The sequence below is a fragment of the Pseudarthrobacter sp. NPDC058119 genome (assembly GCF_042884655.1).
Classification (GTDB): domain Bacteria; phylum Actinomycetota; class Actinomycetes; order Actinomycetales; family Micrococcaceae; genus Arthrobacter.
In genome coordinates this window covers 278,101-335,293 of sequence record NZ_JBHVTN010000005.1, presented here as the reverse complement: position 1 = coordinate 335,293, position 57,193 = coordinate 278,101, and the positions used below count along the sequence as shown (strand labels likewise).

The 57,193-nt window shown below is 67.6% G+C and carries 48 protein-coding genes and 4 tRNA genes (2 of these 52 running past the window's edge); 28 read left to right on the top strand and 24 right to left on the bottom strand.

The window, feature by feature from the left end:
- The 4 genes from cysS to ACFVTD_RS13315 all read right to left on the bottom strand — a co-directional run.
- On the bottom strand, nt 1-810 hold the 5' portion of the coding sequence (gene cysS, locus ACFVTD_RS13330; RefSeq protein ID WP_387563557.1) for a cysteine--tRNA ligase. 657 nt of this gene lie to the left of the window's left edge; 810 of the gene's 1,467 nt are visible here — the first part of the coding sequence; its start codon is at nt 808-810; its stop codon lies beyond the left edge, outside the window.
- A 9-nt stretch (nt 811-819) separates the two neighbouring features.
- Nucleotides 820-1,332, bottom strand: a complete 513-nt coding sequence (gene ispF / locus ACFVTD_RS13325; RefSeq protein ID WP_387563554.1) for a 2-C-methyl-D-erythritol 2,4-cyclodiphosphate synthase — start codon at nt 1,330-1,332, stop codon at nt 820-822.
- On the bottom strand, nt 1,329-2,111 hold the full coding sequence (gene ispD / locus ACFVTD_RS13320; protein WP_387563551.1) for a 2-C-methyl-D-erythritol 4-phosphate cytidylyltransferase: 783 nt from the start codon (nt 2,109-2,111) through the stop codon (nt 1,329-1,331). The genes ispF and ispD overlap by 4 nt, the downstream gene beginning before the upstream one ends.
- A 107-nt stretch (nt 2,112-2,218) precedes the next feature.
- Nucleotides 2,219-2,701, bottom strand: coding sequence for a CarD family transcriptional regulator (locus ACFVTD_RS13315; RefSeq protein WP_011690592.1), 483 nt, complete (start codon nt 2,699-2,701; stop codon nt 2,219-2,221).
- A 271-nt stretch (nt 2,702-2,972) separates the two neighbouring features.
- Between ACFVTD_RS13315 and ACFVTD_RS13310 the strand changes: the two genes are divergently transcribed.
- Nucleotides 2,973-3,560, top strand: coding sequence for a hypothetical protein (locus ACFVTD_RS13310; protein WP_387563608.1), 588 nt, complete (start codon nt 2,973-2,975; stop codon nt 3,558-3,560).
- Between the two features lie 76 nt (nt 3,561-3,636).
- Here the strand turns inward: ACFVTD_RS13310 and ACFVTD_RS13305 are convergent, their stop codons facing one another.
- Nucleotides 3,637-4,317 carry a response regulator transcription factor gene (locus tag ACFVTD_RS13305; RefSeq protein WP_141180782.1) on the bottom strand — a complete coding sequence of 227 codons (681 nt, stop codon included), beginning with the start codon at nt 4,315-4,317 and terminating at the stop codon, nt 3,637-3,639.
- Nucleotides 4,314-5,561 (bottom strand): sensor histidine kinase, encoded by a 1,248-nt coding sequence (locus tag ACFVTD_RS13300; RefSeq protein WP_387563605.1) that lies wholly within the window; start codon nt 5,559-5,561, stop codon nt 4,314-4,316. The genes ACFVTD_RS13305 and ACFVTD_RS13300 overlap by 4 nt, the downstream gene beginning before the upstream one ends.
- A gap of 204 nt (nt 5,562-5,765) precedes the next feature.
- Here ACFVTD_RS13300 and phoU point away from each other — a divergent pair, with 204 nt between their 5' ends.
- Complete coding sequence (gene phoU, locus ACFVTD_RS13295; RefSeq protein ID WP_387563548.1) at nt 5,766-6,428, top strand: phosphate signaling complex protein PhoU; 663 nt, start codon at nt 5,766-5,768, stop codon at nt 6,426-6,428.
- A 73-nt stretch (nt 6,429-6,501) separates the two neighbouring features.
- On the opposite strand, the gene ACFVTD_RS13290 is transcribed toward phoU, so the two are convergent.
- Complete coding sequence (locus ACFVTD_RS13290; RefSeq protein WP_387563545.1) at nt 6,502-7,248, bottom strand: phosphoglyceromutase; 747 nt, start codon at nt 7,246-7,248, stop codon at nt 6,502-6,504.
- A 107-nt stretch (nt 7,249-7,355) separates the two neighbouring features.
- On the opposite strand from ACFVTD_RS13290, the gene ACFVTD_RS13285 reads away from it, so the two are divergent.
- The gene (locus ACFVTD_RS13285) at nt 7,356-8,210 is read left to right on the top strand and encodes a class I SAM-dependent methyltransferase (protein ID WP_387563542.1); all 855 of its coding nucleotides are present in this window, start codon (nt 7,356-7,358) and stop codon (nt 8,208-8,210) included.
- Here ACFVTD_RS13285 and ACFVTD_RS13280 read toward each other — a convergent pair.
- Nucleotides 8,195-8,548 (bottom strand): DUF2516 family protein, encoded by a 354-nt coding sequence (locus ACFVTD_RS13280; RefSeq protein WP_387563539.1) that lies wholly within the window; start codon nt 8,546-8,548, stop codon nt 8,195-8,197. The genes ACFVTD_RS13285 and ACFVTD_RS13280 overlap by 16 nt on opposite strands.
- A 9-nt stretch (nt 8,549-8,557) precedes the next feature.
- The gene (locus tag ACFVTD_RS13275) at nt 8,558-9,748 is read right to left on the bottom strand and encodes a trans-sulfuration enzyme family protein (protein WP_387563536.1); all 1,191 of its coding nucleotides are present in this window, start codon (nt 9,746-9,748) and stop codon (nt 8,558-8,560) included.
- Nucleotides 9,749-9,881: 133 nt separating this feature from the next.
- On the opposite strand from ACFVTD_RS13275, the gene tmk reads away from it, so the two are divergent.
- The 4 genes from tmk to ACFVTD_RS13255 all read left to right on the top strand — a co-directional run bounded on the left by tmk (nt 9,882) and on the right by ACFVTD_RS13255 (nt 13,507).
- Nucleotides 9,882-10,592 carry a dTMP kinase gene (tmk, locus tag ACFVTD_RS13270; RefSeq protein ID WP_387563533.1) on the top strand — a complete coding sequence of 237 codons (711 nt, stop codon included), beginning with the start codon at nt 9,882-9,884 and terminating at the stop codon, nt 10,590-10,592.
- The gene (locus ACFVTD_RS13265; RefSeq protein ID WP_387563530.1) at nt 10,589-11,752 is read left to right on the top strand and encodes a DNA polymerase III subunit delta'; all 1,164 of its coding nucleotides are present in this window, start codon (nt 10,589-10,591) and stop codon (nt 11,750-11,752) included. Before tmk ends, ACFVTD_RS13265 begins: the two co-directional genes overlap by 4 nt.
- Entirely contained in the window at nt 11,749-13,329 is a 1,581-nt protein-coding gene (locus tag ACFVTD_RS13260; protein ID WP_387563527.1) for an alpha/beta hydrolase, read from the top strand. The genes ACFVTD_RS13265 and ACFVTD_RS13260 overlap by 4 nt, the downstream gene beginning before the upstream one ends.
- A 105-nt stretch (nt 13,330-13,434) precedes the next feature.
- Nucleotides 13,435-13,507 (top strand) — tRNA-Thr (locus ACFVTD_RS13255).
- Between the two features lie 76 nt (nt 13,508-13,583).
- On the opposite strand, the gene ACFVTD_RS13250 is transcribed toward ACFVTD_RS13255, so the two are convergent.
- Nucleotides 13,584-13,799 carry a hypothetical protein gene (locus ACFVTD_RS13250; RefSeq protein ID WP_387563524.1) on the bottom strand — a complete coding sequence of 72 codons (216 nt, stop codon included), beginning with the start codon at nt 13,797-13,799 and terminating at the stop codon, nt 13,584-13,586.
- A 352-nt stretch (nt 13,800-14,151) separates the two neighbouring features.
- On the opposite strand from ACFVTD_RS13250, the gene ACFVTD_RS13245 reads away from it, so the two are divergent.
- Nucleotides 14,152-15,084, top strand: coding sequence for a polysaccharide deacetylase family protein (locus ACFVTD_RS13245; RefSeq protein ID WP_387563521.1), 933 nt, complete (start codon nt 14,152-14,154; stop codon nt 15,082-15,084).
- A gap of 140 nt (nt 15,085-15,224) precedes the next feature.
- On the top strand, nt 15,225-15,866 hold the full coding sequence (locus tag ACFVTD_RS13240; protein WP_387563519.1) for a hypothetical protein: 642 nt from the start codon (nt 15,225-15,227) through the stop codon (nt 15,864-15,866).
- A 54-nt stretch (nt 15,867-15,920) separates the two neighbouring features.
- Here the strand turns inward: ACFVTD_RS13240 and ACFVTD_RS13235 are convergent, their stop codons facing one another.
- Nucleotides 15,921-17,162, bottom strand: a complete 1,242-nt coding sequence (locus ACFVTD_RS13235) for an NAD(P)/FAD-dependent oxidoreductase (RefSeq protein WP_387563516.1) — start codon at nt 17,160-17,162, stop codon at nt 15,921-15,923.
- Nucleotides 17,163-17,289: 127 nt separating this feature from the next.
- On the opposite strand from ACFVTD_RS13235, the gene ACFVTD_RS13230 reads away from it, so the two are divergent.
- The 3 genes from ACFVTD_RS13230 (at nt 17,290) to ACFVTD_RS13220 (ending at nt 19,756) form a co-directional block, all read left to right on the top strand.
- Nucleotides 17,290-18,303: a hypothetical protein gene (locus ACFVTD_RS13230; protein WP_387563513.1), complete on the top strand. Its 1,014-nt coding sequence runs from the start codon at nt 17,290-17,292 to the stop codon at nt 18,301-18,303.
- Between the two features lie 73 nt (nt 18,304-18,376).
- Nucleotides 18,377-19,468, top strand: a complete 1,092-nt coding sequence (locus ACFVTD_RS13225; protein ID WP_387563510.1) for a hypothetical protein — start codon at nt 18,377-18,379, stop codon at nt 19,466-19,468.
- Nucleotides 19,469-19,570: 102 nt separating this feature from the next.
- Nucleotides 19,571-19,756: a hypothetical protein gene (locus ACFVTD_RS13220; protein WP_387563507.1), complete on the top strand. Its 186-nt coding sequence runs from the start codon at nt 19,571-19,573 to the stop codon at nt 19,754-19,756.
- Nucleotides 19,757-19,952: 196 nt separating this feature from the next.
- Here the strand turns inward: ACFVTD_RS13220 and ACFVTD_RS13215 are convergent, their stop codons facing one another.
- The 9 genes from ACFVTD_RS13215 to ACFVTD_RS13175 form a co-directional block, all read right to left on the bottom strand.
- Complete coding sequence (locus ACFVTD_RS13215) at nt 19,953-20,798, bottom strand: aldo/keto reductase (RefSeq protein WP_387563504.1); 846 nt, start codon at nt 20,796-20,798, stop codon at nt 19,953-19,955.
- A gap of 134 nt (nt 20,799-20,932) precedes the next feature.
- Nucleotides 20,933-21,376: a hypothetical protein gene (locus ACFVTD_RS13210; protein ID WP_387563502.1), complete on the bottom strand. Its 444-nt coding sequence runs from the start codon at nt 21,374-21,376 to the stop codon at nt 20,933-20,935.
- A gap of 7 nt (nt 21,377-21,383) precedes the next feature.
- A complete protein-coding gene (locus ACFVTD_RS13205; protein ID WP_387563499.1) occupies nt 21,384-22,016 on the bottom strand; it encodes a bacterial proteasome activator family protein in 633 nt (210 codons plus the stop codon).
- A 78-nt stretch (nt 22,017-22,094) separates the two neighbouring features.
- A complete protein-coding gene (locus ACFVTD_RS13200) occupies nt 22,095-22,298 on the bottom strand; it encodes a YbdD/YjiX family protein (protein ID WP_387563497.1) in 204 nt (67 codons plus the stop codon).
- Nucleotides 22,298-24,595, bottom strand: a complete 2,298-nt coding sequence (locus tag ACFVTD_RS13195) for a carbon starvation CstA family protein (protein ID WP_387563494.1) — start codon at nt 24,593-24,595, stop codon at nt 22,298-22,300. The genes ACFVTD_RS13200 and ACFVTD_RS13195 overlap by 1 nt, the downstream gene beginning before the upstream one ends.
- 144 nt (nt 24,596-24,739) lie before the next feature.
- Entirely contained in the window at nt 24,740-27,592 is a 2,853-nt protein-coding gene (locus ACFVTD_RS13190) for an FtsX-like permease family protein (protein ID WP_387563491.1), read from the bottom strand.
- Nucleotides 27,592-28,329, bottom strand: a complete 738-nt coding sequence (locus tag ACFVTD_RS13185) for an ABC transporter ATP-binding protein (RefSeq protein ID WP_387563488.1) — start codon at nt 28,327-28,329, stop codon at nt 27,592-27,594. Before ACFVTD_RS13185 ends, ACFVTD_RS13190 begins: the two co-directional genes overlap by 1 nt.
- A complete protein-coding gene (locus ACFVTD_RS13180) occupies nt 28,326-28,931 on the bottom strand; it encodes a PadR family transcriptional regulator (RefSeq protein WP_387563485.1) in 606 nt (201 codons plus the stop codon). Before ACFVTD_RS13180 ends, ACFVTD_RS13185 begins: the two co-directional genes overlap by 4 nt.
- Before the next feature lie 122 nt (nt 28,932-29,053).
- The gene (locus ACFVTD_RS13175; RefSeq protein ID WP_387563482.1) at nt 29,054-30,037 is read right to left on the bottom strand and encodes an NAD(P)H-quinone oxidoreductase; all 984 of its coding nucleotides are present in this window, start codon (nt 30,035-30,037) and stop codon (nt 29,054-29,056) included.
- A gap of 107 nt (nt 30,038-30,144) precedes the next feature.
- Here ACFVTD_RS13175 and ACFVTD_RS13170 point away from each other — a divergent pair.
- Both ACFVTD_RS13170 and ACFVTD_RS13165 read left to right on the top strand, forming a co-directional pair.
- A tRNA-Ser gene (locus ACFVTD_RS13170) sits at nt 30,145-30,232 on the top strand.
- 413 nt (nt 30,233-30,645) lie between these two features.
- Complete coding sequence (locus tag ACFVTD_RS13165; protein WP_387563479.1) at nt 30,646-35,160, top strand: ExeM/NucH family extracellular endonuclease; 4,515 nt, start codon at nt 30,646-30,648, stop codon at nt 35,158-35,160.
- A 90-nt stretch (nt 35,161-35,250) separates the two neighbouring features.
- Here ACFVTD_RS13165 and ACFVTD_RS13160 read toward each other — a convergent pair whose 3' ends face one another.
- Nucleotides 35,251-37,185, bottom strand: coding sequence for an FAD/NAD(P)-binding protein (locus ACFVTD_RS13160; protein ID WP_387563476.1), 1,935 nt, complete (start codon nt 37,183-37,185; stop codon nt 35,251-35,253).
- 84 nt (nt 37,186-37,269) lie between these two features.
- Between ACFVTD_RS13160 and ACFVTD_RS13155 the strand changes: the two genes are divergently transcribed.
- The 4 genes from ACFVTD_RS13155 (at nt 37,270) to ACFVTD_RS13140 (ending at nt 41,850) form a co-directional block, all read left to right on the top strand.
- Nucleotides 37,270-39,528, top strand: coding sequence for a prolyl oligopeptidase family protein (locus ACFVTD_RS13155; protein ID WP_387563473.1), 2,259 nt, complete (start codon nt 37,270-37,272; stop codon nt 39,526-39,528).
- A complete protein-coding gene (locus tag ACFVTD_RS13150; protein ID WP_387563470.1) occupies nt 39,507-40,058 on the top strand; it encodes a GNAT family N-acetyltransferase in 552 nt (183 codons plus the stop codon). The genes ACFVTD_RS13155 and ACFVTD_RS13150 overlap by 22 nt, the downstream gene beginning before the upstream one ends.
- A 105-nt stretch (nt 40,059-40,163) precedes the next feature.
- Nucleotides 40,164-40,252, top strand: a tRNA-Ser gene (locus ACFVTD_RS13145).
- A gap of 116 nt (nt 40,253-40,368) precedes the next feature.
- On the top strand, nt 40,369-41,850 hold the full coding sequence (locus ACFVTD_RS13140; RefSeq protein ID WP_387563466.1) for an MFS transporter: 1,482 nt from the start codon (nt 40,369-40,371) through the stop codon (nt 41,848-41,850).
- On the opposite strand, the gene ACFVTD_RS13135 is transcribed toward ACFVTD_RS13140, so the two are convergent.
- Entirely contained in the window at nt 41,774-43,978 is a 2,205-nt protein-coding gene (locus tag ACFVTD_RS13135; protein ID WP_387563463.1) for a RecQ family ATP-dependent DNA helicase, read from the bottom strand. The genes ACFVTD_RS13140 and ACFVTD_RS13135 overlap by 77 nt on opposite strands.
- 151 nt (nt 43,979-44,129) lie before the next feature.
- On the opposite strand from ACFVTD_RS13135, the gene ACFVTD_RS13130 reads away from it, so the two are divergent.
- The 4 genes from ACFVTD_RS13130 to ACFVTD_RS13115 all read left to right on the top strand — a co-directional run bounded on the left by ACFVTD_RS13130 (nt 44,130) and on the right by ACFVTD_RS13115 (nt 47,818).
- Nucleotides 44,130-45,548, top strand: coding sequence for a phosphomannomutase/phosphoglucomutase (locus ACFVTD_RS13130; protein WP_387563460.1), 1,419 nt, complete (start codon nt 44,130-44,132; stop codon nt 45,546-45,548).
- Between the two features lie 6 nt (nt 45,549-45,554).
- The gene (locus ACFVTD_RS13125; protein WP_387563457.1) at nt 45,555-46,052 is read left to right on the top strand and encodes a hypothetical protein; all 498 of its coding nucleotides are present in this window, start codon (nt 45,555-45,557) and stop codon (nt 46,050-46,052) included.
- A gap of 15 nt (nt 46,053-46,067) precedes the next feature.
- The gene (locus ACFVTD_RS13120; RefSeq protein WP_387563454.1) at nt 46,068-46,517 is read left to right on the top strand and encodes an RrF2 family transcriptional regulator; all 450 of its coding nucleotides are present in this window, start codon (nt 46,068-46,070) and stop codon (nt 46,515-46,517) included.
- Between the two features lie 140 nt (nt 46,518-46,657).
- Nucleotides 46,658-47,818, top strand: a complete 1,161-nt coding sequence (locus ACFVTD_RS13115) for a globin domain-containing protein (RefSeq protein ID WP_387563451.1) — start codon at nt 46,658-46,660, stop codon at nt 47,816-47,818.
- Nucleotides 47,819-47,954: 136 nt separating this feature from the next.
- Here ACFVTD_RS13115 and ACFVTD_RS13110 read toward each other — a convergent pair whose 3' ends face one another.
- On the bottom strand, nt 47,955-49,787 hold the full coding sequence (locus ACFVTD_RS13110) for a phosphoenolpyruvate carboxykinase (GTP) (protein ID WP_387563448.1): 1,833 nt from the start codon (nt 49,785-49,787) through the stop codon (nt 47,955-47,957).
- Nucleotides 49,788-50,063: 276 nt separating this feature from the next.
- Here ACFVTD_RS13110 and ACFVTD_RS13105 point away from each other — a divergent pair.
- The 5 genes from ACFVTD_RS13105 (at nt 50,064) to ACFVTD_RS13085 (ending at nt 55,134) form a co-directional block, all read left to right on the top strand.
- A tRNA-Arg gene (locus ACFVTD_RS13105) sits at nt 50,064-50,140 on the top strand.
- A gap of 75 nt (nt 50,141-50,215) precedes the next feature.
- Nucleotides 50,216-51,670, top strand: a complete 1,455-nt coding sequence (locus ACFVTD_RS13100; RefSeq protein ID WP_387563445.1) for a dihydrolipoyl dehydrogenase family protein — start codon at nt 50,216-50,218, stop codon at nt 51,668-51,670.
- A gap of 67 nt (nt 51,671-51,737) precedes the next feature.
- A complete protein-coding gene (locus ACFVTD_RS13095) occupies nt 51,738-52,457 on the top strand; it encodes an ABC transporter ATP-binding protein (RefSeq protein WP_387563442.1) in 720 nt (239 codons plus the stop codon).
- Nucleotides 52,454-54,490, top strand: coding sequence for a YhgE/Pip family protein (locus tag ACFVTD_RS13090; protein WP_387563439.1), 2,037 nt, complete (start codon nt 52,454-52,456; stop codon nt 54,488-54,490). Before ACFVTD_RS13095 ends, ACFVTD_RS13090 begins: the two co-directional genes overlap by 4 nt.
- Nucleotides 54,487-55,134, top strand: coding sequence for a TetR/AcrR family transcriptional regulator (locus tag ACFVTD_RS13085; protein WP_387563436.1), 648 nt, complete (start codon nt 54,487-54,489; stop codon nt 55,132-55,134). The genes ACFVTD_RS13090 and ACFVTD_RS13085 overlap by 4 nt, the downstream gene beginning before the upstream one ends.
- 559 nt (nt 55,135-55,693) lie before the next feature.
- Here the strand turns inward: ACFVTD_RS13085 and ACFVTD_RS13080 are convergent.
- Nucleotides 55,694-56,698: an EamA family transporter gene (locus ACFVTD_RS13080; RefSeq protein WP_387563433.1), complete on the bottom strand. Its 1,005-nt coding sequence runs from the start codon at nt 56,696-56,698 to the stop codon at nt 55,694-55,696.
- Nucleotides 56,699-56,770: 72 nt separating this feature from the next.
- Between ACFVTD_RS13080 and ACFVTD_RS13075 the strand changes: the two genes are divergently transcribed.
- Nucleotides 56,771-57,193, top strand: partial view of a LysR family transcriptional regulator gene (locus tag ACFVTD_RS13075; protein ID WP_387563430.1) — the start only. Its footprint extends 507 nt past the window's final position; only the first 423 of its 930 coding nucleotides appear in the window; the start codon lies at nt 56,771-56,773; the stop codon falls past the right edge of the window.

Genomic DNA, 57,193 nt, shown 5'->3' with positions numbered 1-57,193 from the left:
GAAGTTGGCGAATGGGTGCCCGGCTGCCTGCGACTGCGCCATCTCGTTTTCGTGGTGCGGGAAACGGAGGTCCAGGCCCCCGCCGTGGATGTCGAAGGCGGCACCGAGGTACTTGGTCACCATGGCGGAGCATTCGAGGTGCCAGCCCGGGCGCCCGGCACCCCAGGGCGAGGACCAGCTGGCGGTGGCCGGTTCCCCTTCCTTGGAACCCTTCCACAGCGCAAAGTCGCGGGGGTCCTTCTTGCCGCGGGGATCGGCGTCGGGCGCCGCCTGCATGTCATCGATGTTCTGCCGGGTCAGCGCACCGTATTTGTCCCAGGAGCGGACGTCGAAGTACACATCGCCTGAGTCGTCCAGCGCCGGGTAGGCGTGGCCGCGGTCGATGAGCTGCTGGATCAGTGCATGCATTTCGGGGATATGTCCGGTCGCCCGGGGTTCGTACGTGGGGCGGGAGACGCCCAGGGCGTCGTAAGCCTTCAGGAATTCCTGTTCGTAGCGGTATGCCAGGGCCCACCAGTCCTCGCGGGCCACCTCGCCCGGCTCGGGGCTGAAGTCCGGGGCAAATGAGGCCTGGGACTTGGCGAGGATCTTGTCGTCGATGTCCGTCACGTTGCGGACAACCGTGACGCGCAGGCCGCGGTACTGCAGCCAGCGGGTGAGCTGGTCGAAAGCGATGGCGGAGCGGATGTGGCCTACGTGCGGCATCCCCTGGACGGTCGCGCCGCAGTAGTAGAGGCTGACCTTGCCCTCGACGAGGGGGACGAAATTCCGGACGTCGGCGGAGGCGGTGTCATAGAAGCGCAGGGTCACCGCTCCAGACTAGCCGATGGGTGCGGCGGGCCGGGGGTACACCAAGGCGGTGGCTACGGCGGAGATTCCCTCGCCGCGCCCGGTGAATCCCAGGCCGTCGCTGGTGGTTGCCGTGACGCCAACGTGGGCGCCTGCCGCCTCGCTCAGGACCCTTTGCGATTCTTCCCGCCGCGGCCCGAATTTGGGCCGGTTGGCGACGAACTGCACGGCGACGTTGCCGATCTCGAATCCTGCAGCCCGGACGATCCGGGCTGCCTCGGCCAGCAGGGTCACCCCGGAAGCGCCGGCGAACTCCGGGCGGTCCGTCCCGAAGTGGGTGCCAAGGTCGCCGATGCCGGCAGCCGAGAACAGGGCGTCCGCTGCAGCGTGGGCCACGGCGTCACCATCAGAGTGCCCGGCGAGGCCGCGTTCGCCGGGCCAGAGCAGGCCACCAAGCCACAGCGCGCGCGGGGAATCCTCGGGGGCGTAGGCGTGGACGTCGATACCCACCCCGGTGCGGGGCAGGACGGTGTCCGGGCTCATCCCTCCACCCACCTGGCACCGAGCGGGCCCTCGAGGAGGCCTTCGGCGAAGATGAGGTCAAGGGGCGTGGTGATTTTCAGGGACTGTGTCGACCCGCGGACGGCGTGCACCGCGGTGCCCAGCATTTCCACGAGCATGGCGTCGTCGGTGACGGCCGCTGCCTGCTGCTGGTCCAAGGCCTGGGCGGCCTCGTGCGCCTGCAGCAGCGTGCCGAGGGTGAAGCCCTGCGGGGTCTGCACCGCCCGCAGTTCCTCGCGCCGGGCGGTGCCGGTGACAACTTCGGGGGCAACCGCGGCGTCGCTGCCGGTGGTAGCCGCAACTGTCTTGACCGTGTCCACGACCGGGAGAACCGGAATGACTGCCGCGGCGCCGGCGACCAGGGCGTCGGAGACACGGTGGAAAACGGATTCGGGGGTCAGGGCACGGGCGGCGTCGTGGACGAGGACGGCTTCGATGCCTTCCATCAGCCCAGCGATTCCGGCGCGGACGGACGCGGGCCTGGTGGATCCGCCGTCAACGACGGTCAGGAGGGGGCCGCCGTCGGCAAGTTCCTCCTGGAAGTCGTCGCACAGCTGGCGCAGGCCTTCGTCGCCGGGAGGCAAGGCCACGCACACTTGGCTGGCCACGCCTGAAGCAACAATGCCCCGCAGGGCATGCATCAGGATCGGCTCTCCGCCCAGGGGCACTGCTGCCTTGGGCATGCCGTAGCCAAGGCGTTGCCCGGAACCTGCGGCAACCACGATGACTGCTGTGACCAGGCGCGTGGGTGATTCACTCATGCGGACTAGCCTACGACGCCGCACCATCGCTTGGGTGCCTGGGACACCACCGGGGGTGGGCCCAAAAAAAGCCCCGGCGGCACGTGCGTGCAGCCGGGGCTAAATTCTTAGGAAGCCAGGACCTCGTCGAGAACGCTTGCCGCTTTCTCCTCGTCGGTCTTTTCAGCCAGCGCCAATTCTGAAATCAGAATCTGGCGGGCCTTGGCCAGCATTCGCTTCTCGCCTGCGGAAAGGCCCCGGTCGTGATCCCTGCGCCACAGGTCGCGAACAACCTCTGCCACCTTGATGACGTCACCGGAAGCAAGCTTCTCCAGATTTGCCTTGTACCTGCGTGACCAGTTGGTGGGTTCCTCGGTGAACTCGGCACGGAGCACATCGAACACGTGCTCCAGGCCTTCCTTGCCCACTACGTCCCGGACCCCAACAAGGTCAACGTTCTCTGCTGGAACTTCAATGGTCAGATCACCCTGAGCCACCTTGAGCTTGAGATACATCTTCTCTTCGCCCTTGATGGTGCGCATCTTGATTTCTTCAATCTTCGCAGCACCGTGGTGAGGGTAAACTACTGTCTCGCCGACCTCAAATACCATGTGGACATTTCCCCTTTCCCGCAGACCAGTTTATCACGATTCAGGCATATGACCGGCCGGAGAAAGGTCTCCCAACCGCGAAAATACGCGGGAAAACGGCCCAATCGACCCCCTCCACCCCCTTGACGGATGCGCGGATTAGTGCATGTGGTGAGCGCTCCCACAGGGGATGTGACACTGCCGAATCCTCGTTTGCCCCTCTTTGCGGATAGGCTATGGCTGAAAAAGACTTCAAATTTCTTGAGGAGTACGTGACGTGCGTTCCACTGCGATGAACCGGGCCCAGCGCGGCAAACTGGCACTGACGGCTGCTGCCCTTGGCGCCAGCCTGCTGACCGCAGGCTGCGGTTACATCACGCCCCAGCAGACCAGCCACCAGTACTCCGCCTCGGACGGCATCCGCGCGGACCTCGGTCCGCTGCAGCTGCGGAACATCCTGATCGTTTCCACCGGCGAAGACGAGCCCGGCCGCCTGATCGGCGCTGTTTACAACTCCTCCTCCAAGGATGTGAAGCTCACCGTCAACGGCGCGAAGGGCTCACAGACCGAGATTCCGGTGAAGGCCAATTCCTCCACCATGCTGACCGACAAGACGGACGCGGCCATCCTGAGCACCACCGGCGGCAAGCCGGGCTCCCTGGTGGACGTCAAGATCAGCGAGAACGGCACCAACGTCAGCAGCACGGTCAAGGTCCCTGTCCTGGACGCCACCCTCCAGGAGTACAAGGACTACGTCCCCACCCCCAGCCCTTCGGCGACATCCACGCCGTCGTCCTCTTCGTCGGCCAGCGCGGGTGCAACCTCCTCCGCCTCCGCGACCTCCAGCGCCACGGCAACGGCGACTGCCACCAGCCGCTAGGGCGGACGCTGGTAGAAACAGACACAAAAAGGGAGGAGCCCACGGGGCTCCTCCCTTTTTTGCGGTATTTTCCGGCCTACGGCTCGAACTTGTATCCGAGGCCCCGGACGGTCACCAGGTACCGCGGGGCCGAAGGATCCGGTTCGATCTTTCCGCGGAGGCGCTTCACGTGGACATCCAGGGTCTTGGTGTCGCCAACGTAGTCGGAGCCCCACACCCGGTCGATCAGCTGGCCACGGGTGAGCACCCGGCCCGAGTTACGGAGGAGCATCTCGAGCAGTTCGAACTCCTTCAAGGGAAGCAGGACCTGCTCGCCGTCCACGCTCACCACGTGCCGTTCGATGTCCATCCGGACAGGGCCGGCCTGGACGGTGGCGGAAATCAGTTCTTCCGGCTCGCCCTGGCGGCGCAGGACGGCCCGGACACGGGCCACCAGCTCCCGGGAGGAGTAGGGCTTGGTGACGTAGTCGTCCGCGCCGAGCTCCAGGCCCACCACTTTGTCGATTTCAGAGTCCTTGGCGGTCAGCATGATCACGGGAACGGTGGAGCGCTGGCGGAGCTGGCGGCACACCTCCGTGCCGGAAAGCCCGGGAAGCTGCAGGTCCAGCAGCACCAGGTCGGCGCCGTTGCGGTCGAATTCGGTGATGGCGTCCAGCCCGTTGTCCACCACCTCAACCTCGAATCCTTCTTTGCCCAGCAAATAGGACAAGGGATCGCTGAACGACTCCTCGTCCTCGACAATCAAAATCCTGCTCAAGCGCTAGCTCCTCGTTCTGTTGCGCCGGCGGCGCGTGATACTTGGGTAAGAGTGGGCTGTTCCGGCGTCCCCTGGGCGGGCGGCAGTGCCGGCTCGACGGAACTGGAGGTCCCGGCGTCGCCGTCCTGCCCTTCCATCTCGGGCAGCCGAAGGGTGAAGGTCGATCCCTGGCCCGGCTGGGACCACAGCGTCACTTCGCCTCCGTGGTTCGATGCCACGTGCTTGACGATGCTCAGGCCAAGGCCGGTACCGCCCGTCTGCCGGGACCGCGCCGCGTCCACCCGGTAGAAGCGCTCGAAGACGCGTTCCTGGTCCTCCGGCGACAACCCGTCCCCCTGGTCGGTGACGGAAACGGATACCAGGCCGTCCCTGGACCGGACCCCGATGCCGACGCGGGTGTTGGGCGGGGAGTAGCGGATGGCATTGTCGATGAGGTTCCGCAGCGCGGTGACCAGGAGGTCCTGGTCCCCGAACACCTTCCCTTCCGTCCTGCCGCCCACCACGATGCTGATGTTCTTGCTTTCGGCGGGGAGCTGCGACCGGTCCACGGCCTCCGCGATCACCGCGTTGATATCAACGGGACCGCCCTGCTGCGTCACGCTGGCGCCCTGGAGGCGGGAAAGTTCAATGATGTCCTGGACCAGTGCGGCCAGGCGGGCGGACTCCTTGTGCATGCGCTTGGCGAAGCGCCGCACGGCTTCTTCGTCATCGGCGGAGGATTCCAGGGCCTCCGCCAGCAGGGAGATGGCGCCCACCGGGGTCTTCAGTTCGTGCGAGACGTTGGCGACGAAGTCGTTGCGGATCTCTTCGGTCCGCGTGATTTCGGTCCGGTCATCAGCAAGGAGCAGGATGTATTCCTCCCCCAGCATGGCCGCCCGCACCTGGACGATGATGGTTCCCTGTCCCAGCGGTCCGCGCGGAAGCTCGAGCTGCTTTTCCAGGATGACGCCGTCCCGCCGGACCCCCGCGGTCATATCCAGGAGTTCCTTATGGACTACGGTGTGCCCGCGGACCAGGCCGTAGGCGTAGGCTGCCGGGCTGGCACGGACCACGCCGTCGACGTCGTCAAGCACCACAAACGCGCGGCCGACGACGGCAAGCACCTCCGCGGCGCCGGCCGGCAAGGCGAGTTCCCCGGCATCGACATCCAGCAGTTCGCGCTGTTTCTCGCTGACCCGGTAGGCAAGCACGCCAAACGTGCCAAGCGCCAGGCCGATAAGGCCGGCAACCAGACCAATGAGCATAGGATCCACAGGTCCACTTTATGCTCTTGCCTGTCGCCTCCAGCCGACTCCGGCCACTTACGGCGTAGGTTCAACTAACGTTCACCTGTGTGGGGATAATCGTTTACCGGGCGATGACAAAGTTAAAGGTCAGAGCGCCCAACGGCGATACGATTCCTGCTGCCCTGGAGCGGCCGGCGGGAGTTCCAAGGAAAGGACGCCCACGTGCGTAAGGTTTTTCAGGAAGAGCTCACCCAGGTTGGTGACCAGCTGGTGGAGATCTCCCGCCTGGTCAGCGAAGCGATGGAGAAGGCCACTACCTCATTCCAGGTAGCGGACGTTGACCTCGCCCAGGACGTCATCGCTGCGGACGCACGCATTGACTTCCTGCAGAACAGCCTGGATGAGCGGGCCATCGACATCCTGGCGCTGCAGGGTCCTGTCGCCAGCGACCTGCGCATGATCGTAGGGTCCCTCCGGATGAGCGCCTCCCTGGAGCGGATGGGTGACCTGGCCCGGCATATCGCACAGCTGGCCCGCCTCCGGTACCCCTCCATGGTGATCCCGGAATCCATGACGGAGACCTTTAACCGGATGGCCGAACTCGACCAGGAGATCGCAGACAAGCTGACGGTCCTGCTCGAGAGCCGCGACCTTGAGGTGGCCCGCGACATCCTCAAGGCGAACACTGCCATTAACGACCTGCACCTGAGTGTCTTCAAGGCCATTGCTGCTCCCGAGTGGACCGAGTCCCCGGCCACCACGGTGGACGTTGCCCTCGCCAGCCGCTACTTCGAGCGCTTCGCGGACCACGGCGTATCCGTGGCCCAAAAGGTCACGTACCTCGTGACGGGTGCGTGGCAGCCGAACGCCACCGAGCACAGCTAGGCACAAACCGCTGGAATACGACGGCGGGCTGGTCACCTGAGGTGGCCAGCCCGCCGTCGTACGCGTTAAAGGCTTATTTCTTGCCTTGGTTAGCAACGGCCAGGATAGCCTGCTCGGCGGCCTCGGGATCGAGGTAGGTTCCACCCGGCTTGACCGGCTGGAAGTCCTCGTCGAGGTCGTAGACCAGCGGGATGCCGGTGGGGATGTTCAGGCCGGCTATGGCTTCGTCGCTGATGCCGTCCAGGTGCTTGACCAATGCGCGCAGCGAGTTGCCGTGGGCGGTGACCAGGACGGTCTTGCCGGCCTTGAGGTCTTCCTTGATGTCCGATTCCCAGTAGGGCAGCAGCCGCACCAGGACGTCCTTCAGGCACTCGGTGCGCGGGAGGGCGTCGCCCAGGTCCGCGTAGCGGGGATCGTGGGCCTGGCTGAACTCGCTGTTGTCGTCCAGGGGCGGCGGCGGGGTGTCGTAGGAGCGGCGCCACTCCATGAACTGCTCTTCGCCGAACTCGGCGAGGGTCTGGGCCTTGTCCTTGCCCTGCAGCGCACCGTAGTGGCGTTCATTCAGGCGCCAGTCGCGCTTGACCGGGATCCAGCCGCGGTCGGCCTTGTCCAGTGCAATGTTTGCGGTGTTGATGGCGCGCTTCAGCAGGGAGGTGTAGAGAACGTCCGGAAGGATGTTGTTCTCCACCAGCAGTTCGCCACCGCGCGCTGCTTCCGCGCGGCCCTGGTCGTTCAGGTCAACGTCCACCCAACCGGTGAACAGGTTCTTGGCGTTCCATTCGCTGTGGCCGTGGCGCAGCAGGATCAGCTTGTAAGTCATGATTTTCATCCTAGCCGAGCGGTGTTGCCGCCCGCCCAGCGTTACAAGGGATCACGCAGGCCCGGGGTGGGCGGGACACCGGCGCCGGGCGGGGATAGGGTTGGGCGGTGGTTCAAAAGGCTGAGCGGGTGGACGCCCCGCAACTTTCCGGACGGTCGTCCGCGGCCGGAAAGGGCCGTCCCGTGGGCAACGTGACCCGCGGCACCACCAACCCGAACCGGATGCGCCGGGTTGACCGGTGGCTGACGGGACCGCAGGCCTGGCGCCTCCGGTCCGCGGCGGACCCGCTGGTGGTTGACCTGGGGTACGGCGCAACGCCGGCCACCGCCGTCGAACTCTACGAAAGGCTCGCTGTTATCAGGCCGGACGTGCGGGTCTGCGGCATCGAAATCGAGCCCGAGCGCGTCCGGGCGGCGCTTCCGCTGCAGCGTCCCGGCTTGACCTTCCAGGTGGGCGGCTTCGAGCTGCCCGTTCCCGGGCAGCCCGTGCTGGTGCGGGCCTTCAATGTCCTGCGGCAGTACGAGGAGGCCGATGTGCAGGGCATCTGGCGCCTGGTGCAGGACCGGCTGTCCCCCGGCGGCTTGTTCGTGGACGGCACGTGCGATGAGATCGGGCGGCGCGTCACGTGGGTGGCCCTGGACCGGGAGCGTCCCCTGTCCCTAAGCATCTCGGTCCGTTTCGGCAGTTTCGAGCTGCCTTCCGAAGTTGCCGAGCGGCTGCCTAAGGCCCTGATCCACCGAAATGTCCCCGGTGAACGTGTGCACGCCTTTATGCAGGCCCTGGACAAGGCATGGCTTGGCAGCGCTCCGCTTGCGTCATTTGGCAACCGGCAGCGCTGGGTGGGCATGTGCCGAAGTTTGCGGAACTCCGGGTGGCCCGTCCAGGACGGCCCCGGCAGATGGCGCCTGGGGGAACTGACGGTGGACTGGGACGCTGTGGCGCCCGTTCACCAAGGGCCGTAAGGGCCCATGTTCCTGCTGCCGCCGCGGCCGGCGTCCTTCACGGCGGGGCGGACGTCCGCAAGGTAAACGGAAGCGGCGACCACCGCGGCCAGGCCGAACAGGCCGAGGGTGCTGAAGAGGCCTCCGCCGGACCCGAACAACGAGATCACGCCGACCAGGGCCGAGCCGCCGGTCAAGGCCAGCCAGAAGGTCTTGGTCCGTTTGCCGGTGGCTTCGAAGGCGTTGGGCCGGTGCCGGGCACAGTCCACGAACGCCCACAGCTCAAGACCCAGGGCCACCAGGCCAAGAATGAAGAACACTGCCTGCTCTACGTAACTGATGATTAGTCGACCGTCCACAGACCCAGCCTAGCCGCCCAGCGTGTCCAGCGCCTGCTCCAGGTCCGCCCAGAGGTCCTCTACGCCCTCCACCCCGACGCTCAGCCGTACCAGGTTCTCCGGGACGCTGGCGGGTTCGGCTGTGTGCCGGCGCCTGCGTTCAATGAGGGACTCGACGCCGCCCAGGGACGTGGCGGGCAGCCAGAGCTCCAGTGCCCGCACCAGTTTGTCCGCGGCGTCGGCGCCGCTGAGGCCCGCCGCGGGGGCCACCTGGATGCAGATGATGGACCCGAAACCCTTCATTTGCGCCTTCGCGCGGACGTGCCCCGGATCGGTGTCGAGCCCGGGGAACCGGATGGACTCGACGGCGGGGTGCACTGCGAGGCGGCCCGCGAGGACCATGGCTGATTCCTGCGACCGCTCCACCCTGAGTGCGAGCGTCCGCAGGCCGCGGAGTGCCAGCCACGACTCGAACGGACCGGCGATGCCGCCGTGGATGGTGCGGTGGTGCAGCAGTTCGGCGCGGATGTCCGGGTTGGAGGCAACCAGGGCGCCAAGGACGACGTCGGAGTGCCCGGCAAGGTACTTGGTCACCGAATGGAGTACGACGTCGGACCCCAGCAGCAGGGGCTGTTGCACCAGGGGCGTGGAGAAGGTGTTGTCGGTGACAACCATTGCGCCGGCTGCATGGGCGGCTTCTGCGACGGCGACCATGTCCGCGATCCCCAGCATGGGGTTGGTGGGGCTTTCGAGCCACAGCATGGAGGCGGCTTTTGCATCCTGTCCCTGGGGGGCAAGGGCATCCTTGACCGCACCGGTATCGGCAATATCCACGGTCCGGAGTTCGATGAAGCCTTTGTTGGCGAGTTCGGAGGCCATCACCAGGGAGCCCGAGTAGCTGTGGTTGGGCATGACCAGCACCCCGCCGGCCGGGATCAGGGACAGCGCGGAGCTGACCGCCGCCAATCCGGATGCGTAGAGCAGCCCGGGCAGCGCCGCTCCCTCAAGCTGGCCGAGTGCCTCCTCGAACGGGTCCCAGGTGGGGTTGGAGTACCGGCCGTAGCCCCGGTCGCCGTCACCGAGCGGCCCGGTCCCGAAGTAGGTGGAGGAGAGGGTAATGGGAGGATTGACCGGCTGGTCCCTCTCCCTCGGCGGCCGTCCGGCCGCCACCACCACGGTCTCGGGTGCAAGGGACGCGGCCTGGTGCTCGGAAAGACTCATGGTCAAAAGGGTACTGTTGCAGCCAATCGGGCCGAAAAGCAGTGTCGATTTGTGGACGCCGGTCCGTCCACTGCTCCTGCACAGGGGGTATCAGGAAGCCAGGAATGTCGCCATGCCTCGGTAGGCTTGAGTAGTGAACAAAAAGAGGGCCGGCGTATTCATCGCATTCGAAGGTGGCGATGGTGCCGGCAAGTCCACCCAGGCGGCCCGGCTGGCGGAGGCCCTTGAATCCCGCGGCTACACCGTGCTCCGTACCCGCGAACCCGGGGGCACGCCTGTCGGCGAAAAACTGCGGTCCCTGGTGCTTGACCACGGCAACGGCGAGATCGACGCCCATACAGAGGCCCTGATGTTTGCCGCTTCCCGCGCCGCGCACGCCACCCAGGTGATCCGCCCGGCCCTTGCCCGCGGCGAGATTGTGCTGACCGACCGCTACATAGATTCCTCCGTGGCCTACCAGGGGGCAGGCCGAAACCTGGGCCAGGACGCCGTGCGCAGCCTCAACGAGTGGGCAACCTCGGGCCTCCAGCCGCACCTGACCGTCCTGCTGGACGTCGACCCTGGGCTGGGGCGCCACCGCAGGACTGCCGGCCAGGCAGCCGAAGACCGGCTGGAATCCGAAGCCGACGAGTTCCACACCCGCATCCGTGAGGCGTTCCTCGGTCTTGCAGCCGGACGGCCCGCGTCCTACCTGGTCCTCCCCGCCCGCCTCCCGGTTGACGACTTGGCCGGGCGGATCCTCGCCCGGGTGGACGCCCTGCTTGATGCAGTACCGGGATCGGCGGCGCAGGAGGCAGTACCGGTGCCGGCGCCGGGAGCAGCCTCCGGCGGTGGTGGCTCGTGACCGTTTGGGATGACCTCCAGGGCCAGCCCGCCGTCGTCGAACAACTGCGCCAGGCCGCGGGCGGTGAGGGCCTGACCCACGCCTGGCTGTTCACCGGTCCTCCAGGGTCCGGCCGTTCCAACGCCGCGAAAGCGTTCGCAGCCGCGTTGAACTGCGACCAGGAGGACGTGGGCCTTCGTGGCTGCGGACAATGCCAGGCGTGCCACACGATCTTGGGCGAAACCCATTCGGATGTGACCTTCGTGCGCACCGAAAAAGTCACCATCACGATTGACGAGGCCCGTGAGCTTGTTGCGACGGCGGGCAACCGGCCGTCGTCGGGCCGCTGGCGGATCATCGTGGTGGAGGACGCCGACCGCATGGCCGAACGGACCACCAACGTTCTGCTCAAGGCCATCGAGGAGCCGACGCCGCGCACCGTGTGGATGCTGTGCGCCCCCTCGCCCGCCGACGTCCTGGTCACCATCCGCTCCCGCTGCCGCAGCGTGGCCCTCAGGTTGCCGCCGGCCTCGGACGTCGCGGCGCTGCTGGTCCGGCGCGACGGCGTAGACCCGGCCCTCGCGGAACAGGCAGCCCGGACGGCGCAAAGCCACGTGGGCATCGCACGCCGACTGGCCAGGGATCCTACCGCAAGGGAACGCCGCCTGGAAACTGTCCGTTTTCCGCTGGGACTGCGCGGCGTAACGGCCGCCGTCATGATGGCGGACAAGCTGGTCAAGATCGCCACGGCGGAGGCGAACAGCTCCAATGAGGAGCGCGACGCCGCGGAGAAGGCCAGCCTCCTTGCTACGCTGGGAGCACCGGAGTCCGGCACCCTGCCGCCAGCAATGCGCAGCCAGGTGAAACAGCTCGAAGACGACCAGAAACGCCGCGCCAAGAGGTCCATCACCGACTCCCTGGACCGGACGCTCACCGATCTCCTGTCCTTCTACCGGGACGTGCTGGTCATCCAACTGGGGAACGCCGTGGAACTGGTCAACGTTGAGCTGAGGGGTGAGCTGGAGGAGTTCGCAGCCCACACCACCCCGGAAGCCACGCTGGCCCGCATGGACGCCATCAACAAAGCCCGCGAACGCATCACCACCACCAACGTCGCCCCGCTGCTGACCATAGAGTCCATGGCGGCCAGCCTGATCCAGCCTTCCAAGGAGACCCGATGACTGCCCGCCCCCTGCCCGCACGCCACAGGTCCCTGGCGGTCGCCGTCCGCGCAGCGGGCGCCATGGCCCTGGCCATGGTCCTGGCCATGGTCCTGGCCTCGTGCAGTCTCCTCAACGGCGGCGACAGGAACCCGCCGGAGGCGGCCACCGCCAAGGCTGATCCGTCCATTGTGGCGTCTGCTCCTGCCGGGCTGGAGAAGTTCTATTCGCAGGAAGTCGTGTGGCAGGCGTGCGAAGGGGAATTCCAGTGCGCCAAAGTGACCGTGCCCGTGGATTACGCCAATCCCGGCGGGGAGACGATCCAGTTGGCCGCCTTGCGCGCGCCGAGCACGGGCAAGAAAACCGGCAGCCTGCTGGTCAACCCTGGCGGCCCGGGCGCGTCCGGCTACGACTTCGTCAAGGACGCCGCTGGAACCCACTTTTCGGCTGCAGTCCGCAACGCCTACGACCTCGTCGGTTTCGATCCGCGCGGCGTAAAGCGCTCGGCCCCAGTCACGTGCATGTCGGACGCCGAACGTGACGCCTCCCGGGCCAAGATCTACGCCCTTGAGACCGATTCCGGGCTGCAGGCGGCCCTTGCGGACAACAAGGCCATCGCTGCGCAGTGCGCCGCGCAAACAGGCCCGGTCATGGCCCATATCGACACCGTCAGCGCCGCCAAGGACATGGACGTCCTGCGGGCCGTCGTGAACGACTCCAAGCTGAACTACCTGGGGTACTCCTACGGCACGTTCCTGGGATCCACCTATGCCTCGCTGTTCCCGGACAACGTGGGCCGCATGGTGCTCGATGGCGCCCTTGACCCCTCCATCAGCAACGAAGAGCTCACCAGCGGCCAGGCCAAGGCGTTCGAAAAAGCCCTGCACACTTACGTGGCGAGCTGCCAGAAGCAAGGGAAGTGCCCGCTCAGCGGCAACGCCGACTCCGGCGTGCAGCAGATCCGGGACCTGATCGACTCCATCCGGGAGACACCCCGCACAGCCAAGGACGGGCGGCTGGTCAATGCAACCACGTTTGTCAGCGGCCTGATCACGCCGCTGTACAACGACCAAAGCTGGCCGGCACTCACCCAGGCCCTTGAGGCGGCCATGTCCGGCGATGTGAGCCTCATGCTCCGGCTTGCGGACCTGGGCGCCGACCGTGCCTCCGACGGTTCGTACACGTCCAATTCCACCTTCGCCTTCAACGCCATCAACTGCCTCGACTACCCGATGGTTTCGGATGCCGCCGGCATGCGTGCGGAGGAGAAGCGGCTCGAACAAGACTCCCCCACCCTGGGCTACTTCTTCGCCTACGGCGGGACCACCTGCGCCGACTGGCCCTATAAGAACGTCCGCACGCCTGCGCCGGTGGAATACAGCGGCGACTCCCCCATCGTTGTCATCGGAACCACCGGCGATCCCGCCACGCCCGTTGCCTGGGCCGCGTCGTTGCGCAAGCAGTTGGGGAACGCCTCGCTGCTGACCTGGCGCGGTGAAGGGCACACCGCCTACGGCCGGGCCAACAGCTGCCTTGAGGACGCGGTGGACAACTACCTGGTGGGCGGCAAGCTGCCGGCCGACAACACCGTCTGCTGACCGCTCCCGCGGCTTCCGTCCGCCCCATTTTGACCGGGGCGAGGGGACTCTATTACAGTTGACTCTTGCATGAAGCGCCCGGTTCCGCCGGGGATTTCGTGCGGTGCTTCCTTAGCTCAGTCGGTAGAGCGTTTCACTCGTAATGAAAAGGTCATCAGTTCGATTCTGATAGGAAGCTCGGGATAAACCCCGGACAGCCCCTTGTTTTAGGGGTTTCCGGGGTTTTTCGCTGGTTAAGCGGCAATTTCGGCCGGTCAGTTCTTTGGAATCCCGTTGAGCTGCGAGCGGATGAAGGCCTGGTCCTCGTGGGACATGGCGGCCTCACCGTGCAGCCCCGTCGGAAGGCTCCCGCCGCTTTGCTTGACGATCATCGCAGTGATGGTCCGGGGAAGGATCAGGCACCCCGGGTTGTCGATGAGCCACTTCCGGGTGGCCGGGTCCAGGTGGGCCCAACGGTCTTTGAGGTTCATTGCCGGCTGCTTCCATGCTTGCGTCGTGAACTGGCTCTCCCGCGGGCGGCATGCCCGCGCCAAACCTCCATTAGACGCCTGCGTTGAAGGACGGGGAAGGGGCCAAAGTCCCCCTGCCCCGGCCCATTATGACGGCCGCCGCTCCGACGCCGGGCGGAGTTCAGGAAACGGCAAGCCAGGCAAGGTATCCTCCCGGTATGACCCCCAGCTCCCAGGCTGCTGTTGCGCGCGCCGCAGCCTCCGACGCCGCCTTTCCCGCAGGGTGCACCCACCCTGCACCTGCCACCTCCGCATGTCCAGGCCGGCGGGGCCGGACGGGGCCCGCAGCACAGCAAGGGAACGGGAATTAGAAGTGGAACCACATGTCCCCCGGCACCTGAGCCAGGACGGAAAAGGTCCCGGCCGCAGGGCCGTCTTGCTGGCCGCTGTGCTGACAATGTCCGCCGCTGTGCCCGACCTGCAGCCGAACCAGAAGCAGGATGCGACGTCCTCTGACCTGCCCGCCGACGACGGCCCCGGGGACGTCAACTCGACGGTCCTGCACTCCGGTCCGGACGGCGACGAACCCGCACCCATCCCGCCGGCCGCGCCCGTACTGTCACGCGCCCAGGTTGTCGACACTTACGGAAAGCACCAGGCCCGGTACTGGGGCCTGGAGGCTCCCGGCGTCCTGACCCGGATGCCTCCAGGGCAGGGCATCGCACTGACCCTGGACTTTTGCGGCGGCCCCGGCGGCAGCGGCTGCGACCAGGCCCTTCTTGACACGCTGCGGCAGCGCCACATCCCGGCCACGCTCTTCCTGAACTCGCGGTGGATCGCAGCCAACCCCGCCACCACGCGGCAGCTGGCAGCAGACCCGCTCTTCGAGATCGCCAACCACGGAACGTCCCACAAGCCGCTGTCCACCACCGGCAACACGGCCTACGGCATTCCGGGGACCAGGAACGCCGGGGAAGTCTATGACGAGGTCATGCCAAACGACGAGGCTCTGGCAAACATCACCGGCAAGCGTCCCAAATACTTCCGCCCCGGTACCGCCTACCTGGACGACGTCGCCACGGACATCCTGGGTGCGCTGGGCGTGAAGCCGGTGGGCTTCAGCATCAATGGCGACGGCGGCGCCACCTTTCCCGCCGCGGTCGTAGCCAAAGAGGTGGGAAGGGCTCGGGCAGGCGACGTGGTCATCTGCCACGGCAACCACCCCAATGGGGGAACAGCGGAAGGCGTCAAGCAGGCCTTGGACAAGCTGCTCTCGGCGGGGATGTCTTTCGCGCACCTGCCGTAGGCTGTCCGCCGCGGCCAAGCCCGGCGCGGCCCCTCCGGCCCTGCTGGCGGCCCGCGCGCCGATCGGATACGTTGACAGGGAAGCCCCTGCCAAGACGCACCGGACGCTGCCATGCTGGTGCTGAACGTGAGGAAGTCCCCATGCCGGAAGAACACGACCTGCCCGCCATCGGTTGGGTTCCCGCGTGGGCGGACCTGCAGGAACGCAATGCAGCCGAGGTAGATTCAGGGTTCGTCCTGGGGGCGGCCGCCGGGCAGGACCCGGAAAGCCAGGAGTACGTGGCCCGCTGGCCGGGACCCGGCGCTGGGGAGCTTGCAGGCAAGGCCGCAGCCGGGAAGGGAATGCGCCTCACGCTGCTGTGCGCCGACGCCGATGCTGCAAAGGACCAGTTGCAAGGGGGCCTTGCACCTGTGGACGAACTGGTGCTGCTCACAGCCCCGACGGCCGAGCTGAACGGGGCGGTGGAGTTGCCTGAGAACTCCCAGGTCGCCTTGGCACCCATGGAGACCTTCGACGCCGTCGAAATAACCGTATTCGACCACCCTGTGGCGAAGGGGCGCATCCAGGTCCGGGACGATTTCGCGGCGGTGGCTGTTACCGAGCTGCCGCAGGGGCCGGATAAGGAAGCCTTCGAACAGGGCCTGTTCGCCGCCATGGCGGAGGAGGCGTTCCTCCACGGCGCCGAGTACCTGCACATGGTCGTAGAGAAGGAAGCCGCCGCACGCTACGAATCGGCCGGCTGGACCACCGCGGGCCAGCTCGTCAGTTTCGAAAGGAACTGACGACGGCGGCAGGCCCGCCAGGGCAATGAAGCCGCCGTCATTGGACAGGCTGACCTAGTCCGGCCTGCCTACCACCACCTGGGACGGGCTGTGGGTAACGTAACCGTTGGCCCAGGAAAACAGCGCCCTGACTTTCTGCTGGAACCCCGGCAGCAGGGCCAAGTGGACCGCCAACCACGACACGAAGGCCAGTGGCCCCTGCAACTGGAGCCGCTGGCGGCCCAACTCTGCCACCGCCGCGCCGCGGCCAACCATGGCCATGTACCCCTTGTCCCAGTAGCGGAAAGGCTCGCGCACGCCGCCGGTGAGGTCCGCGTAGATATTGCGCGCAGCCCACTTGCCCGATTGCTGGGCTACCGACCCCAGCTGCGGCAGCTTGTTCCCGCCGGCGTCGGTGATATTGGCTGAATCGCCCAGGACATAAACGCCCTCGGCGCCGGGCGCGGTGAGATCGGGCCGGACGTCAACCCGGCCGCCCCTCCCTTGCTCCAGGCCGGACTCGGTGATGATTTTCCCGGCCTGCAGGCCACCGGCCCAGACCACGATCCGGGCGGGGATGACCGTCCCGCCCTTGAGGGTCACCCCGTCCGGCCTGACTTCGGCGACGGGCTGGCCCATATGCAGCTGCACGCCGAGTTCCGTCAGCCGGTCCCGCGCGTACGCCTGCGACTTCTCCGAAAACGCGGCAAGGACGTTTGGAACCATGTCCACCAGGTGGACATGGCACCGATCGGCCAGCTCCGGCGAGAAGTACTTCGGCACCAGGTACTTGACGTTTTCAGCGAGCGCGCCGGCCGTCTCGACGCCAGTGGGTCCACCGCCCACCACAATGACGTCAGCGCCCGCTCCCGGCTCGCGGTCGGCCTCATCCAGGACGGCCGTGATGGCCGCGCTGAGCCTGGTGGCATCCGCCACGGAGTACAGCGGGTAGGCATGCTCATCCGCGCCGGGGGTGTTGAAGAAGTTCGGCACCGCCCCGGTGGCGATCACCAACGCCTGGGCCCGGTACGTGGACCCGTCGGCCGTGGTGACGGTCCGGTTTGGCGCGTCGATGGCAGTCACCGTCGACGTCAGGACCCGGACGCTATTGATTCCGCGGAACTCGGCCCGCAGCGGCCGCGTCACCGTGGACACGCCGATCTGGGATGCCGCCACCTGGTACAGGAGCGGCTGGAACTGTTGGTAGCTGTTGGCGTCAAGCAGCAGCACGCGGACACCTTTGCGGCCCAACTCCTCAGCCGCGGCCTTCCCGGCAAATCCGCCGCCAACCACGATGACCTGATATGAATCGTCCATTCGTGCAACTTACCCCTCCCGGCGGACGAGTAACAGGGTGCCTTCCCCGCAAGTGTGATGGCGGCCGTTGGGCCCTGCCGTCCGGCGCCGGCCCTGCCGCGGCATCCACGCCGCCTAAGATGGCGGCATGGAAGACGAAGCCCTGGCGGACATCGCCAACCGGCTGTACGCGGGACCGCTGGAGGACTTCATTGCAGCCCGCGCCGCCGCAGCCAAGGAGGTTTCGGGCCGGGACAAGGGCCTGGCGGCAGCGGTCCGGAGCCTGCCGAAACCTTCCGTCGCTGCGTGGGCGCTCAATATGCTTGCCCGCCACCGGCCGGAGGTGCCTGCCCGGCTGGGCGAGCTGGGGGCCCGGATGCGGGCCGCCCAGGACTCGCTAGACGCCGCTGCCCTCCGCGGGCTGGGCCGTGAGCGGCGCACCATGCTCGCGGACGCCGTCGAAACTGCCCGGTCGGTTGCCCGGGAACAGGGCCGTCCCATCAGCGACGCCATGGCATCGGACGTCGAGGAGACCCTCAGGGCGCTGACGGCCGATGCGGGGGCAGCCAACGCCGTCGCCAGCGGACGCCTGCTGAAGGTCCTCTCTGCGGACGGCGTCAGCGACGCGGACCTGGACGGCGCCGTGGCCCTCCCCGGTTTGCTCCCGGCCGCACCGCCTGCCCGGTCCCCCTGGACTCCCCCCGCCGCATCCCGGACGGCGGCCGCGGCGGCCCCGAAGGCCCCCGTTGCCGAGCCATCGGCCCCAAAGACGCGGACGACGACGGCGGCCGGGTCCCAGTCAAAGCCCGGCCGGCCCCGGCTTGAGGCTGTCCGGCAGGCTCCCCGGCCGGCCTCGCCGCCTGCGCTGGAACGGGCCAAGAGCGCCCTTGCGGAGGCGCGGGCGGCTGAGGAGGCGGCTGCCCGGCTGGCCGGTGATCTCCAGGAGCAGGAGGAAACGGCACGCGCGGAAATCGCTGAACTCCAGCAGGAAACGGCTGACCTCAGGCGCCGGCTCAAGGCTGCCGAGGAAAGCCTGGACCGCGCCCGCAAGAACCTTGCCGCCACCGCAGCGGAAGCGAAACAGGCCACACGGGCCGCAGACAAGGCCAGCCGGACGTCCATGCTGGCGCAGGAACGCGTCCTCCGGCTGGGCAGCAACTGAGGGAACCCGGCATCCCTCTGCGGCCCCTGCGGTACCCCTCGCCGCCGGCGCAGCCGGGACATACTCTGGAGCTATGGACGCCGCAGCACCCCATGTCTTTGCGATTCCGCCGGCTTCAGTCCACCGCCCCACCACGGGCAGGGAGGACACCATCACCCTGGCTGCCGGCGTGTGGCTCCTTGTCGGCACGTACGTTGACGGCTGGGCCCACAACAACCTCCGTGGACTCGAGACGTTCTTCACGCCGTGGCACGCGGTCCTCTACTCGGGCTTCGCCGCCTGTGCCGCCTGGATCGCGGCCCTGACCTGGCGCCGGCATGCGCCTGGCATGAGGTGGCGGGAGGCCGTCCCCGCCGGGTATGGCGGCGCGGCAGCAGGAGTGGTCCTCTTCCTCGCCTCGGGCGCAGGAGACCTCGCTTGGCATACGGTGTTCGGGATCGAACAGAACATCAGCGCGCTGTTCAGCCCGTCCCATCTGGGCCTTGCCACCGGCGGCTTCCTCATCCTGGGCGCACCTTTTTCCGCCGCGTGGCACTCCCCGGTCCGGCTGTGGCCACGACTGGTACCGGCTGTTGCAAGCGCAGTGCTGGCCGGTATGGTTGCGGCGTTCATCCTGCAGGAGTTTGCGGTCTTTGCCCGGCATGGACTCATCCAGACGTATGCAACGGGTGCCGGGGCACACCCTGCGGTGACCGTGCCCACGTCCTCGAGCATCCTGGTGTCCCTGGCATCGTTCCTCGTCTCCACCCTGGCGCTCTTTGTTCCGGTCCTGTTGCTGTCGCTGCGGTGGCGCCTGCACCCGGCTGTACCGGCGGCCATGGCGTTAATCCCGTCCGCGGCCCTGCAGGTCATGGTGGCGCTGCGGGACGCGTGGCTGGTGCCGGTAGCCTTGGCAGGTTCCATCCTGGTCGCAGCAGTGTGGGCTGTGGTCCGGCCGGCCCCTGGGCATCCGGCCCGGCTCATGACTGCGGCGGCCCTGTGCCCCGTGGTGTTCTGGGGTCCCTATTTCGCCGGCGTGGCACTCCACGACGGTGCGCTGAGCTTCTCCCCCGAGGTCTGGACCGGAACACTTGTATGGACCGGGCTCGCGATGCTGGGGATCGCGGCGCTTACGCTGAAAGTGTGGGGAGGGGCCTCGGCCGCCAGTACTCCCGGGCCCCGCTGACGGTTGGCTGTGCAAGGAACCGGGCCCGCCTCCCGGCGTCCCGGCACAACACGCGCGGTGCTGGTTCCTAAGAATGTCGGACCCTGGTTGCAGACTGGATTTATGGAAAACCAAGCAGTACAGGAATTTCACGTTACGTACTTCGACGCCGACTGCGGCCGGGCCCGGGCCGAGGTCTTCGACACGCTTGAAGATGCAGAGCGCTTCGCGTGCCGGCACTGCCACGGAGAGGACAGCTGGGCCGTGGTGGACGCCGTGACCGTCGAACGCGTCCGGATCGCCGCCTGACCGGTCCCCGCCTGGCCCGGCCCGGTCCCCGCCTGGCTCGACGCGGTCCTTGCCTGGCCCGGCCCTGGCATTGCCCGGGGTTACCTGGGGTTAACGGCGTCAGCCCGTACGGCGCGGCGGTTGCCGGCAGCACGGGCTGACGCTGGTCTGGCGGACGGCCACCGGCAGCTGGTGCCGGGGATCGATGCCGTGGGGACTACGCGAAGTCGGAAACCGCCGGGTCGGCTCCGATGCGGCCTTCGCCGCCGGCGGTCCGGTCCAGGTTGTTGATGGCTTCAATGTCCTCGGAATCCAAGGAGACCTCGAGTGCCGCGAAGTTCTCCTTGATGCGCGACTCGGTCACGGACTTGGGGATGACAACGTTGCCGATCGCGAGGTGCCATGCGATGACCACCTGGGCCGGTGTGGCCTGGTGCTTGGCGGCGATGGATGCGATGGCCGGATCCTGAAGCAGTTCGCCACCCTGCCCCAGCGGCGACCATGCCTGGGTCAGGATGCCCTTGGAAGCACCAAATTCACGCAGTTCGCGCTGGCTGAAGTACGGGTGCAGCTCAATTTGGTGGATGGCCGGAACCACCCCGGTTTCGTCGATGATGCGCTGCAGGCCCTCGGCCGTGAAGTTCGAGACACCGATGGACTTGACCCGGCCGCGCTTCTTCAGCTCGATCAGGGCTTTCCAGGTGTCAACGTACTTGTCCTGCTTGGGCTGCATCCAGTGGATGAGGTAGAGGTCAAGAGTTTCCAGGCCAAGCCGGTCCATGGATTCCTCGAAAGCGGCGAGCGTCGACTCGTAGCCCTGGTCGGCGTTCCACAGCTTGGTGGTGATGAACATCTGCTCCGGTGAAAGTCCGGAGCTGGCGATGGCACGGCCCACGCCGGCCTCGTTCCCGTAGATCTTGGCGGTGTCGATGTGGCGGTAGCCGGCTTCGAACGCCTGGCGGACAACCTTTTCAGCCACGTCGTCCTCAACCTGCCACACACCGTAGCCGAGCTGGGGGATCGTGTTGCCGTCGCTGAAAGTCAAGGTAGGTGAAAGAGTCATGGTTTTATCCTGCCAAAACCCGGGACCCCAACGCGGCGAAATCCGGCTCTGTCAGCCAGGCGCTTAACTGAAAAGTAGGCTTCCGAATCGGGAATATTCCTGCGCACCCGCTGGCCCGTCCCGCGTGAAGCTCCCTATTTCGCGTGAAGCTGCCTCTCGGCGTCGTCCACTTGCTGGAAGACGGCCTCTGCCCGGCGGTGGACGGACGCGGCACCCACCGGCACCGGCCCTACGGCGAGACGCAGCATGGCTGCAGCTTCCGCCGTGGTTGCCAGTGAATTTCCTGCCTTGGACAGGGACCGGTGGACATCGGACAGGGCTGCGGGGATGTCCAGGCCGTCGCTGGGGGCACGCCGCTGCGCCTCCATGCAGACTGCCCGGACGCGCGGGAGCAGGGCAGCGAGCTGGTTGGCGATCTCCACCAGCTCACCGTACAGCTGGTCGTCCTCCACGCCTTCGAGTACCTGGTGGAAGCGGTCCAGTCCCCGATGGAAGCGGTCATGCGCACGGCGCCACAACCCCTTGCCCAGTTCCGAGTCATCCTTGCGCCCCTGCCTGGCGGCGCTGAAAAAGCCCAAGCGGGACCTACAGGTACTGGCCCGGGCCGTGGTCCGGGTCCTCGTGCTGTCCCGGCCGCGGCGGCTGTCCCGGCTGCCCGGGACGGGCGCCCGCCGGCGCGCGCTGCGGTTCGCCGTTTTCACCGATGACGACGCCGGGCGCGATCATGGTGCCCGGCGGCAGCTGGCGCAACTGCAACTGGGCCGCGGCGTGTTCCCGGGCCGCGTTCTGGGCGGCGATGGCTGTCTGGATCCCGTGGAACAGACCCTCAAGCCAGCCCACCAGCTGGGCCTGGGCGATCCTGAGTTCGGCGTCGGACGGAGTGGCCTCGTCGGAAAAGGGCAGGCTGATCCTGTCCAGTTCCGCCACCAGCTCCGGTGCCAGCCCGTCCTCGAGCTCCTTGATGGAGCGGGCGTGGATGGCGGCGAGCCTGCCCCGTGCGGCATCGTCCAGCGGTGCGGACTTTACCTCCTCGAGGAGCTGCCGGATCATGGTGCCGATCCGCATCACCTTTGCGGGCTCATCCACCAGGTCCTGGAGGTTGCTGCCCCGCGGCCTGCCGCCGTCGGGCCTGTCCTGGGCTGGAGCCTCGCTGTCATCGACGGGCGTGCCTTCCATCGGGAGGTCCTCAGCTGCCTGAGTGTCTTTGGGATCGCTCATGCGTTCATACTCTCACGGCCCACCGGCACCCGCCCGCCGGGAATGCCCCGGGGGCCGGCTTGTCCGCTGCGGGCCCAATCAGCAGCACCGGCCCTGCGGGTTGCTGTCCTGGCGGTCGGTGCGGTCCCGCCAGAACTCGCGTTCCGTCAGGGGCGCCTCCGCGTGCCCGGCCGCCCGGTGGTGTTCCAGGTACTTGGCATAGGCGTCCGCGCCCATGACGCCGCCGAGGTACCGGGCAAACCCGCGGAACCCATTGGCAACCATGGCGATACTGGTGCTCATCAGTGCCCGGTCCGTTCGAGCCGGGCTCCGGCGGGCACCTTTTCCCATTCGGCAGCCAGTTCGCGTTCGGCAGTTGTCGGCACCAGGCCGGCCGGTGCGAAGACGCGCGACGGGACAGCGGGGTCCTCGTTGTCGGTAATGGCTGCACCTGCCGACCGGTCCCGGAACGCCTTGGCCGTGGCGAGCAGCGCCGTGGCGATCACGATGATGCTGAGCACCACGAAGATCACGGACAGCCAGCCCTGGATGGCGGTGTTGCGGACCACGGCTTCCATGGCGGCGACCGATTTGGCTGTACCAAATTCCTTCTTGCCGTCGGCCAGTGCCTTGCTGAAGGCAGCGTTGTTGGCGAAGTAGCCCACGGCAGGAGTGGAGGAGAAGATCTTCTGGTAGCTCGCGGTGATGGTCACCACGGCTGCGAAGGCCAGCGGCAGGGCCACGATCCACAGGTATTTGAACGTTCCGCGTTTGGCGACGATGGCCAGGACGACGGCCAGCGCGATCGCTGCGAGCAGCTGGTTGGCGATTCCGAACAGCGGGAACAGGGTGTTGATGCCGCCCAGCGGATCCGTCACGCCCATGAGCAGCACCGCGCCCCAGGCTGCCACCATGATGGCGGTGCAAAGCCAGGCTCCGGGACGCCAGGAGGCTTCCTTGAACTTGGGAACGAAGTTGCCGATCGAGTCCTGCAGCATGAAGCGGGCAACGCGCGTGCCGGCGTCCACGGCGGTGAGGATGAAGAGCGCCTCGAACATGATGGCGAAGTGGTACCAGAAACCCATGAGGGCGGTGCCGCCCACGAACTGGTGCATGATGTGCGCCAGGCCCACCGCGAGGGTGGGGGCGCCGCCGGTTCGGGATACGATGCTTTGCTCGCCCACGTTCCGGGCCGTCTCGGACAGCAGGTCCGGGCTGATGTTCACCCCGGCCAGACCCAGGCTGTTGACCCAGGTGGCTGCAGTTTCAACGGTGCCGCCGGTCAGTGCGGCAGGGGCGTTCATGGCGAAGTAGAGTCCGCGGTCGATCGAGATGGCAGCCACCAGGGCCATGATGGCAACAAAGGACTCCATCAGCATGCCGCCGTAGCCGATGTACCTGGTCTGCCGTTCCTTCTCCACCAGTTTGGGGGTGGTACCGGACGAGATGAGGGCGTGGAAGCCGGACAGGGCGCCGCAGGCGATGGTGACGAACAGGAAGGGGAACAGGGCCCCGGAGAACACGGGGCCGTTTTCCCGGCTGGCGAATTCGCTGAATGCGGGAACGTTGACTTCGGGACGGACCACGATGATGGCCAGCGCCAGCATCACGATCACGCCGATCTTCATGAAGGTGGACAGGTAGTCGCGCGGGGCGAGCAGCAGCCACACCGGCAGGATGGCGGCGATGAAACCGTAGATGATCAGGCCCCAGGCGATGGTCACCTTGTCCAGGTGGAACACGGTTGCGCCCCATTCGGTCTGCGCCACCAGGCCGCCGCCGATGATGGCGGCCATCAGCAGGACGAAGCCGATGATGGAGACTTCCATGACCTTGCCGGGCCGCAGGTAGCGCAGGTAGACGCCCATGAAGAGGGCGATGGGGATGGTCATTCCCACGGAGAACACACCCCAGGGGCTTTCACCCAAAGCGTTGACGACGACGAGCGCCAGGATGGCCACGATGATCACCATGATGAGCAGGGTGGCGATCAGGGCTGCAGTGCCGCCGATGACGCCGAGTTCCTCGCGGGCCATCTGGCCGAGGGAGCGGCCGCCGCGGCGCATGGAGAAGAACATCACCAGGTAGTCCTGGACGGCGCCGGCGAGGACGACGCCGACGATGATCCAGATGGTGCCGGGCAGGTAGCCCATCTGGGCGGCGATGACCGGGCCCACCAGCGGACCGGCGCCGGCGATGGCGGCGAAGTGGTGGCCGAAGAGCACGTTCCGGTCGGTGCGGACATAGTCCTTGCCGTCCGCCTTGTACTCGGCGGGGGTGGCGCGGCGGTCGTCAGGCTTGGTGATGTAGCGTTCGATCACCTTGGAGTAGAAGCGGTAGCCGATCAGGTAGGTGCACACGGAGGCAAAGACGAACCAGATGGCGTTGACGGTCTCGCCGCGCACGATGGCCAGCATGAACCAGGCAACGCCGCCCAGCAGGGCAATGGCGGCCCAGAGCGCGATCTTCGCCGGGGTCCACTTCCGGTCCTCGGCTTCGAGCCGCGCCTCGTCCACGGCGGGCGGGGGAAGATTCGGGTCTAAAGCCAGTCCACCCTCCGCCCGGGATCCATTGTTCCGTTGGTCAGGCGCTCCGGCCATGTCTCCTCCTTGAGAGTTTTCACACTTCTGCCATGGGCACCCTACCAACGGGTAGCCCGGCGGAGATGCCCGACGGCGGCGCGGCGCCGGCCTGTGCGGTGAACGGCACCGAGCCGGCGACGAACGAGGGGGACGGCCGTGCTGCTACGCCAGGCTGCGCCGGGACAAGGGCAGGCCGGACGGGGTAAAAATCCAGGCAAGCACCGCGCCCGTCACCGGTACGGCCACCACGAGGGCCACGAGCTGCAGCCAGGGAACGTCCACTGCCGTCCGCATGTCCGTGGACACAACCATCAGGAAAGCAGGTACCACCCCTGCCAGCGTCCCCAGGAGCGCACCCACGCCGCTGGTGAAGAGGGCCTGGGATCCTGCCAGGGCCTTCCGCAGCCGGGGCGAGGCGCCCACCCCGGCAAGGGTGGCATGGTCCGCACGGGCATCGGCCAGGGAGAGGCCGGTGGTAATGCCCGCTGCGCTGAACGTGATGAGCGCAGCCGCCGCCACAATGGACCACGTCATCCACTGGCTGCCCTGCGAAATGCCCGGCTCGGCCCGGAAGTCCATGCCGGGTTGGCGGTAGACAGCCGCGATGGCAGCGGAGGCTGCATCCGCCTCGGCCTCCGATGGAAACTTCGCCAGCTGGAGCAGCAGCCCGGCGGGTTCCGCGCGCAGGTCCAGCCGCGCGGCGGTCTCCGGCGAGACAACGCCGAAGTATGGGACAGGGACCACCGGCTCGAGCACAGCCGCGGCCAGGGAGGCGCTCCGCACCGTTGCGGGCACCGTGCCGGGACCTGACGGCGCCGGCCCTTGGGTCCGCACATCCTTCCCCTCCAGCAGGACCTTTCCGTCACGGACGAAGACAGGGTTGGCCACCACCATCCCACCGGCGTCCAGCACCGCCAGTGACTCGGCCGAGGGGTCGCGGCCCAGTACTGCCCGGATGTCCTCCGCGCCGCCCACCAGGATGGCCCGGTTGGACGGTTGCTCGTTGACCATGGAACCCCGGCACCGCCAGTCGGCCGGATCCACCACCCGCCCCTTGGGCGTCGTCGGGCACTCGTTGGCCTGCGGCCGGGCAAGCGAGAACACGAGGCAGTTGGAGGTATCCGTCAGTGCCGGCAGGCTCGGATCGGGCCCCTCGGGGCAGTTCCGCAGGCCTGCGGGAGCGGTCAAGGGGTGGGTCCACTCCACCGTGCCCAAGGCATCAGCCACAGCCGCGGAGAGCATGCCGGCGTCGATGTCGACGCGGGGACGCATGCTGCCATCAGCAGCCAGGGGCTGGTCCACGTTCAACGGTAGATACACCTGGTTTTCCAGCCCGCTCCAGTAATGGGCCTCCTTCAGGCCCGCCTGCTGGCTGGCCGACAGCACCAGGGCGGCACCCGCAAGGGTGGCTGCGGCCAGCACTGCCGCCACGGCGGGGACGCTCCGGCCGCGGTTCCGCGCAGAGTCCCGCGCCGCCATCCGGAAGGACAGGGACAGCCAGTGTGTCCGGCATGTCAGCCGGACGATCAGCCATCCGGTCAGCATCACCAGGCCCGCAACTGCGGTCACGGCCCCGGCGATCAGTAGGGTGACCACCACCGGCAGTTGCTCCGCCCGCTGGTCGGGATCGTTGGTGGAACCGCTGAGAAGCCAGCCGGTTGCCAGCAGGGCCGCGGCAAGTGCCAGAGCCACGCCACCGGCCAAGGTGGTGCGCGTTCCTTGAGGTGCCGGCGCCCGCCCGGATTTGAGCGCACCCAGCACTGCCTGCCTCGACACCTGGCGCGCCGGGACCAACGCGGCCAGCACGCAGGCGCCCAATCCCATGGCCATGGCTACGCCGGTCAGGAGAAGGTCCGGGTGCAGGCCCGCGAGCCGGGCCGAACCGGTGGCACGGACCACGTGGACGACGACGGCAGCGGCCCCCAGCCCCACCGCGGCTCCGGCAGCGACGGCGATGGTGCCAAGCCATAGGCCACCGGCGGTGACTACAGCGCCGATGGTGGCGGTATCCGCGCCGGCGGATGCCAGCAGCGCCAGTTCGCGCACCTGGCGCTTGGCTCCGACGGCGAACGCGGCGCCGGCGAGCAGGCCAACCTCCAACAGTGCGAGCGCACCGACAAGGCCGAAAGTGGCATAGACGGTCACCAATACAGGGGCGTTGTCATGCAGCCGCGAACCTGGAACCGTGCGCTGGTCCGGGGGCGGCGGGTCCAGCACCACGTCCCGCGAAAGTACGCCCACCCCCTTGCTGTTGGCCTCCCTGACCTGCTGCCAGGTGACCGGTCCGGGACCCACCAGGTAGTAGGTTGCGGACTGGCGGTTCAACGGTCCCCTGGCAAGGTCGGCGGACGCCTGGCCAGCCTGCAGGTACAGGAAGCTGTTGCCGTCCGAGGCCGCAGCATCGCGAAGGGTGCCAACGGGCACGAAGGTTCCTGCCGACGTCGTCAATGGGTGCCCGAAGGTGAGGTGGAACCGCTTCATCAGCCCGGGCGACACCAGCACCTCCGTCCCGTCGCGCGGCGCCCGCCCGTCGAGAAGCGTGAATTTGCCGTCGAAGGCATGGTTGAGGGCGTCCACCTCGCGGCCTTGCAATGAAACGAGTGCCTCGCCCACCCCCGTGGTCAGCTGCAGCTGGCGTTCCGGCAGGACGTCGTAGCCTGCCGGGATCGCGTCCCGGGGGTCGGTCCGCTGGAAATCCGTGTCGAACCGGCCGGAGCTGGAAGCGATGACGGCGTCATTGAGCGGGTCCTGCAGCGACTCCGCGCTGGGGACCGGCAGGACACTGAACCTGGCCTGGGTGTTTCCCAGTTCGTACCGGACAATCTCCCCGGGCGTGCGCTGGGAGCTCTGGTAGAGGGTGGCGGCGCCGGTCATGCCAGCCACGGGCAGCATGATCAGCAGGATGATCAGGAGCGAGCGACCCTTATGGCGGGCGACGTCGCGGCGGGCCAGCCGCAGGGCAACCCTGTGGCCGCTCCGGCGGCCCTGCGGCGCGGCCGCAAGGTCAAGCGGCATCAGAGTCCGGCCTGGGTCAGGAGCATGGTGGGGTCATGCATGGCCGCGGCCTGGTCGATGATGCGTCCGTCGCGCAGGAAGACCACCCGGTCCGCCCAGGCGGCGTGCCTGGCCTCGTGGGTGACGAGCATGACGGCGGCTCCGGCGTCAGCCCTGGCGCGCAGTACCTCCATGACCCCCTGGCCCGTTGTCGAATCCAGCGCGCCGGTGGGTTCGTCGGCCAGGATCAGCCGGCGCTTGCCCACGATGGCGCGGGCGATGGCCACGCGCTGCTGCTGGCCGCCGGACATCTGGTCCATGAAACGGTCCGCGAGTTCCGGGATGCCCACTTGCCGCAGCGCATCGGCGGCTTGCCGGTGCGCCTTCCGGGCCGATGTGCCGTCCAGCTCCAGGGGCAGCGCCACGTTTTCCGCGGCGGTCAGCGTGGGCACCAGGTTGAAGTCCTGGAACACGTAGCCGACGGCCCGGCGGCGCAGGCGGGCCAGTTCGTTCAAGCCGAGCCCCGCCAGGGGCGTCGATTCAACAAAGACAGCGCCCGACGTCGGCCGGTCCAGTCCGCCGGCAAGGGCCAGGAGCGAGGACTTGCCGGAGCCCGACGGACCCATCACTGCGACGAACTCCCCCGCGCAGATGGTGAGGTCGACTCCGCGGAGTGCTGCGACCGCCGTCGCGCCTTCCCCAAAAGTCCTGCCAACCTTGGCGAGTTCAAGGACCTGCTGCGGCCCCTGCACGCTCACCGGCGGCTGTCCGCGCTGAGCGGGGCGTCTTCCGTGGCCCCGTTGGACAGTTTCCGGGCCGGCCCCGTGGCGGAGGCCTGTGCCTGCTGGACCATCCTGGCCTCACAGAGGTCAAGCCAGCGGACTTCCGCTTCGGTCTGGAAGATCAGGGAGTCCAGCACCAGGAGCCAGGCGGTATCCGTGGCCCGCTGGTTCGCTGCCGTGTCGCGCCGGGCCTTGGTGTAGTCCTGCAGGGCCCTGATGGACGCCACCCGCTGGGCCTGGATGATGGCCTGAACATCAACCCCGGGCAGGGTTACGGCGAGCGCGAGCTTGATGGCGAGCTCATTGCGGGGCGGATTGTTCCGCTCCACGGGGGCGGCGAACCAGCTCAGCACCTCCGCTTTGCCGGCGGGGGTGATGCTGTACACCACATGGCCCTCGCCGTCGTCGCCTTCCTTGGCTACGAGGGCATCGCGTTCCAGCCGGTCCAGGGTGGTGTACACCTGCCCGATATTCAGGGGCCAGGTGGCTCCGGTGCGGTTCTCGAACTCGACCCTCAGCTGGTAGCCGTAACGCGGCTGGTCCTGCAGCAGGGCGAGGAGGCTGTGGCGTATCGACATGGTGCTCCCCCGGGCTTAGTCATTGCCGGTATGCACAGGCCCCCAAGACCCGTGCATACCGCGTATAGCCAGACTAGGGCGGATTCCCCTACAACGCAATACCGGGTATGTACTGGGAGTTCCTACATCACCAGGAGGACCTTGCCTACGTGGTCCCCGCTGTCGAAGTAGCGGTGGGCGGCAGCCACCTGGTCCAGGGGGAACGTCTTGGCGACCAGCGGGCGGATCGTGCCGTCGACCACTAGCGGCCACACGGCGTCCCGGACGGCGGTCATTATCGCACCCTTTTCCGCCACAGGCCTGGGCCGCAGTGCGGTGGCCACCACAGCCGCCCGCTTCTTCAGCAACAGCCCAAGGTCAAGCTCGCCCTTGGTGCCGCCCTGGAGGCCGATCACCACCAGGCGCCCGTAGTCCGCCAGCGCATCCACGTTCTGTGGGAGGTATTTGGCCCCCACCACGTCGAGGATGACATCCGCGCCCTTGCCGCCGTTCTGCCGCCGAAGGCTCTCCGGAAAGTCCTCTTCTTTGTAGTTGATGGCGATGTCCGCGCCGAGGAAGGCTTTGGCAGTGCTGACCTTTTCCTCGGTGCCGGCCGTAGTGGCCACACGGGCACCGAACGCCTTGGCGAGCTGGATCGCCATGGTGCCGATCCCGCCGGTGGCGCCGTGGATGAGGACAGTTTCGCCCGGCTGCAGCTGCGCCGTCATGATGAGGTTGGAGTAGACGGTTGCCGCCACCTCCGGCAGCGATGCGGCCGTGACGAGGTCAACGCCGTCGGGGACGCGCAGCACCTGCTCGGCCGGTACTGCCACCTGCTGTGCGTAACCACCGCCAGCCAGCAGGGCCACTACCTTGTCCCCCAACGAAAACGGCTTGCTGACGCCGGGCCCGAAACCGGCAATCCGGCCTGACACTTCCAGCCCCGGAATCTCCGAGGCCCCCGGCGGCGGGGGATAGAACCCCCGACGCTGCTGGACGTCCGCCCGGTTCAGCCCCGCGGCCACCACGTCGATCAGCACTTCGCCCCGGCCGGGAACCGGGGCGTCCACGTCCCGCACTTCCAGCACTTCCGGGCCGCCCGATTCAGATATATAGACGGCTTTCATGGACCTCTCCCGTTCCTGACTCAAATCCTGGCTGCATCCAGTGTGCACCGGGGCTTCCCCGGGCCTGTTTTGTTGCAGGCAAGTGCCTATGAAACACTACTAGCTGAGGAAGGTTGTCCGAGCGGCCGAAGGAGCTGGTCTTGAAAACCAGTGTGCGGTAACCCCGTACCAAGAGTTCGAATCTCTTACCTTCCGCAAGGGAACCCCTGGCAGCCGGTACCACCGGCCGCCAGGGGTTTTTTGTTTTAACACCCCGCGCCCTGCCGTGTTGCGCACACGTAAATTCTTTGGATTAACCCCTGCCGGAGCAGGATTCGAAAGCTACCGGCCGGTATCGTCTGTGATTACCGGCACACGTCCGTGCGCCGGCAGCATCATCCCGTTGACAGCACCTGGCCCCCGGCAAGGAAAGCCGGTGCCAGTGCGGCCGCTCCGCTCGGGAGCGTCCCGCCGAATGCACGCTCCAGCAACTTTGCGTTCATTCAGTGCTGTTGTCATATGCCTGACACCACTTGACCGGGAGCAGGATCCAGGCTGGGTCCGGACCCTGCTCCTGGCGCACTCCACCGGGCCACCCACCCGGGACACCTCAATGAAAGTAAGAGCGGATGCATCTGAATAAATGGAAGTTGACGCTGGGCACGGCGTTGTCCGCGGGGCTCATCGCAGCCCCGCTGGCAGCTGTCCCGGCGGCCGCGGAGGTCTCAGCCGCGGCCGGCACCTCCCCCGTTGTGATCAACGAGGCCTACCTGAGCGGCGGCAGCAGCGGCGCCGCCTTCAAGAACAAATTCGTGGAGCTCTACAACACCTCCGATGCTCCCGTATCCCTGGACGGTTGGTCCGTGCAGTACCGCTCAGCCACCGGCACGGGTGCGCCCTCCGGCGTCGCACCGCTGTCCGGTTCCATCCCGGCCAGGGGCTACTACCTGGTGCAGGGCAGCAGCAACGGAACCAATGGCGCCGACCTCCCCAAGCCTGACCTTGCCACCACCCTGAACCCGAGCGGCACAACGGGAACCATTGTGCTCGCCAAGCAGCCCGCCGCCGTCGCGCTTTCCACTGGTTCCGTAGTGGAAAGCGCCGGCGTGGCAGACCTCCTGGGCTACGGCACGTCCAACACCTTTGAAACCCAGGCTGCCGCGGCGCCTGCCGGAAACACCGATGTGAAGAGCCTCAACCGGGCCGCCGGGGCGGACAGCAACAACAACGCCGCAGACTTCACGCTCAGCACAACCATTACGCCCACAGCATCAGGCAGCACAGCTCCCGACCCCACGCCATCGCCGGAGCCCGTTGCCCGGACCATCGCGGAGATCCAGGGCACCGGAACGGCAAGCCCGCTGGCCGGGGCCACCGTCACCACCAGGGGCAAAGTCACCGCAGCCTTCCCCACCGGAGGCCTCAATGGGTACTACCTCCAGACCCCCGGTACGGGCGGTGACCTCACGGCCACCAACCACGCCGCATCCGACGGCATCTTCGTCTACTCCCCCGCCACCGTCGGATCGGTGCAGGCCGGCGATTACGTGCAGGTCACCGGCACCGTGACCGAGTACTACGGCATGACCCAACTCAACGTGACCGCGGCCGAGGGCCTCACCAAGCTCACCGAAGCGGCCCCGGAGGTCAAGCCCACTGTCTTCACGCTCCCCGCCACGGAAACCTTCCGCGAATCGCTGGAAGGCATGCTGCTGGCACCCCAAGGCCCCATGACGGTGAGCGACAACTACAGCCTGAACCAGTACGGCGAGATCGGCCTGGCCGGCGGGACCACTCCGCTGGTCCAGCCCACCGCCGTGGCACCGTTCGGCTCCGCCGAGTACACCGCCACCGTGGCTGACAACGCGGCCCGCGGCATCAAGCTCGACGACGGGTCCAGCACCAACTTCCTGAAGGACGCCGCCACCAAGGCCGAGGTCCTGCCGTACCTCACCACCACGGACCCGGTCCGCGTCGGCTCGCCCGCCAGGTTCACCACCAACGTGGTGCTCGGCTACGCCAACAACTCCTGGAAGCTGCAGCCGCTGACCCACCTCACCGACGCCAACAAGGCAACGGTGCAGCCGGCCAGTTTCGGCGCCACCCGCACCGAGGCGCCTGCGGCTGTGGGCGGCAACGTCAAGATCGCCTCGTTCAACGTCCTGAACTACTTCCCCACCACCGGGGACACCCTGTCCGGCTGCACGTTCTACGAGGACCGGGACGGCAACCCGATCACCGTCCGCGGCGGCTGTGACGCCCGCGGCGCGGCCAACGCCGGGAACTTCAAGCGCCAGCAGGACAAGATCGTGTCCGCGATCAGCAAGACCGGCGCCGACGTGGTCACCCTTATGGAAATTGAGAACTCCGCCCAGTTCGGCAAGAACCGGGACGACGCCCTGGCCAAGTTGGTCGAGGCACTGAACATCGCCATGCCCGGCATCTGGGACTACGTCCGCACCCCTGCGAACGTACCCCCGCTGGCCGACGAGGACATGATCCGCACCGCGTTCATTTACAAGAAGGCCGTCGCTGAACCGGTGGGCGAATCCATCATCCACAACGACACCGTCGCCTTCGCCAACGCCCGCAAGCCGCTGGCCCAGGTGTTCAAGCCCGTTGGTGCCACGGATGACAAGAAGTTCATCGCCATCGCCAACCACTTCAAGTCGAAGGGCTCAGCCGCAACGCCGGACGACACGGACAAGGGCCAGGGCAACTCCAACCTCGCCCGCACGGCCCAGGCCAAGTCCCTCCTGGACTTCGCCACCTCCCTCCAGCAATCGAAGGGCACCGACAAGGTCTTCCTCATCGGTGACTTCAACTCCTACGGCAAGGAAGACCCCATCAACGTCCTCACCGGCGCGGGGTATGTCAACCAGGACGACAAGGCGAAGAACGCCGACGGTTCGGCCAAGCACTCCTACCTCTATGGCGGCCTGGTAGGCTCCCTTGACCACATCCTGGCCTCCCCCGCCGCCAACGGCGTGGTCACGGGCGCAGACATCTGGAACATCAACTCCGTCGAATCCGTAGCGCTGGAGTACAGCCGCTACAACAACAACGTCACCAACTACTACGCACCGGACCAGTTCCGCGCCAGCGACCACGACCCCGTGGTGGTGGGCCTGGACCTCCCCCGGGCACCTGCCAGCGTTGACCTCAACCTCCTGAACATCAACGATTTCCACGGCAGAATTGACACCAACACCGTCCAGGTGGCGGGCACCATCGAGAAGCTGCGCGCCGCCGCTGCTCCGGGGGCCACGGCATTCCTGTCCGCAGGAGACAACATCGGCGCCTCGCTGTTCGCCTCGGCCGTTGCCAAGGACCAGCCCACCATCGACGTGCTCAACGCCTTGGAACTGAAAACATCCGCAGTGGGCAACCACGAGTTCGACGGCGGCTGGCCGGACCTGCGCGACCGCGTTACCGGCGGCGGCACCAATGCGAAGTTCCCGTACCTGGGAGCGAACGTCTACAAGAAGGGCACTACCGAACCCGTCCTTCCCGAATACACGGTGCTGGACCTGAACGGCATCAAGGTCGCCGTGATCGGCACCGTCACCCAGGAAGTTCCGTCACTGGTGACACCGGCCGGCATCGCCGACCTCGACTTCGGGGACCCGGTGGACGCCATCAACCGGGTGGCCGCGAAGATCACGGCTGACAAGACGGCCGACGTCATCATCGTGGAAGACCACGACGGCGCCGGCTCGGGTGTGGTGGAAGGCGCCACGCTGGAGCAGGAAGTGGCAGCCGGGGGAACTTTCGCCAGGCTGGTCACCGAGACGTCCCCTGAGGTGGATGCCATCTTCACCGGCCACACGCACAAGGAATACGCCTGGGACGCGCCCGTCCCCGGCGTTGAAGGCAAGACCCGGCCCATCGTGCAGACCGGCAACTACGGCGAGAACGTGGGCCAGATCCAGCTGACCGTGGACACTGCCACCAGGCAGGTGACCGCCTACAAGGCCGGAAACGTCAAGCGCACCACTGACGCCGCCGCCGGCCTGGTGGCTGCCTACCCACGTGTGGCCGCCGTCGACGCCATCGTCAAGAAGGCCCTTGCGGACGCCGCCGAGGTGGGCAACCAGCCCGTCGGTTCGGTGACCAAGGACATCACCACCGCGTTCACCACGGATGCCACCGGCACCGCCAAGCGCGATGACCGCGGCAGCGAATCCACCCTGGGCAACCTGGTGGCCGATTCCCTGCTGGATTCGCTGAAGTCAGCCGACCTCGGCGGTGCGGAAATCGGCGTCGTCAACCCCGGCGGCCTGCGCAACGAGCTGTACTACGCCCCGGACGGCACCATCACGTACGCAGAAGCGAATGCGGTGCTGCCGTTTGTCAACAACCTCTGGACCACGTCCCTGACCGGAGCGCAGTTCAAGACCCTGCTGGAGCAGCAGTGGCAGACCAACCCGGACGGCACGGTCCCCAGCCGCGCCTACCTGCAGCTGGGCCTGTCCAAGAACGTGAACTACACCTACGACGCCGCCCGCGCCGCCGGTGACCGCATCACCTCCGTGCGGGTCAACGGTGAACTACTGGACCCGGCCAAGTCCTACCGGGTGGGAACGTTCAGCTTCCTGGCCACCGGCGGTGACAACTTCCGGGTCTTCACCGACGGCACCAACACCCGGGATTCGGGCCTCGTGGACCGGGATGCCTGGATCGGCTACCTCCAGAAGAGCAGCCCGGTGGCTCCGGACTTCGCGCGGCGTTCGGTAGCCGTGGTGAACACCACCGCTGCCGAGGTCAAGCCCGGCGAACCGGTGAACCTGGCCGTCTCCAAGCTGGACCTGACCTCCCTGGGCAGCCCGGTGAACACGGCCTTGGAGGCCTCGTTCACCGACGCCGCCGGCACGGTCACCCCGCTGGGCACCGTACCGGTGGCCGCCGGCGCGGCGTCGGTGGACCTGGCCGTCCCGGCCGGGGCGGCGGAGGGCCCGGCAACCCTGGTGCTCACCGCCGTCGAGTCCGGCACCGTGGTGAAGGTGGCAGTACTGGTGGGTGCGGACACTCCGGCGCAGCCGGTCTGTCTCCCGCCGGTCAAGCCCACCCGTCCCGCTGACATCAGGGGCCAGACGAACTACGGCCAGGCCATGGCCGCGTACCGGGCCTGCCTGAGGGGCTAAAACCCCCGATGCGCCATCACTTTTGGTTCCTATTCCGCCGCCGGTTTAGCGACCTAAAGTGATGGCGCATCACCGTTTAACCTTTGGAGATTAATTTCTGCGAAGGATGGCGGCGGCAATCTCGTCCGCGTCGCGGAGGGTACGCTGGCCGCTGCGGTACGCGGGCCCGCCGGGCTGGAGCGCCTCTGCGGCGATGGCGGTGCCCCACTGGGCCGAGGACAACTGCAGCCCCAGCACGAAGAGCCCTTCAGTGACCGACCCGTTGGCCGCCACCGGGCGGTACGGGTGGGCCTCCACGTCCAGGCCGGTGGACTCGATGGGGGCACCTTCGGCGGTCATCATGAGCTTGGGCCGCACCAGCCCGTCGGACAGCAGCTGCGACAGGAGCGGTGAATCGTTGGCCGAGACCCGGTTACCGGGGGCCAGCGCCTCCACCATGGTCTTCGCCGTGGCCGGCGGCCCCGCCACCCACGGCGAGGACGCGGTGAACAGCACCGATTTCCGGTCCACGCCGAATTTCGGGTCCGGCCCCACGAAGCTGACCACCCCGGCCCGTGCCAGTGCTGCCAGCTGTTCGGACCGCAGTGCGGGCGGTCCGCTGGCCAGGCCCTCCACGAACGATTCAAACCAGCCCCGCAGGCCGGCGACCCAGGATGCATCGGTGATACCGCCGTCGGCCACCGCGGTCTTGAGGACGGCGCGCCCGTGGTGGAGCGCCCCGATGGCCATCTTGACCGGATCGTCCTCGCCCAGCGCCGAGCGGCGTGCATCGTCGAGCAGGAACTCCACGACCGCGGCGTCATGCGCCCTGCGGGACTCGAAGGAACGCCCTGCCAGTGGAGCCGCGAGCCCCGGCAGGTCCAGGCGGTGGCGGGGACCTACGTGGACGGTCAGGACGCTCTCCACGCTGTCCTCCCAGTTCGCGGCGCTGTGTGCGTGCGGCTGCAGGGCTTCCTCCAGGGCCGTAAGGAAGGCGGGCGCATCGGGCACCGCGCCGGGCTGCGAGCGCACCAGGGTGGAGTAGTAGGCCCACAGGGCATCCCGGTGCAGGAGCGGCCACAGGTCGTGGTCGAACGACGGGCGGATTCCGGCCTTCTCCAGCCGATCGATGGTGGCCTCGGTGAGGTACCGGAGCGTGACGGAAGAGGCGTAGTAGCCATCCAGCGCCGCCTTGGCACGGTACGGGGTCCCGCGCCGCGACGCCGCAATGATCCGGGGTTCCTGGCCGGACGGTTCATACGCGAGGCCGCTGCCGTTGGGCACGAACTTGCCGCCGCGTCCCTCGGTGAGCTGGCCCATGGTGTCGAAGAAGTTCAGGCCCATGCCGCGGACCAGGACCGGTTCCCCGGCAGGGATCCGGGACCAGTCCACGTCCGCGGGCACGGCCGGGGGAAAGTACTCCAGGCCCAATTGCCCGGCGGCGGCCTCCAGCCCGCGCTGTTCCGGGTTGAGCCGGGAAGGGATGTGCCCCAGTGCCAGCACCACGGAACCGGCGCGGATGGCCGCCCCGGTGGCCAAGCCTACGTCGAACGTTCCGTCTCCCAGCGGACGCACCGACGTTGCGGTCGTCTCGTGGAATTCCACCGTGACGGCGTCGGATGCGTTGCCCAGCAGTTCCTCCACGGTGCAGCGGAGGTAGCGGCCGTAGAGGGCACGGCTGGGAAAATCATTGGATCCCAGCGACGCCAGCTCCGCCCGTTCCTCCGCGGTCAGGGACGGCAGCGGGTCCCGCTGCTGGGTGGCCCGCCACTGGTCGAAGGTGCGGCCGGCAACAGGTGCGGGAAGGGCCGGGTCCTCGGGAACCAGGGTGGGATAGAACGACTGGGTGTTCATCAGGAACAACCGGGACTGGCCCGGCTGCCACACATGTCCGGGGCCTGCGGGGTAGGGATCCACGACGTCGATGTGCAGGTGCGCTTTCGGGTGGCCTGCGATGGCGGTGTGGGCGAGCAGCCGCTCCAGCACGCTGGTGCCGCGGGGGCCGCCACCGATGATGACGGCCCGGTTGCTCTGCGATATTTCCACGCCATACAGCGTACGGGCTGGAAGCGGAGCGTGCTCCAGACGCTTGACTTGCCAGTCATGGGGGATGTTGTTTGGATGGGGCCCATGACCACCACAGCAGCTGATCAAGCGCCCGTTCCCGGCACCGGCAAGGACACCTCCGGCACCGACCTACGCGAAACCGCGCCGGAACCCGTCGACGAGAACGTGTGGCTGGAGGACATCTACGGCGAGGAGCAGCTGGCCTGGGTCAAGGAGCAAAACTCCCGCACCGAGGACCTGCTGGAAGGCGGCGGCTACCCGGAACTGGAGGCCGGAATCCTGGAGGTCCTGGACTCCACGGACCGGATCGCCATGGTGGGCAAGCGCGGAGATTGGTACTACAACTTCTGGCGGGACCAGCAGAACCCCAAAGGCCTGTGGCGGCGGACCACCTGGGAGAGCTACTGCACCGATTCCCCGGAATGGGATGTCCTGCTGGATGTTGACGAGCTGTCCCGGGCCGAAGGCGAAGAGTGGGTGTTCCACGGCGCCACGTTCCTGCGCCCGGCAGACGGGGAGCCCTACCGGCTGGCGCTGCTCGCCCTCTCCCCCGACGGCGGCGACGCCAACCGGTACCGCGAGTTCGACGTCGAGGCGCGCGGCTTCGTGGACCCCGCCCGCGGCGGGTTCGACCTCCCCACCGCGAAAGGCAACGTATCCTGGCTCGACGCGGGCACCCTGCTGGTGGCTTCCACCGCGGACGGGCTGCCGAAGACGGCGTCCTCCTACGCGCGGACGGCAGTGACGCTCAAGCGCGGGGAATCCCTGGCCGCGGCACCCCGGCTTTTCGAGGTGCCGGAAGACCACATGATGGCCGTTGCCGCGCACGACTCCACGCCCGGCTTTGAGCGGACCTTCGCAGTGGACTACATCGACTTCTTCAACCGCACCAACTTTGTGCTGCGGGACGGAAGCTGGGTGCAGATCGACGTGCCCACCGACGTCAATGTCAGCGCGCACCGGGACTGGCTGCTCTTCCGTCCGCAGCAGGACTGGGTCCTGGACGGCACCACGTATCCTTCCGGTGCCCTGCTTGCCGCCAACTTCGAGGACTACCTCGCCGGCAGCCGGGACCTCACTGTCCTGTTCACCCCCGATGCCCACACCTCCCTGCAGTCCTGGAGCTGGACCCGGAACTTCCTCCTGCTCAACCTGCTCAAGGACGTCTCCTCCGAAATCCGGGTGCTGGACCCGTCCCGGCCGTCAGGGAACACCGACGCCGGCTGGGCCGCGACCCTCCTCGACGCCTGCCCGCCGCTGCATGACGTGAACGCCTACGCCGTGGACGACGAAGACGAGGCACCGGCCGATGGCGGGGCCGGCGACGACTTCTGGCTTATCGCAACCGGCTTCACCACCCCCACCACGCTGATGCGCGGCACCTTGGAACACGGCACCTTGGAACACGGGAGCGCCGGCCCGTCCGGCGTGGTGAGCCGGCACGCGGTGGTCAAGACCTCGCCGTCGTTCTTTGCCGACGGTGACTATGAGGTGGAACAGCACTTCGCCGTGTCCGACGACGGCACCCGGGTCCCGTACTTCCAGGTGGCGCCGCGCGGGCTGGCTTTGGACGGACAGAACCCCACCCAGCTGTCCGGCTACGGCGGGTTCGAGGTGTCCCGGACTCCGGCCTACAGCGGCACCGTCGGCCGGGCGTGGCTGGAGCGGCGGACCACGCTCTCGGACGGCAGCGACGGGAAGTCACCCCACTCGCGCGGCGGTGTGTACGTGGTGGCCAACATCCGCGGCGGCGGCGAATACGGGCCGGCCTGGCACCGTGCCGCGCTGAAGGAAAACCGGCACCGCGCCTACGAGGACTTTGCAGCCGTGGCGCGGGACCTCATCTCCCGCGGCGTCACCTCGCCGCGGCGGCTGGGCTGCGTGGGCGGGTCCAATGGCGGCCTCCTGGTGGGGAACATGCTCACCCGGTACCCGGAACTGTTCCGGGCCGTCTCCTGCGGCGTGCCCCTGCTGGACATGCGCCGCTACACCAAGCTCTCCGCGGGGCACTCGTGGATTGCCGAGTACGGCGACCCCGACGTCCCGGAGCAGTGGGAGTACATCAGGACCTTCTCCCCGTACCATCTGCTCAAGGACGCGGTGGAGTACCCGGAGACTTTCATCTGGACGGCGACCTCGGACGACCGGGTGGGACCCGTGCAGGCACGGAAGATGGCCGCCCGGATGCTGGCCATGGGCATCCCGAACGTATGGTTCCACGAGGCCCTGGAGGGCGGCCACGCAGGCGCCTCCGACAACCGGCAGGCCGCTGCCCTGCAGGCGCGCAGCCAGCACTTCCTGTGGAAAGCGCTGGCGGGCTGACCGCCATGGCAGCCGGGCTGGCGGTGCGGCGGGCCGTTGCCGCGGATGTGGGGCGGCTGGCCCGGGTGCACGTCCGCTGCTGGCAGGAGACCTACCGGGGCATGCTGTCCGATGCCTTCCTCGCGGCCGTGGATCCGGCGGATCGGCTGGGGCTCTGGCAGCATTTGCTGGACCGCCCGGATCCTGCCGACGCGTGGGTGGCGTGCGACGGCGGGACGGTGGTGGGGTTTGCCGGTTCCCGCCGGCTGCCTGCCACCGGTTCCCCGGAAGGGCACCCGCCGCCGGCCTCCGGAGATTTGGAGCTGTGGGGGCTGTACCTGTTGGCCTCGCACCAGGGCCGCGGGCTGGGCGCCCGTTTGCTGGACGCGGCCATAGGCCAGAGCGCGGCGAGCCTCTGGGTGGCCGCCGGCAACAACCGGGCCATCGGTTTCTACCGCCACTTTGGCTTTGCAGCCGACGGCGCCAGGGACGTCCTGGCGGACTGGGAGGACCTGCCCGAGATCCGGATGGTCCGCCCGTCACAGCACTGACTGCGGGCCGGCCCCCTCCCTGCACCCCGGGCGGGTCCCATCGCGGCACCGTTTTGCACTGCATGGCCGGATCTGCGTATCCTTGGTGGGCTAGTAATAGCAACTGGAGACGTGCCAGAGCGGCCGAATGGACTTCACTGCTAATGAAGGGTCGGGGTTAAACTCGACCGGGGGTTCAAATCCCCCCGTCTCCGCGTTTGGCCCCGGTCCTTGGACCGGGGCCTTTTGCGTTTCCGGCGGCTTATGGAACGCGCTGTCCGGCCAACGGACACCGTAGGCGCCCCCGGCGCCGCGGTGGCAGGATTGGCCCATGGCGGCACCCAGCAAACCAGACCACCCGGACGGCGCGCGAACGGGATGGAATCCGCGCCTCGCCCTTCTGGTAGCGGCAGCGTTCTTCATGGAATTCCTGGACGGCACGGTCCTCACCACGGCCATTCCCAGCATCTCGGCTGACTTTGCTGTCCCCGCCGCCGACGTCAACATCACCATGACCGCCTACCTGCTGACGGTGGCCATCGGCATTCCCCTCAGCGGCTGGCTGGCGGAGCGCTTTGGGGCCAGGCGGATCTTCTGCACAGCCATCGCGGTGTTCACCCTCTCATCCCTGGCCTGTGCACTCAGCCAGGACCTGGCCACACTGACCTTGAGCCGCATTGCCCAGGGTGCCGGCGGCGCCATGATGGTCCCGGTGGGGACACTGGTGGTGCTGCGTGGCACCCCGAAGTCGGAGCTGTTGCGCGCCACCGCGTTCCTTGTATGGCCCGGGCTCCTGGCGCCGGTCCTCGCGCCGCTGGTGGGCGGGGCGCTCACCACATACCTGTCGTGGCACTGGATCTTCCTGGTGAACCTGCCGCTTGGCGCGGCCGCCTTCGCAGTATCGCTTCGGCTGGTTCCGACGGTGCCCGGGGATCCCGGCCGGCGGCTGGACTGGCCAGGAATGCTCCTGACAACGGTTGGCGTCGGCGCCCTGGTGACCGGCCTGGAGCTTGACAGCAGCCACCCGGGGCTTCCCTGGGCCGGAATCAGCGCCGCGGCCGGAGCAGCGGCATTGGCCGGGGCTGTCCTGTGGATGCGCAGGGCTCCCCATCCGCTCTTCAACCTCCAGGTCTTCCGCACCCGGACGTTCCGGGCCATGGCCACGGGCGGCTTCGTCTACCGGGTCACCATCAGTTCGGTGCCGTTCCTGCTGCCGCTGATGTTCCAGGCGGGCTTCGGCTGGTCGCCGCTGCACGCCGGCGCCCTCGTGGCAGCGGTCTTCATCGGGAATATCGGGATCAAACCGGCCACCACTCCGTTGATTCGGAAGTTCGGCTTCAAGGCGATGCTGGTGTTCGCTTCCTTGGCCTCGGCCGTGACCTTCGCCCTCTGCGCACTGATGACGCCGGAGACGCCCGTGGCTTTGATGGCCGCCCTGCTGGTGTGCAGCGGCGCCTTCCGCTCCATCGGTTTTTCGGCCTACGCCTCGGTCCAGTACGCGGACGTTCCCCCTGGCCAGCTGACCTCCGCCAACACTGTTTCCGCCACGCTGGTGCAGCTCGGCACGGGTTCCGGCATCGCAATCGCAGCCTTGCTGATCCGGACCTTTGACGGCCTGGGCGCCGCGGCCCAGGATCCGGCAGGCCCGTTCCGCGGCGCATTCCTGGCGATGGCAGTCCTGATGCTGGCAAGCACCGTGGACAGCATCCTGCTCCCCCGTCACGCGGGGGCGGCGGTCAGCCGGCCTGGGCCAGCACCAGGGGCAGCACCGCTCCCGCCCCGGCCAGCCGAAGGGCGCGCCCCGCGACGGTGAGGGTCCACCGGCTGTCCGTGAGGTCATCGATCAGCATCACCGGCTGGCCCTGGACGGACTGCAGGGCGGCTTCGAGCTCGGGACCCACCACCAACCGGTCCCATACACCCGCCAGCCGATAGGCGCTGTTGCCCCCGCGGCCGCCGGTGGGACCGCCATGCGCCAGCTGCAGCTCACCGAGGTAGGGAATGCGCCCGATCTCGGAGATGCCCCGTGCCAGCGAACCCACGAGCTGGGGCTTGCCGCGGGAAGGGACATTCACAATCGCGGCCGGCCTGCCCGCCCCGCTCCATCCCGGGTTCCGGCCATCGCCGCTCCCCCACTCACGCAGTACCTGGACGCAGGCCTGGAGCATGCCGGGATCGACCGGCCGGTCCTCGGCGCCGGCAGCGAACAGTTCCCGCAGGGCACCGCCCCAGCCGAGATCCGTCAGGCGGGCCAGGACGCGCCCCTCCGACAGTCCTTCGCCCGGTTTGAGTTTCCCCTTCACCGGCACCCCAAGACGGTCCATTCCGCTGGGCCACTGAAGACGCGGTTCCAGGACGCCGCCCGCCCTGCTCAAGGTCTGGCTGGCTGCGGCCGTGGCGTCGGCGGCCACATCCGCGGGGAACCACTGGCCTGCGCAGTTGTCACACCGGCCGCAGGGGCGGGCTGTCTCGTCATCCAGGACCGACGTGATGTACTCCATCCGGCAGCCGGCCGTGTCCTGGTAGATGACCATGGAGTCCTGCTCGTCCACCCGGGCCTCCGCAATGCGGCTGTAGCGTTCGGCGTCGTAAACCCAGGGCTGGCCGGTTGAACGCCAGCCGCCGCCGACCCGCTCCACGGCTCCGTCCACGGACAGGACCTTCAGCAGCAGCTCGAGCGGAGTCCGGCGAAGGTCCACCCTGGCCTCGAGGGCAACCGTTGACAGCGCGGCCCCTGCCTCGGCCAGCGCCGTCAGCACGGCGGCCGCCTTCTCCTCCGACGGCATGGACGCTGTGGCGAAGTACTGCCATATTTCCCGGTCCTCGGATCCGGGCAGGAGCAGGACATCGGCGTTCGCGGCGCCACGGCCGGCGCGGCCCACCTGCTGGTAGTACGCCACCGGCGACGACGGCGCGCCGAGGTGGACGACGAAGCCAAGATCAGGCTTGTCAAAGCCCATTCCGAGCGCTGAAGTGGCCACCAGCGCCTTGACCTGGTTGTCCTTCAGGAGCTGCTCTGCCCGCTCCCGGTCCGCCGGATCGGTCCGCCCGGTATAGGCCAGCACGTTGTGTCCCGCCTCGGACAGGAGCCGGGCGGTGTCCTCCGCCGCGGAAACGGTCAGCGTGTAGATGATGCCGCTCCCGGGAAGGTCTGCCAGGTGGGTCAGCAGCCACCCCAGCCGCTCCCTGGAATTGGGCAGCGACAGGACCCCCAGCCGGAGCGAGTCCCGGCCCAGGGAGCCGCGGATGGTCAGCACGCCGGCCCCGAGCTGTTCCTCGATGTCATGCACCACCCGTGAGTTGGCCGTGGCCGTGGTGGCCAGGACCGGAACCGTGTCCGGCAGGCGGCCGATGAGGTCGGCGATCCGGCGGTAGTCGGGGCGGAAATCGTGGCCCCAGTCGGAAATGCAGTGGGCTTCGTCGATGACCAGCAGGCCCGTCCGGCGGAGGAGTTCGGGCAACTGGGTCTCCCTGAACGCGGGGTTGGTGAGCCGCTCCGGGGACACCAGGAGGACATCCACCTCGTCCGCGGCCAACTGTTCACGGACGGCGTCCCACTCCAGCTGGTTGGCGGAGTTGATGGCCACGGCCCGGACCCCGGCCCGGGCTGCGGCCGCCACCTGGTCGCGCATCAAGGCCAGCAGGGGCGAGACGATGAGCGTGGGCCCGGCTCCCCGGCGGCGCAGCAGAAGGGAGGCCACGAAGTACACGGCAGACTTCCCCCAGCCGGTGCGCTGGACCACCAGGGCCCGCCGCCCGCCGTCGACCAATGCCTCGATGGCTTCGAACTGCCCGTCGTGGAAGACCGCGTCCGGGTGCCCGACCAAACCGCGAAGGACCTCCAGCGCCTCGGCGTGCGTGGCGGTCCCCGGCCCCCCGGGGCCGGCCGCATCTTCGACTGCGGTAGCGGAAACTGTGGAAGCGAACTGGTTATTGGCCATTGATTCAGTATCCCAGCACCCTCCGACAGCCCCCTAAACCCTCCCACCGCTATGTGGAAAGCGCCACAACCCCCGCTGAAAGGCCGGCACTGTGACGCAAGTTCTCCCGGAACCCGTTGGCCCCCTGCGCCGCACACGTAAGATAAAGCCCGTGACTAGCGAACAGACAACGACATTTGATCTCTCGGCATCCTTCAAGGCCTACGACGTCCGTGGGATTGTCGGCGAGTCGATCACCGCCGAAATCGTCGAAGCCGTGGGGGCCGCGTTCGTGGATGTCCTGCAGCTTGAGGGCCAGACCATCGTGGTGGGCGGGGACATGCGCCCGTCCTCCCCCGAGTTCACCAAGGCGTTCGCCAATGGAGCGGCTGCCCGCGGCGCCAACGTGGAGCTCCTGGACCTGATCTCCACCGATGAGCTGTACTTTGCCTGCGGCTTCCTCAACCGCGCCGGGGCAACCTTCACCGCCAGCCACAACCCCGCCGAATACAACGGCATCAAGATGGCCAAGGCAGGGGCCGTGCCCATCTCCTCCGAGACCGGGCTCAAGGAAATCCAGGCCCTGGCGGAGCAGTACCTCAACTCCGGGTCCATTCCGGCTGCCGGCGCCAAGGGCCTGATCAGCGTCCGCGACGTCCTGAAGGACTACTCCGAGTACCTCCGCAAGCTCGTTGACCTCTCGGGTTCACGCCCGCTGAAGGTGGTGGTGGACGCCGGCAACGGCATGGCCGGCCTGACCACCCCGGCAGTCCTCGGCGACGCCCTGCTGCACAAGCTGCCGTTCGACATCGTTCCGCTGTACTTCGAGCTCGACGGCTCTTTCCCCAACCACCCGGCCAACCCGCTGGAGCCGGAAAACCTCCGCGACCTGCAGGCCGCAGTCATCGAGCACGGCGCGGATATCGGCCTGGCCTTCGACGGCGATGCCGACCGCTGCTTCGTCATCGACGAGAAGGGCGAACCCGTGTCGCCGTCGGCCATTACCGGCATGGTGGCGCGCCGCGAGATCGCCCGCGCCAAGGCCCAGGGCGAGGAAACGCCCAGCATCATCCACAACCTGCTGACCTCCCGCGCCGTCGCCGAACTGGTGGAGCACGACGGCGGCCGCGCGGTCCGCACGCGCGTGGGCCACTCCTTCATCAAGGCAGTCATGGCCAAGGAAGGTGCCGTGTTCGGCGGCGAACACTCCGCGCACTTCTACTTCCGCGATTTCTGGAACGCTGACACCGGCATGCTGGCTGCCATGCACGTCCTGGCAGCCCTGGGTGAGCAGGACGGCCCGCTCTCCGACCTGGCCCGCGAATACGAGCCCTATGTCAGCTCCGGCGAAATCAACTCCGAGGTGGAGGACAAGCCGGCAGCGGTGGAGCGCGTGCGCCAGGCATTCGCGGACGAGGACCTCACCATCGACAACCTGGACGGCAGCACGTTCACGGCCAACGACGGCAGCTACTGGTTCAACCTTCGCCCGTCCAACACCGAACCGTTCCTGCGGCTCAATGCCGAGGCCACGGACCGCGCCACCATGGAACGCGTCCGCGACCGCGTCCTGGCCCTGGTGCGGTCCTAGCACCGGATGACCGACCACACCGGGCCGGCAGCGGAGGGGCACAGCGGGCAGGAGAGCTGGCGTGATTCCGTCTCCGAAGTCACGGCAACAGACCTGGAGAACCTCCTGGGCACGGGCGTCAGCGCCGCCCAGGAGCAGCTCCAGCGCAACGGCGGCTTCCTCCCCTTCGCCCTGACCGTCCAGAACGACGGCGAGGTGCGGCTGGTTGCCGTCTCCCCGGCGGATGCAGGAGAGGGCAGTGACGGGGAGTTCGACGCCGACGCCATGATCCGCGACCTGCAGGCCCTCCTCCGCCAGAACCGCGATGACTTCCGCGCCGCCGCGGTGGTCTGCGACATCATGCTGGTGGAGGAGGACACGGACGCCATCCATGTGGCAGCCGAGCACCGCGACGGCTCCCTCTTCGCAGCCGTGCTGCCCTACGCCCCGAACGCCACCAGCCAAACTTGGGAATTCGGCGAACTCGGCGCGGACGCCAGCGAACCCACGATCTGGGTGGACTAGACCGGACCCGCAGCCATGAAGATCAATGCCTTCGCCGACGTCAGCCTGCGCGCCCTCATGGTGCTCGCAGCCGTTCCCGATGGCACGCTGCTCACCACCCAGAGCATCGCAGATTCGGTGGGGACCCCCTACAACCACGTCAGCAAGGCCATGGCCAAGCTGCGGAGCATGGGCCTGATCGAGGTGGTCCGTGGCCGCTCCGGCGGTTCCCGGCTCAGCCATGCCGGGCGCATCGCCACCGTCGGACAGATCCTGCGCCAGTTGGATACCCGCACCGATCCCGCCGACTGCGTTGCACCTGGCGGGAACTGCCCCCTCATCAATGAGTGCAGGCTCCGCGGCGCCCTGGCCCGTGCCCGGGAGGCCTTCTACGCCGAACTTGATTCCGTGGTGATCGGGGAACTCCCCCAGGCCCGGCAAATGGCTCCGGTTTTCCAGATGATCGGCCTCCGTCCGGGGCTTTAACTGCCGCCTATCCGGGCTCCGGCTATCAGTTTGATTTCGAACTTCTACAAGGTGTAGAACTGAGGCAGAAATACTCGTATTTCAAATATGAGTTTTCATCCGGCCGGACGAAGGCCCCGGCCACAACCTCAGGAGTACAGATGCTCTCGGACAAGTCCCGCCCCGTCATTGAGGCCACCCTGCCGCTGGTCGGCTCCCGGATCGGATCCATCACCCCCAACTTCTACGCCCGCCTTTTCGCGGCGCACCCAGAACTGATGGATGGCTTGTTCAGCCGCTCCAACCAGCGCTCCGGAAACCAGCAGCAGGCCCTCGCCGGCAGCATCGCCGCCTTCGCCACCCACCTGGTGAACAACCCCGGAACCCTGCCGGAAACCGTCCTTTCCCGCATCGCCCACCGGCACGCCTCCCTTGGCATCACCGAACCGCAGTACCAGGTGGTCTACGAGCACCTCTTCGCGGCCATCGCCGAGGACCTGGCCGAGGTCATCACCCCTGAGATCGCCGAAGCCTGGACCGAGGTGTACTGGCTCATGGCAGACGCCCTGATCAAGCTCGAGAAGGGCCTCTACGCTGCGCAGGCGAATGACAAAATGTGGACGCCGTGGCGGGTCGCGGCCAAGACGCCGGCGGGAACCGGGTCCATGACCTTCACCCTGGAGCCCGCGGACGACACCCCCGTCACCCCGGCCCTTCCCGGCCAGTACGTCAGCGTCAAGGTGGCCGTTGCGGACGGCCTGCGGCAGGTGCGCCAGTATTCACTCTCGGGGGACGCGGGCACCAGCCGCACCTTCACCACCAAGCTGGACGACGGCGGCGAGGTCTCCCCCGTGCTGCACAACACCGTCCAGGTGGGCGACGTCGTCGAGATTTCCAACCCTTACGGCGAGATCACCCTCAAGGAGGGCGACGGCCCTGTGGTCCTCGCGTCCGCGGGCATCGGCTGCACCCCCACCGCCTCCATCCTGCGTTCCCTCGCCGAGTCCGGCTCGGACCGCCAGGTCCTGGTGCTGCATGCCGAAAGCACCCTGGACAGCTGGGCGCTGCGCAGCCAGATGACGGACGACGTCGAACGCCTGGACGGCGCCGAACTGCAGCTCTGGCTGGAAAAGCCGGTCAGCGGCGCCAAGGAAGGCTTCATGTCCCTGCGCGAGGTGGACCTCCCGGCCGACGCTTCGCTGTACCTCTGCGGCCCGCTGCCGTTCATGAAGAACATCCGCAACGAGGCCATCAACGCCGGCATCCCCGCCACCCGGATCCACTACGAGGTCTTCGGCCCGGACATCTGGCTCGCCAGCTGAGTCCCCACCGCCTCCCTAACTTCGCTCCGCTCAGCCAGGGAACCCTCGGCGGCGGAGGCCCCTGTTGGTGAACGACGACGGCCCCGCACCTTTTCGAGAAAGGTGCGGGGCCGTCGTCGTAGGGAAGGCCGGGATGCTAGTGCTTGGCCATCCGGCCCTTCAGGGAATCGAGCTCCGAGCGCAGGGCATCCGGCAGCGAGTCGCCGAACCTGGCGTACCACTCCTCGATGGAGGCGAGCTCGGCGTCCCACTCCTCGCGGTCGACGCGGACGGCGTCCTCAACGTGGGCGTGGGTCAGGTCCAGGCCGGTGAGGTCCAGGGCGTGCCCGGCAGGGACGTATCCGATGGGGGTCTCGACGGCGTCGGCCTTGCCCTCGATGCGCTCGATGGCCCACTTGAGGACCCGGGCGTTGTCGCCGAAGCCGGGCCAGGCGAAGCCGCCGTCAGCGGTGCGGCGGAACCAGTTCACCAGGAAGATGTGGGGCAGGCGTTCCGGGTTGGCCTTGCCGGAGACGCTGATCCAGTGCTTCAGGTAGTCCCCTGCGTCGTAGCCGATGAACGGCAGCATGGCCATGGGGTCGCGGCGGAGCACGCCCACCTGCCCGGCGGCCGCGGCGGTGGTCTCGGAGGACAGGGTGGAGCCCATGAAGATGCCGTTGGTCCAGCTGCGGGCCTGGGTGACCAGCGGAACGGTGGTTTTGCGGCGCCCGCCGAAGAGGATGGCGGAAAGTTCCACGCCCTCCGGGCTGTAGTACTCCTCGGCCAGCATGTCGATCTGCGCGATCGGCGTGCAGAAGCGGGAGTTCGGGTGGGCGGCCGGCTTGTCCGAATCCGGGGTCCACGAGTTGCCCTGCCAGTCGGTCAGGTGCGCCGGAACCTCGTCCGTCATGCCTTCCCACCACACGCCGCCGTCGTCGGTCAGGGCGACGTTGGTGAAGATGCTGTGGCCCTTGGCGATGGCGCGCATGGCGTTGGGGTTGGTGCCCCAGCCGGTGCCGGGGGCAACGCCGAAGAGGCCTGCTTCCGGGTTGGTGGCGCGGAGTTCGCCTTCCTTGCCGATCCGCATCCAGGTGATGTCATCGCCCAGGGTCTCCACTTCCCAGCCTTCGATGGTGGGATCGAGCAGCGCGAGGTTGGTCTTGCCGCAGGCGGAGGGGAAAGCGGCGGAAACGTAGTAGTTCTTCTTTTCCGGCGAGGTCAGCTTGAGGATGAGCATGTGCTCGGCCAGCCAGCCCTCGTCGCGGGCCATCACCGAGGCGATGCGCAGCGCGTAGCACTTCTTGCCCAGCAGGGCGTTTCCGCCGTAGCCGGAGCCGAAGGACCAGATGGAGCGCTCCTCGGGGAAGTGGACGATCCACTTGTCCGGGTTGCAGGGCCAGGCGACGTCGTCCTGGCCGGGCTCCAGCGGTGCGCCCAGGGAGTGCAGTGCCGGGACGAAGAAGGCGTTGGTCTCGGTGATCTTGTCCAGCACCGCGGTACCGATGTTGGCCATGATGCGCATGGAGGCAACAACGTAGGCGCTGTCGGTGATTTCGACGCCGAACTTGGGGTCCTCGGCGTCAAGGTGGCCCATGACGAACGGGATCACGTACATGGTGCGGCCGCGCATGGAGCCGGCGAACAGGCCGCGCAGCTTGTCCTTCATCTCCCGCGGATCCATCCAGTTGTTGGTGAAGCCGGCGTCGCGCTTGTTTTCGGAGCAGATGAACGTCTGCTCTTCGACGCGGGCAACGTCGGCGGGATCCGAGAACGCGGCGAAGGAATTCGGGAACAGTTCAGGGTTGAGCCTGGTCAGGGTGCCGGCAGCAACGAGCTCGTCCGTGAGGCGGGTGTTTTCCTCTTCGGAGCCGTCAACCCAGTAGATGCGGTCCGGCTGCGTAAGCTCAGCAACCTCTTCGACCCATGCCAGCAGGCCGGCATGTGTGGTGGGTGCTTTCTCAAGCAGCGGCTTCTGCGCCAGATCGCCCATTGCAGTTCCCTTCCTCGGGTTCATCGGTGTGTCCTAAATGCTATGGTCCGGACCAGTGGAGTTTTTGGGGAGCTTGACTGACATCTCGGGTCACGAAAACTGAATTCCGCGGGAAATCAAGGAATTATTGCCGCAAAAACGCCAATTAAGTGACGAAGGTCACCTAGACCGGTCTAGTCGTGCAGATTACAGCCGCTTCGATTTGGCATCAGGCTTCCCCTCGCGTAAAGTAATTCGAGGTTCAGGGAGAGCGGTTCTCCTCCCGGGACACGGAATGCGCCCATAGCTCAGCTGGATAGAGCGTCTGTCTACGGAACAGAAGGTCAGGGGTTCGAATCCCTTTGGGCGCACCAACAAGGTCCGCACCGGTTCGCCGGTGCGGACCTTTTTGTGCTGCCAGGACACCCGTCCCCAGCTAGGCTTTGGTCATGGATCCCGAGGCCGCTGGGCGTGAATTTGATGTTGTTGTTATCGGCGCAGGCGCCGTAGGTGAAAATGTGGCCGACCGCGTGGTCCAGGGCGGCCTGACGGCCGTGCTCGTCGAGGCGGAACTCGTGGGCGGGGAATGCTCCTACTGGGCGTGCATGCCATCGAAGGCACTCCTCCGGCCCGGCACCGCGCTCCACGGGGCCCAAACCACGCCCGGCGCCAAGGAAGCGGTCACGCGCACCCTGGACGCCGCCGCCGTCCTGGAGCGCCGCAACTACTTCACGTCCAACTGGCAGGATGACAGCCAGGTTTCGTGGGTTAAGGACACCGGAATCGAACTGGTGCGCGGCCATGCCTGGCTGACCGGCCCGAAGGCCGTCGAGGTGGCCGGCCTGGACGGCACGCAGCACTTGCTGCGCGCGCGGCATGCCGTGGTGCTTGCCACCGGCTCCACCCCCAATACGCCGCCCATCGAGGGACTGCAGGATGTCCAGGTGTGGGGAACCCGCGAGGCAACGTCGGCCAGCGAGGTCCCGGGGCGGCTGACGGTATTGGGCGGCGGCGTGGCCGGCGCCGAACTGGCCCAGGCCTTCGCCCGCCTTGGCTCAAGCGTCACCCTGGTGGCCCGCAGCGGGCTGCTGGGCACTTTTCCGGAAGAAGCCTCGGCGCTGGTCGCCGCGGGACTGAGGGCGGACGGCGTCGAACTCCGGCTGCACACCGCCACGGACCGGATCAGCGCCAACGACGACGGCACCCTCACCGTAAGCCTTGGGGACGGAACCACCGTCACCTCGGAAAAGGTCCTGGTCTCCACCGGCCGCCATCCCGCACTGGAGGGCCTGGGCCTGGAAAGCGTCGGTTTCGAGCCGGATGGATCGGGCCATCTGTCCCTGTCCACCGACGCCTCGGGCCTGGTCCGGGAGACACCCGGGGATGAACAGTGGCTCTACGCCGTGGGCGACGCCGCCGGCAAGAACCTCTTCACCCACCAGGGCAAATACGAAGCCCGCGCCACCGGCGATGCCATTGCCGCGCGGGCAAAAGGCGAACTGGATGGAACGCCCAGCGACTGGACCCGCTACGCCCAGACGGCCAACCAGCATGCCGTACCCAGCGTCGTCTTCACGGACCCGGAGCTGGCCAGCGTGGGACGCACACTGAAGACGGCCAGGAAGGACGGCTACAACGCCTCGTCCGTGGAGCTGCCCATCGAGGTTGCCGGCTCCTCCCTGCACTCGGAGAACTACGAAGGGTGGGCTCAGCTGGTGGTTGACGAGGACCGCAAGGTCCTGCTCGGCGCAACCTTCGCCGGCCCGGACGTAGCCGAACTGCTGCACGCGGCAACCATCGCCGTGGTGGGTGAGGTCCCGCTGGACCGGCTCTGGCATGCCGTCCCCTCCTACCCCACCATCAGCGAGGTATGGCTCCGGCTTCTGGAGAAGTACGGCCTCTGAACTCTATTTGAACTGACCAGTCAGTTCGGTTAGCCTTAACGCAGACTTCTTCTGCGAAAGGCGATCGTTGCTCTCAGCACACCAGCTCCAGGCCAAAGGGCGCCGGGATCCGCTGCTTCCCGCCACTTCGGTGACGGTGGCGCGCGGCGAACTGCTGCTCGTGACCGGCGACCGGCAGGACCAGCGCACGGCGTTGTCCCTCCTCCTCAGCGGCCGCATGAAGGCAACGGACGGGCAGCTCAGCTGGGACGGCAGTTCCCGGACCAAGCAGCTGCGCCTGTCCGCGGCCCTGGTGGACTCCCCCGGCGTCAACGAACCCGAGGAACACCTCAGCGTCCGGGACCTGGTGACCGAAGACCTCGCCCTGGTGCCCCGCCGCTACCGCGGTGCGCTGCTCAGCGGCCCGTGGCTCAAGGTCAACCGCTTCGAGGACATCGCCGGCCTGTGGACCGAACAGCTGGATCCGGAGCGGCGGCTTGAACTGCTCACCGCACTGGCCCTGGCCAATCCGCGCACGGACCTGCTGGTGGTTGACTCACCGGACCGGCACAGTGCCGGTGAGTTCACCTGGTTGCCACGCCTCCGGGAGCTGGCGTACGACGCCGGCAGGCCGCTCGCCGTCGTAGCGGCGGTCAGCGCCGTCCCCGCCTCGTGGGACGGACCGGTGGCCGCGATCGGCAATGCAGCGCCGGAACCCGGACCGGGGTCCGCCGCCGGCAAGCACTCCGCCGCGGCAGGGACTACCGAAGACCAGGAAACCGTACTCGAAACCGAGGTTGCCAAGTGACTGTCCTGCGGCTGGCCCGCTCTGAACTGAAGCGCATGACCGGTGGGCTGCTGCCCAAGCTGACCATCCTGGCGCTGACCATGGTCCCGCTGCTCTACGGCGCGGTCTATCTGTACGCGAACTGGGACCCCTACGGCCACCTCAACAATCTCGATGCCGCCCTGGTGGTGGAGGACTCCGGCGCAACAAATGCCGACGGCACGCGCCTCGAAGCCGGGGCAAAGGTGGCGGACAGCCTGGTGGAGGGCAACGTCTTCCACTGGGTGCCGGTGGAAGACTCCGCGGAAGCCGATGCCGGCGTCAGCAGTGGACAGTACGCCTTCGCGCTGAAAATCCCCAAGGACTTCTCCGCCAACCTGGTCTCCCCCGGCAGCTTCGATTCGGCCAGCCAGGCCATGCTGAACGTGACCACGAACGATGCCAACAACTACCTCCTGAGCACCATCGTGGACAAGCTGACCACTGCCGTGCACACCACGGTGGCCAAGGAAGTGGGCGAGGAGACCGCCAACCAGCTGCTCACAGGATTCGGCACCATCCACGCCAAGATGGTCCAGGCGGCGGACGGGGCCTCAAAGCTGGCCGACGGCGTGGCCACGCTCCGGGACGGGACCGTCACCCTCCACGAGGGGACGTCAGCCCTGGGCAGCGGCGCGGACCAGCTGTACGCCGGCCAGCTGAAGCTGCGCGACGGCGCCAACCAGCTGACCGACGGCGCCGGGCAGCTCAGCAACGGCCTGTCGGTCCTCAAGGACAAGACAGCCACGCTGCCCACCGACACCCAGACCCTCGCTAACGGTGCCGCCCGGGTTGCCGCCGGAAACGCCCAGCTCAACGCCAAGGTCCAGGACGTGGCGGCCCAGCTGGAGGCGGCGGACCAGGGCCTGCGCAACCGCGTGGTCGAATCCAACAGCAGGCTGGTCGCGTCGGGGGTCCTGACCCAGGAACAGGCGGACAAGGTCCTGGCGGATTTCGATGCCGCCGGCACGGCCAGCCCGGTGGCAGCCGCCAAGGGCAAGATCCAGGCGGACGCGGCCCAGGTCCAGCAGCTGGCCGACGGCTCCGAAGCCGTCAGCGTCGGCGCCGCCCAGCTGGCAGCCGGCATGCCGGCACTCAGGGACGCCATCTCCCAGGCCTCGGCAGGGGCTGACCAGCTGCATACCGGCGCCGCGGCGCTGGCAGCCGGCGAGCAGTCCGCCGTCGACGGCGCCGCAGGCCTTGCCGACGGCGCACGGAAGCTCGACGCCGGGGCTGCCCAGCTTGAGGACGGCGCGGGGCAGGCTGCCAGTGGCTCCCGCACCCTGTCGGACGAGATCGGCAAGGGCGCCGGGCAGGTCCCCAACCCCGACGACGCCCAGAAGAGCAACCTCTCCCAGGTGATGGCAGATCCTGTGGCGGTCAGCAACGTTTCGCAGGCCAAGGCCGGATCCTATGGTGCCGGGCTGGCGCCGTTCTTCCTCACCCTGGCCATGTGGATCGGGATCTTCATGCTGGTCCAGGCGATGCGCCCCATCACGCAGCGTGCGCTGGCATCGAATGCGCCGTCGTGGAAGATCGCCGTGGGCGGCTGGCTGCCCTTCTTCGTGGTCTCGGCGGTGCAGGCATCCCTGCTGACCCTGGTGGCGGACGCCGCGCTGGGGCTCAATCCCTCCCATCCGGTCCTGATGTGGCTGCTGATGCTGGCCGCTGCCATGGCCTTCAGCGCGCTCATCCAGGGCATCGTGGCGCTGCTGGGCTCGCCCGGCAAGCTTGTGGTGCTTATCCTGCTGGTCCTGCAGCTGGTGTCTTCCGGCGGCACCTTCCCGTGGCAGACCACGCCGGAGCCGCTGCATGTGGTGCACCAGGTGCTGCCCATGGGCTACGTGGTGACCGGAATGCGGCATTTGATCTACGGCGGGGACCTGTCCATGATTGCTCCCACCTTCGTGGGACTGCTGGGCTACACTTTGCTGGGCGCGGCCATGTCCACCCTCGCGGTGCGGAAGAACAAGTACTGGACGCTCAAGACCCTGAAGCCGGAGATCGCGGTATGACCACTGAACTGACGCCAGCCGGCAAGGGGCTGCGGCCGGCCCGGACCAACGCCACACGGCAGAAGCTCTTCGATGCCTCCATGGAACTGATCGGCGAGCGCGGGGCGGCCAGCGTCACCGTGGATGAGATCGCGGCAGCGGCCGGGGTGTCCAAGGGCACCGTCTACTACAACTTCGGCAGCAAGTCGGAGCTGATCGCACAGCTCCTGCGGCACGGCGTGGACATCCTCAAGGCGCGGCTGCTCGAGGCCGCGGACGCCGGAACCACGGGGCGGGACCCGCTGCTGGGCATGGAGGCGATGATTGGCCAGGCCATGGACTTCATGGCGGAGTACCCTTCCTTCGCGCGCCTCTGGGTCAGCGAAAACTGGCGGATACCCAGCGAGTGGCAGGGCACGTTTTCCGTGCTGCGCGGGGAGCTCCTGGACGTCATCGGCCAGGCCGTGGAAAAGGTGGCCGAGGCGTATCCCGTGGATGATTCCGTGTCCAGGGGCAGCTTGGAAACTGCCATCTTTGGCGCCTGCTTCGTGGTGGGCCTCGACCGGCAAACGTACAACCCCGAGCGCACCCGTGACCAAAGCGTTGCAGCAATCATGGCGATCATGCGCGGCTACGTGCTGAAGGGGCCAGCTCCTCAGGGATGATGGAGCACATGCGCCATACGGGGAAGAGCGGAAAGTTCGCGGTGATCTGCGGCATCGTTGCTGCGGGGCTGCTGGTGCTCACCGCGATGACCCTTGCCGAACCGGTGTTCATTGCGTTCGCGGGTGTCCTGGGGCTGGCCTACCTGGCGGCAGTCGCCGAGGTCCTGGTCCGGCGGCGGCATGCGGCGCTGCTGGCCGCCGGCGCCGGCACCGCCCTGGCCCTCGGCTTTTCCCTGGCATTCCTCAGCACCTGGGAACTGGCGTTCGACGGCCAGCCCTCATTCCTGGGCACGCCCCTGCCCACGGATGATCCCGATAACTACTTCTTTGGTGCCGCCTGCGCCCTTGCGGCCACCTTCGGAATCCTTTTCCTGGGCGCGTTGTGGCCGGGGAGGCGACGTACGGCGGCGGTCCGCAGGCCGGCAGCACGCCCGGCGGCCCGGCGTCCTTCCTCCCCGCCGGGTCCGTCACGGCGGAGCGGCGGGGCGACGGCGCGCAGCTCCCGGGCTGCCGCACCCCGGGCGGGCGGTCAAAAGGCCGCCGGCCAGGGATCTGCGGCTCAGCGGACGTCAGCACCCCGGTCCCCGGCGCGCGCGGTGTCCACCCCGGCCAAGCGTCCGCCGTCGTCCGCTGCACCTGCGCCGAGGCCGGCACCCCCGTCCGGCAGCGGCTCCGTCCCCCGCCGCTGACGCTTCCTGCCTGGACCGGTGAGCACCGCGGTCGCCACGCCGCCCAGGAGCAGCATTCCGCCCGCCAGCTCCGTTGGCGACGGAACTTCCGCGAGGACCAGCCAGGCAGCGCTCATGCCCACCACCGGAACCAGCAGGGTGAACGGAACAACGGCCGACGACGGGTGGCTGGCCAGGAGCCGGTTCCAGATTCCGTAGCCCACCAGCGAGGCGAAAACGGCGGTGTACAGCGCACTGAGCATCGTGGGCGCCTGGAGGTTGGCCAGCGATTGCCAGACGGTGCCGGGCCCGTCCACCAGAACCGAAAGCGCCGCCAGCGGAAGCGGCACCACGGCGCCTGACCACACCACCAGCCCAAGGCCCGAGGCTGCTTTGGCTTTCCGGGCAACGACGTTTCCGGCAGCCCAGGAAAGTGCTGCGGCCAGGACGATGACCAGCGGGAGCAGCGGTGCTACTGCGCTCCGTCCGACGGCCACGAGGGCCAGCCCGGCCACGCCCAGCCCGACCCCTGCGAGTTGCCTGCCGCTGGGCCGCTCAGCCAGGAAGGCCGCAGCGAGCAGGACGGTCAGCAGCACCTGCGCCTGCAGGACCAGCGACGCCAGGCCCGCCGGCATGCCCAAGGCCATGGCGAGGTAGAGAAGGCCGAACTGGCCGGCACTCATAAAGAGCCCGACCCCGATGATGGCCTTCCAGGACACGTCCGGCTTCCGTACGAAGAAGATCCACGGGATAACCACCAGAAAGAAGCGCAGGGCAACGAAGAGCAACGGCGGGAACTCCTGGCCGCCCGCGTGCAGCCCGATGTCGATGGCCACGAAGTTTAGGCCCCACAGGAGGGCCACGACGACAGCAAGCAGGGAATCGCGCAGGTTCACCCTCCCACTCTGGCAGAGGCAGGGATGAAGCACCAGCGCTTAATTTGGCACGAAATCATGTACCTTTGCTTCATGATCGACATCGGCTCTTTGCGCGCCCTCGCGGCCATCGAGCAGCACGGCACCGTCATTGCCGCCGCGGAGGCGATGGGGTTCAGCCCGTCGGCCGTCTCCCAGCAGGTCAAGAAACTGGAAAAGGAAGGCGGCTTCGCCGTCCTGGAGCGGCGCGGCCGCGGGGTCCTGCTGACCGAGCGGGGGCTGGCCCTGGCCGCCTACGGCCGGCGCATCCTGGCCGAACTCGAAGAACTCGAGTCGACACTGCTGGCGGACCCGGCCAGGCCCAGCGGCAGCCTCCGCGTGGTTTCCTTTTCCACTGCCGTGAGGGGGCTGGTGGGCCCGCTGCTCGCGCGGATCGGGCAGTCGGAGGATGGACTCGAGATTTCGGTCCTGGCGGAGGATCCGCGGGAGGCCGTGGCGCGGGTTGCCAACGGCGAG

Excerpts from the sequence above, each read along its gene's own strand:
- ACFVTD_RS13085 (WP_387563436.1), top strand. The coding sequence starts at position 54,487 with ATGACCACTGAACTGACGCCAGCCGGCAAGGGGCTGCGGCCGGCCCGG.
- ACFVTD_RS13115 (WP_387563451.1), top strand. The coding sequence starts at position 46,658 with ATGCTCTCGGACAAGTCCCGCCCCGTCATTGAGGCCACCCTGCCGCTG.
- ACFVTD_RS13100 (WP_387563445.1), top strand. The coding sequence starts at position 50,216 with ATGGATCCCGAGGCCGCTGGGCGTGAATTTGATGTTGTTGTTATCGGC.
- ACFVTD_RS13235 (WP_387563516.1), bottom strand. The coding sequence starts at position 17,162 with ATGGACGATTCATATCAGGTCATCGTGGTTGGCGGCGGATTTGCCGGG.
- ACFVTD_RS13205 (WP_387563499.1), bottom strand. The coding sequence starts at position 22,016 with ATGAGCGATCCCAAAGACACTCAGGCAGCTGAGGACCTCCCGATGGAA.
- ACFVTD_RS13290 (WP_387563545.1), bottom strand. The coding sequence starts at position 7,248 with ATGACTTACAAGCTGATCCTGCTGCGCCACGGCCACAGCGAATGGAAC.
- ACFVTD_RS13260 (WP_387563527.1), top strand. The coding sequence starts at position 11,749 with ATGACTGCCCGCCCCCTGCCCGCACGCCACAGGTCCCTGGCGGTCGCC.
- ACFVTD_RS13215 (WP_387563504.1), bottom strand. The coding sequence starts at position 20,798 with ATGACTCTTTCACCTACCTTGACTTTCAGCGACGGCAACACGATCCCC.
- ACFVTD_RS13155 (WP_387563473.1), top strand. The coding sequence starts at position 37,270 with ATGACCACCACAGCAGCTGATCAAGCGCCCGTTCCCGGCACCGGCAAG.
- ispD (WP_387563551.1), bottom strand. The coding sequence starts at position 2,111 with ATGAGTGAATCACCCACGCGCCTGGTCACAGCAGTCATCGTGGTTGCC.
- ACFVTD_RS13195 (WP_387563494.1), bottom strand. The coding sequence starts at position 24,595 with ATGGCCGGAGCGCCTGACCAACGGAACAATGGATCCCGGGCGGAGGGT.
- ACFVTD_RS13120 (WP_387563454.1), top strand. The coding sequence starts at position 46,068 with ATGAAGATCAATGCCTTCGCCGACGTCAGCCTGCGCGCCCTCATGGTG.
- ACFVTD_RS13225 (WP_387563510.1), top strand. The coding sequence starts at position 18,377 with ATGGACGCCGCAGCACCCCATGTCTTTGCGATTCCGCCGGCTTCAGTC.
- ACFVTD_RS13200 (WP_387563497.1), bottom strand. The coding sequence starts at position 22,298 with ATGAGCACCAGTATCGCCATGGTTGCCAATGGGTTCCGCGGGTTTGCC.
- ACFVTD_RS13300 (WP_387563605.1), bottom strand. The coding sequence starts at position 5,561 with ATGCTCATTGGTCTGGTTGCCGGCCTTATCGGCCTGGCGCTTGGCACG.
- ACFVTD_RS13180 (WP_387563485.1), bottom strand. The coding sequence starts at position 28,931 with ATGTCGATACGCCACAGCCTCCTCGCCCTGCTGCAGGACCAGCCGCGT.
- ACFVTD_RS13250 (WP_387563524.1), bottom strand. The coding sequence starts at position 13,799 with ATGAACCTCAAAGACCGTTGGGCCCACCTGGACCCGGCCACCCGGAAG.
- ACFVTD_RS13165 (WP_387563479.1), top strand. The coding sequence starts at position 30,646 with ATGCATCTGAATAAATGGAAGTTGACGCTGGGCACGGCGTTGTCCGCG.
- ACFVTD_RS13110 (WP_387563448.1), bottom strand. The coding sequence starts at position 49,787 with ATGGGCGATCTGGCGCAGAAGCCGCTGCTTGAGAAAGCACCCACCACA.
- ACFVTD_RS13175 (WP_387563482.1), bottom strand. The coding sequence starts at position 30,037 with ATGAAAGCCGTCTATATATCTGAATCGGGCGGCCCGGAAGTGCTGGAA.
- ACFVTD_RS13310 (WP_387563608.1), top strand. The coding sequence starts at position 2,973 with ATGAACCGGGCCCAGCGCGGCAAACTGGCACTGACGGCTGCTGCCCTT.
- ACFVTD_RS13140 (WP_387563466.1), top strand. The coding sequence starts at position 40,369 with ATGGCGGCACCCAGCAAACCAGACCACCCGGACGGCGCGCGAACGGGA.
- ACFVTD_RS13275 (WP_387563536.1), bottom strand. The coding sequence starts at position 9,748 with ATGAGTCTTTCCGAGCACCAGGCCGCGTCCCTTGCACCCGAGACCGTG.
- ACFVTD_RS13135 (WP_387563463.1), bottom strand. The coding sequence starts at position 43,978 with ATGGCCAATAACCAGTTCGCTTCCACAGTTTCCGCTACCGCAGTCGAA.
- ACFVTD_RS13240 (WP_387563519.1), top strand. The coding sequence starts at position 15,225 with ATGCCGGAAGAACACGACCTGCCCGCCATCGGTTGGGTTCCCGCGTGG.
- ACFVTD_RS13190 (WP_387563491.1), bottom strand. The coding sequence starts at position 27,592 with ATGCCGCTTGACCTTGCGGCCGCGCCGCAGGGCCGCCGGAGCGGCCAC.
- ACFVTD_RS13315 (WP_011690592.1), bottom strand. The coding sequence starts at position 2,701 with ATGGTATTTGAGGTCGGCGAGACAGTAGTTTACCCTCACCACGGTGCT.
- ACFVTD_RS13230 (WP_387563513.1), top strand. The coding sequence starts at position 17,290 with ATGGAAGACGAAGCCCTGGCGGACATCGCCAACCGGCTGTACGCGGGA.
- ACFVTD_RS13220 (WP_387563507.1), top strand. The coding sequence starts at position 19,571 with ATGGAAAACCAAGCAGTACAGGAATTTCACGTTACGTACTTCGACGCC.
- ACFVTD_RS13125 (WP_387563457.1), top strand. The coding sequence starts at position 45,555 with ATGACCGACCACACCGGGCCGGCAGCGGAGGGGCACAGCGGGCAGGAG.
- ispF (WP_387563554.1), bottom strand. The coding sequence starts at position 1,332 with ATGAGCCCGGACACCGTCCTGCCCCGCACCGGGGTGGGTATCGACGTC.